Source organism: Sulfuritalea sp., from assembly GCF_017302275.1.
Classification (GTDB): Bacteria; Pseudomonadota; Gammaproteobacteria; order Burkholderiales; family Rhodocyclaceae; genus Sulfuritalea.
The window spans coordinates 57,150-103,506 of the sequence record NZ_JAFLDR010000015.1 but is presented as its reverse complement, the minus strand read 5'-3'; the positions used below and the strand labels follow the sequence as shown (position 1 = coordinate 103,506).

The window sequence follows — 46,357 nt, the reverse complement described above, 5'->3', positions numbered from 1 at the left end:
GCCGTGGCGTCCGCGACCGCAGCATCAGCCGCCGCGCCGGTGGCCGATGCCAAGCCGTCACCGACGGACATATTTTTCCTGCAGGTTGGTTCCTTCCAGAAGGCAGCCGATGCCGACAACCTCAAGGCCAAGCTGGCGCTGACCGGCCTATACGCCAGCGTGCAGGAGGTCAGCATTCCGGACAAGGGCACCATGCATCGCGTGCGCGTCGGTCCCTTCCGCGATACCGAAGAAATGAACCGGGCGCGCGGATTGCTGACCCAAAGCGGCGTGCAAGGCACGGTCATCAAGCAGAAGGAATAGGTGGTGGCGTTGACCAAGCGCCCAGGAGCTTCCTGTTCCGCGGCCCGGCACGCTGGCGGCGGTTGTCGCCTTCGGGCTTGGTCCGGCCGCCGTGCCTGACCCCGCCTGCCCGGCCTCGGTCTCCACACCGACTCGCTGTTTCCTGACCGGCGCATCGAGCGGCATCGGCGAGGCGCTGGCGCGCCACTATGCGGCGACGGGTGCCACGCTCGGCCTCGCCGCGCGGCGCCGGCCGAAGCTGGAGGCGCTTGCCGCGGATCTTCCGGGCAGCCACGCCTGTTATCCGCTCGACGTGGCCGACTCGGGAGCGATGCGCGCGGCGGCGGCGGACTTCATGGCCGGCGGCGTACCCGACATCGTCATCGCCAATGCCGGTATTTCGGTGGGAACCCTGGCCCACGAAGCCGACGACATGGCGGCCCTGCGCCGCGTGTTCGAGACCAACGTGGCCGGCATGGCGCAGACCTTCCAGCCCTTCATTGCCGCGATGAAGGCGCGCGGCAGCGGCCGCCTGGTGGGCATCGCCTCAGTCGCCGGCATCCGCGGCCTGCCGGGTGCCGGCGCCTATTCGGCATCGAAGGCGGCGACCATCGCCTACCTCGAGGCCCTGCGCGTCGAATTGCGCTGCAGCGGGATCCGGGTGGTGACCATCGCGCCCGGCTACATCGCGACGCCGATGACGGCCGTCAACCGCTATCCGATGCCTTTCCTGATGCCGGCCGACGAGGCGGCGCGCCGCTTCGCGCGCGCCATCGAACGCGGCAGCAGCTACACCGTGATCCCGTGGCAGATGGGCGTCGTCGCCAAGCTGATGCGCCTGCTGCCCAACCCGGTATTCGACCGGCTGTTTGCCCGCGCCGGCAGGAAGCCGCGCGGCCTCGATCTCTGATGACCATGCGCGACGCGCTGGGGCGCGAACATTCGCCTGGTGCGGACGCGCCGCGCATCGTCAGCCTGGTGCCGAGCCTGACCGAACTCGTGTGCGACCTGAATCTCGCCGACCGGTTGGTCGGCCGCACCGGCTTCTGCGTACACCCGAAGGGAATTCTGCGCGGCGTGCCCAAGGTCGGCGGCACCAAGGACGTCAAGCTCGAACTGCTGCGGCAGCTTGCGCCGACCCATGTGATTGCCGACAAGGACGAAAACCGGCGCGAGGTGGTCGAGGAGATCATGGGTTTCGTGCCCCATGTCATCGTCGTGCATCCGCGCGCGGTGGACGACAACCTCGGCCTCTATGCCCTGCTCGGCCACGTCTTTCGCCGCGAGCCGGTCGCCGCGCAGCTGGCCGCTGCATTCGCTGCCGCCCGCGCGGAACTGGACGCCCTGGCGCGGAGCCTGCCGCGCGAGGCCGTGCTGTATCCGATCTGGCGCGATCCATGGATGACGGTGAGCGGCGACACCTATATCGCCGCGATGCTCGCCGCCGCCGGCTGGGACAGCTTGCCGGCCGAGGCTGGGAGCCGCTATCCGGCCTTTGACTGGAATGCCCCCTGGCTGGAGCAGGTGCAGCGCGTGCTGCTGCCCTCGGAGCCTTATGCCTTCACCGGGCGCGATGCGGTAGAGGTCGCCGCGCAGGTGCGCCGCCCGGTGACCCGCGTCGACGGTGAAATGGTTTCCTGGTACGGCAGCCGGGCCATAGCCGGATTGCGCTATCTGGGCGGACTGCGTCGGCAACCGGCCACCTGAGAGACCGCGGCGCCTTGACGCCGTAGCCGACTTTTCGCGACGCTAGCTCGGCAGTTCCTGCGGTCGCAGGTCGAACAGCAGCACTTCGGCAGCCGCGCCGCCATATCGAACTCGGCATGCTCGGCGCCGTCGAACAGGCCCGCATACGCCCGCGCGTCCTGATACACGCCGAGCGCGCCGTCCGTGGCGTCCGGGGAAATGATCAGGCGCAGGCGGCCGCGTTTTTCGACGGCGGAAAAATTCTTCTGCTGGTAGCGCGGCGCCACGCGCAGGCGGTCGGGCACGATCCAGATCTGCAGGAAGTGCACGTCTTCCTGGCGCGAGGGGTTGAACTCGCTGTGGGTGATGCCGCTGCCGGCGCTCATCATCTGCACGTCGCCGGGGCGGATCAGCGAGCCGGTGCCCATCGAGTCCTTGTGTTCCAGCGCACCTTCCAGCACGTAGGAGAAGATCTCCATGTCGCGGTGCGAATGTGTGCCGAAACCCATGCCCGGCTCGACACAATCGTCGTTGATCACCAGCAGGTCGGAAAAGCCGACCTGCCTCGGATCGTAATAGTGGCCAAAGGAAAACGTGTGGCGCGAATCGAGCCAGCCGAAGTTTGCCGCGCCGCGCTCGGCGGCCCTGCGCAGCTCGATCATGGTATTTCCTCAGGTGTCGATCTAGCGGTTCCAGCGCGCGGCGGTCTCGGCGACGCGGGCGCCGAACAGCCGGGCGGTTTCCAGATCGCCGGGCGGCGGGCCTTCCTCGGGGCTGGAATCGGACGGCGATTGCGCCATTGCGCCGGAAAACGCGCCCAGCCAGTTTACGTCGTCGCGTTGCGCCGCCTTGCTGTTGGCCGGCATCATGCCGGTGCCGACCCAGACCATCCCCTGCTGCATCGACAGCGCAAACAGGTAGTTCAGGGTCTGCACCTTGTCACCGTTGATCGAGGCGGAGTTGGTGAAGCCGGCAGCGATCTTGTTGCGCCACTTGGAGGAAAACCAGGCCTTGGAACTGGCATCGGCAAAGCGCTTGAATTGCCAGGACGGGCCGCCCATGTAAGTCGGCGTGCCGAAGACGATGGCGTCGGCGGCGTCCAGCTTGTCCCAGGCGCCGTCGGGCAGTTGCCCTTCGGCGTTGATTTCGACCAGTTCGGCGCTGGCACCGGGGACTCCGGCCGCGCCTTGCTGCAATGCCTCGGCCTGTTTGCGGGTATGGCCATAGCCACTCTGGTAGACGACGATGGTGTGGGACATGGTGTTTCCTCCGGGTTGAAAGCTTCGATATCGTTGATGATGGTTGCTAGAATGTCTGCCGTCATGGCCTGAGACAACGCCGAGCTAATTTCTCAAGTAAGGGTGAGTATCCGAGATAGCAAGGTATTGAGTGTTGACACTTTTCATTGTCTATCATCGAAAACATCGAAGTTGAATCGCTTCACATGCTCAAGCTGACCCTCGACGCGATTGAAATCATCGACGCCATAGACCGTGGCGGTTCCTTTGCGGCGGCGGCGGATACTTTGCACAAGGTGCCGTCGACGATTTCCTACACCGTGGCCAAGCTCGAAGAGCAACTCGGCTTTCCGCTGTTCCTGCGGCGCGGCCCGCGTGTGACGCTGACGCCGGCCGGCAGCGAACTGCTCAGCGAAGGGCGCTGGCTGTTGCGTTCCGCCGGCGACCTTGAATCGCGCCTGCGCCGCATCGCCACCGGCTACGAAGCCGAGTTGAGGCTGGTGCACGATTCGCTGTTGCCGACCGTGGCGCTGGTCGAGGACATCCGCGCTTTCGAGGCGCTGGGCTGCGGCACGCGCCTGCGCATCAGCACCGAAGTCATGACCGGCAGTTGGGAAGCGCTGCGCGAAGGCCGCGCCGACCTGGTGCTGGCGGTCGGCGATCCGCCCTCCGGTTTCGCGCAGCAGGCCGCGCGCCTGCGCGACATCGAGTTCGTGTTCTGCGTTGCGCCAAAGCACCCTCTGGCGCGCATCGACCGCCCGCTGACGGCGGAGGATTTCCTCGCGCATACGGCGATCGTGGTCGCCGACAGCGCGCGCCTGCTGCCGGCGCGCAGCATCGGAGTGCTGTCCGGACAGTCGCGTATCACGGTGTCAAACATCGAGGCCAAGATCGCGTTGCAGATCGCCGGCCTCGGTTACGGCTTCCTGCCGCGCTGTCGCATCGACGGCGCCCTGACGCGGCGCGAACTGGTGGCGCGCGAGGTCGCCGAGGCGCGTGCCAGCGAACCGCTGTGGCTCGCCTGGAAGCGCGACGCGGAAGGCGAGGCGCGGAAATGGTGGCGGCAGCGCTTGCGATCCTCCGACGCATTGGTTCGCGGCTGAATCGCGCCGTACCGCCAGCGCCGACTCTTGCTCGCCCAATGACATCGCAGACCCTCGATCCCGCGCGCGAACGCGCGCTGCTGCTGACCCTGGCCGGGATACAGTTCGCCCACATCCTCGACTTCATGATCATGATGCCGCTGGGTCCGATCCTGATGCGCGAGCTCGGAGTCGGCACCCACGAGTTCGGCCTGCTGGTCTCGGCCTATAGTTTCACCGCGGCGTTTGCCGGAGTGCTGGCGGCGACCTTCGTCGATCGCTTCGAGCGCAAGCGCCTGCTGCTCGCCATGTTCGGCCTGTTCGCGCTGGCCACGCTGGCCTGCGGCCTGGCGCCGGGCTACCTCACGTTGCTGGTGGCACGCGGCACGGCCGGCGCTTTCGGCGGCGTGCTCGGTTCGATGGTGCAGACCATGGTCGGCGACCTGATTCCGTTCGAGCGCCGCGGTCGCGCCAGCGGCACCATCATGTCGGCGTTTTCGATTTCGACCGTGGCCGGGGTTCCGCTGTCCCTGTATCTCGCCAACCACTTCGGCTGGCGCTTTCCCTTCATTTTCATCGCTGCACTTTCCGCTGGTTTCCTGCTGCTGGGCTGGAAGATGCTGCCCGCCTTGCGCGGGCACCTGCCCAACGCCACCGTGTCGGAAGCAGAACGCGCCCATCCGCTGGCGGCGATGGCCGCCGTGCTGCGCGACCGCAACCACCTGAAGGCCCTGCTGTTCATGGCACTGATCATGGTGTCGGGCTTCTCGGTGATCCCCTACATCACCATCTACGTCACCGCGAACGTCCTTATCCGCCAGGAAGACATTCCCCTGATCTACCTCTTCGGCGGCTGCGCGACCTTCTTCACCTCGCGCCTGGTCGGCCGCCTCGCCGATGCCTACGGCAAGATCCGGGTGTACCGGGCGATGGCGCTGTGCTCGATGGTGCCCCTGCTGGTGCAGACGCACCTGTGGCCGGTACCGCTGTGGGTCATGATCTTCTGGTCGACCGTGTTCTTCATTTTCGTGCCGGGGCGCATGGTGCCGGCCATGGCCATCGTCACCTCGGCGGTGCAGCCGCGCCTGCGCGGCACCTTCCTGTCGATGAACGGCGCCGTGCAGCAGTTGTCCTCGGGTACCGCCGCCTGGCTCGGCGGCACGATGATCGCGGCCGATGCCTCGGGCCGCATCGTCGGCTACAACCAGGTCGGCTGGCTCGCGGTGGGGGCCACGATGGTTGCGATGATTTTCGTGGGCCGCATCGAACTGCATACCGGGGCGCCCGCGCGACCTGTCTGACGCCGTCGGCAAAAGTCCCGCACTGCGTTGCGGGCAGCCATTTCCGCGGTGGGTCGGGCGGCAGGCAAGCCCGGAACTACCCCCCGTCGATGCATAGCCGATTCCTATGCAATGGATCGGAAAATAGTCTTGGACAATTTTATTTCAATCAAACACAATTTAATCGTCAATTGCTTTCGGGCGGCTGTGCAGCATTGAGTCGCAGTTGTTGCCCCAGGCTTCTTGTCGGGCTCGAATTCGAGCGGGAGCTTGGCAGGCGCCGCCGGTATCGAAAGGGGTCTGTCCGATTTTTTTGCAGGAATCGCCGGTTTCGGCCGATCGATTCCATCTTGGGTAGCGTGGATAAGGAGGATTCAAGCATGCACATCGAACCAGGTATCGTTGTTGGCGCCAAACTGGCACTTGGCTTTATCACGGCGACAGGCGCGCTCGGGTATTCGCTCAAGCTGGCGAAGGACATGGCCAAGCGTGACGGTGTCGCGCCGCTCGCGATCCGCATTGTCCTTGCCGCGCTGCTGGTCCTGGGCTTCTTCGAGGTGCTGCCGCACTATCCGGTGGGCGTGTCGGAGGTCCATTTCATCCTTGGCTCCACCCTGTTCCTGATGTTCGGCGCCGCGCCCGCGGCGCTCGGCCTGGCTATCGGCCTGCTGGCGCAAGGTCTGTTGGTCGCACCAGCCGACCTGCCGCAATACGGCATGAACGTGACCAGCCTGCTGGTACCGCTGCTGGCCATCAATGCCCTGGCGCAACGCGTGATCCCCGCCCATACGGCCTACAAGGATGTCACCTATGGACAGGCGCTGAAGCTGTCCACCGCCTACCAGGGCGGCGTCGTGGCCTGGGTTGGTTTCTGGGCCGTGTATGGTGCCGGCGCAGGCGCCGAGAACCTTGCCGAGATCGCCACCTTCAGCGTCGCCTACATGGGCGTGATCCTTGTCGAGCCGGCGCTGGACCTGGGTGTTCTGGCAGCCGCCAAGGCGCTGCATCGCCTGGAAACCAGCGGTGTGTTCAACCCGCGCCTGTACAGCGCCGCCGCCTGAACCGCCTGCGCTGGTGCCTGGACTCCGGCCACGGTCGGAGTCGCTTCGCGGGGAACTGTTGTTCCCCGCTTTCGATTGATCCGGATAGGCCACGACGGGCTACGTTGCCTGCCGCGTTGGTGCGCCCTGCCGGCTACTGATAAAGGACAATTGCCATGAACAAAGCCGAAATGAAGGATGCGATTCTCGACGCCAAGCAAAAGAAGGGCCTGAGCTGGAACGATATTGCCAAAGCCGCCGGGCTGTCTCCCGAGTTCACCTGTTCCGCCTGCCTGGGCATGAATCACCTCGACAGGAAGCCCGCCGATGCGGTGGCCAAGTTGCTCGGCCTGGGCAAGGATGGATCGGCCGCCCTGCAGGCATTCCCGCTCAAGACGTGGACCCAGGTGGTACCCACCGACCCGCTGATCTATCGCTGGTACGAGATGATCAACGTCTATGGCGAGACCATCAAGGAACTGGTCAACGAGAAGTTCGGTGACGGCATCATGAGCGCGATCGACTTCACGATGAAGATCGACAAGCAGGAGGATCCCAAGGGCGATCGCGTGCTGGTGACCATGAGCGGAAAGTTCCTGCCCTACAAGTCCTGGTAGCCTGCGCGGGTCCGGGTGGCGCGCAGTGGGCCGCCGCCCGCCGCGAACCATGAAACAGAGGTGGACGATGCCGGCACGTGATCCGCACCGTTTTGTCAATGAGCTCGACGAAGCGGCCATCGAGCGGTTGATCGCCCGCCTCGAAGGCCGCGCCAAGGACGTCGTGTTCACCCGGCTGTTCGACAAGTATGCCGGACACCTGTCCCCCGGCGCGTCGGCGCATGTGCTGGAGGTAGGCTGCGGCACCGGGGCCATGACCCGCTCGCTGGCCGGCCGCGACGACTTTTCCGGCAAGGCCGTCGGCGTCGACCAGAGCCACCCCTTCATCGAGGCCGCTCGTCGCTTTGCCGCAGAACACGGCGTCGGCGATCGCGTCGATTTCCGCGTCGGCGACGCGCATGACCTCGATTTTCCGGAGGCGACTTTCGACGCCGCGTTCGCCCATACCCTGATCAGCCACGTTGCCGACCCGCAGGCCGTCTTGCGCGAAATGGTCCGCGTCGTGCGCCCCGGCGGCATCGTGGCGATCTTCGATGGCGATTATTCCTCGATGACCTACGCCATGCCCGACCACGATCTGGGGCATCGCATGGACGTGGCCCTGACCACGGCCGCCTTCAATAATCCGCACATCATGCGTGACCTGCCGCGCCTGATGCCCCAACTCGGGCTGCAATTGCAGCAGGCCTGGGGCGACGCCGTGGTCGAGATCGGCAAGGCCAGCTATTTCAAGTCCTTCGCCGAGACCTATGCGCCCTACATCGTCAAGTCCGGAATGTTTTCCGCCGAGGCGGTCGACGCCTGGCTTGCGGCGCAGAACCAGGCGATGGCGGACGGCAGCTTCTTCGCCGCCTGCAACTACTACACCTACCTAGCAACCCGCGTCTGAGGTCTTGCGCTGGAGAGCGCCGGTCTTGCCGCGAAGCCCGGGTCGAGCCGGCGCGATCAGCGCGCGATCGCGCCCGCCGTCCCTTCCACCGGGCGCCTCGCGCTGCCGGTGTCCCGTCTCTCGTCCAGGGTGGCCTGTCCGCTCGCTTCATCCAGCCGCTGTTGCAGTGCGTGATACCGGGCGGCGCTCCATTGCCTGGCCATTTCCCCGAAAGCATGGCAGGCGGCACTCTTGTAGGTGCCCTTGTGGCAGATCAGGGCAATCGCGTGGTGCGGCAACTGCGGCAGCAGGGGCACCGAATGGAGCCCGGACTGCGCCTCGGAAATCGAACTGGGAAGGATGGTGACAAGGCGGCCGAGGCTGGCGGACTGAACCAGCATGTTGAGCGAGTTGGTCTCGATGGCGATGTGCGGCGTGATGCGGTATTCGAGGCAATAAAGGTCGAAATGGCGCCGCAATGCAAACTGGGTATTGAGCAGGACCAGTGATTCCTTTTCCAGTTCGGACGCACTCAGCGCGGTTTGGCGACCGGCCAGGTGATGGCCCTTGCCCACGGCAAGGTTTAGGGTTTCCACGAACAGCGTGTGCTTGTCGATCTCCGCAGAGCGGCCCTCCGATGAAAACGTCTCGGAAAACACGATGCCGATGTCGATCCTGTCCTCGGCGACACCGGCCTCGATTTCGTCCTGCGACATCTCCACGGCGCTCATTGCGATTCCCGGATGGCGGGCGACGAAATCTTCCAGCAGCGGCGTGGTGATGTACTCCGTGATGGGATTCATGCCCAGGCGCAGCGTGCCGCGGCTGAGGTCCTGTACCTCGTGGATCGCTCGTGTTCCGGCTTCCAGCTCGCCGAGCGCGCGCCGGGCGTGGTGCAGATAGACCTCGCCGGCATCGGTCAGGCGAACGTTGCGCCCGGAGCGGTCGAGCAACTGTACGTGCAGCACTTCTTCCAGGAGCCGGATCTGCTGCGAAAGCGTCGGCTGCGACACGTGCAGCGCTTCGGCGGCGCGTGTAAAGCTGTGATGTTCCGCGACGGCGAACAGGTAGCGGATCGAGCGCGGGAACACCAGTTTTGATTCCATAGCCGATTCCTATAGATTGAATCGAAGCATAGTCCTGACTGATTCTAGCCCAAAAAAACAGCGATTCGCGATCGCGTGAATTCGGGGCGTTCGCCCTCCGCGCGGATGATTCCGCACGACCGCTAGCCCTGCAGATATCAGGGGATTCTTTATAGCGGAAGCCTATAGGTCGGATCGGAAAATAGTCTTGGACAATTTCACTTAAGGCATACAAAATTTAAACGTCAACTAAATGCCGATGTATCCGCAAAACCCTCGTGAATATCGGAGGGGACAGGGCAGGCGGCTTCGGTTGATCGGCAGCGGAAATCGAGGGCGCCGGAAAACGCTTTCGCGGGTATCCCCCGGTCTGTTGTGAAGCAAGGTTTGCGTGCCAGTGAATCCGCAAGTCATACATCAAAGGAGAAGTCCACAATGTCATCGACTACCAGGGAAAGGGTATTGCGGCATTTGACCGCGGTCGCCGATTTGCAGCCACCGGTGCAGAAGACGGGCAAGGCGCCATATCCCACCGAGATTACTTCCGAGCTGTTCCGGGCCTATACGCGGTCGCCACATGACGTCGGTGGCGAGTTCGACGTTCCCTGCGAATGGACCGAGGAGGAACACGAGGCGTGGGGGCACCGGGCCTATGTGACTACCGAGTGTCTGGCCTGGCGTGGCGCCTGGTGCGCGGAGGAGCGACGCCGCATGCAGAACGTCGATCTGGGCACGACGCAATATCTGGGCTTGCCCTACTACGGGCGGTGGCTGCTGTCGGCCGCGCGCATCCTGGTGGACGGACATCACGTCACCCTGACGGAACTGATCAACAAGATAGACGAGGTGAAAAAGCGCCATGAGCCAGCACGATAGAACCCATCACGCCAAGATCGCCACCGGCAAGGGCGATCCCCAGTGTTTCAAGGGAACGGCGGGTCCCGCCAAATTCAAGGTTGGCCAGACCGTGCGCATCAAGGATCTGCCCGATGTTTTCTATACCCGTTGCCAGGTGTACACACGCGGCGCCGTCGGTCAGGTGGCAGTCGTTACGCACGAAAGCCCGGCACCGGAGGATGAGGCCTGGGGACATGTCGATCATTCCGAGTGGTTCTACATCGTCCGCTTCAAGCAAAAGGACCTGTGGCCGGAATATCCCGCCGCATTCGCGAACGATACGCTGCAAACCGAGTTTTCCGAGCGTTGGCTGGAAGCCGTGTAGTTTGCAGTCAACCCGAGACACAGCACAGAAAGGTAACGTAAATGTCAAATGATCACGATCACAGCCACGGGCACGGACACCAGCACAATCCTCCGGGTCCGATGGTCGAGGAAGTCAGCGACTTCGAGGCACTGGAAATCGCCGTCCGCGAACTGGCCATCGAGAAGGGTCTGTTTACTGCCGAGGACCACCGGCGCTTCACGGAGTTCGCCGAGCACATCGGCCCCACGCCGGCCGCACGCATGGTGGCGAAGGCCTGGCTCGACCCCGAATACAAGAAGCAGTGCCTGACCGATGCGATCAAGGCAAGCCTTGCTGTCGGCGTGGACTGGCTGAACCCGACCGGCTTCGGCACGCCGAGCGACTATACCGACCTGCGCGTGCTCGAGGATACGCCGACCCTGCATCACGTAGTCGTCTGCACCCTGTGTTCCTGCTACCCGCGCCCCATCCTTGGCTTCCAGCCCGAGTGGTATCGCACTCCGAATTACCGCCGTCGCCTGGTTCGCTGGCCGCGTCCCGTGCTCGCCGAGTTCGGCCTGCAGCTGCCGCCGGAAGTCGAGATCCGCGTCGAGGACTCCAACCAGAAATGCCGCTTCATCGTGATGCCGGTGCGCCCCGCCGGTACGGAAGGCTGGACCGAGGATCAATTGACCGAAATCGTGACCCGCGACTGCCTGATCGGCGTCGCCCTGCCCAGGCCGGGCATGACCACCAACATTCCGCTACCGGTCCACAAACCGGCCAAGCCGGGCCACCACTAAGTGCGAGGAGCAAGCCATGGCTGACTCAGGGAACATGAATGCTTCCGCCGGCGCGGCGGACGGGCCGGCGAGCTGGACTCCCGTTCCCTTGCTGGAAGAGATCAAGGAGCATGGCCGGGTCTGGGAAGACCTTGCCAGCCAGTATGGTGTGACGAATCCGGATCCGCCGTGGAAAACCAGCCTCGACGGAATTTGCGAGGCATTGGCGGCTGGCTCCTGTTCTTCCGTGGCTGCGGCCGAAAAACGCTGGCTGGATGGCAAGGTCGACCGCGCCAGCCTGGATTCACCGCTGCCCCTGCTGGAGCGGCGCTGGGAAGAGGACGAGCTCTCGGAGACGTTGTACCAGGACGTTCCCTTTCCCGAGCGGCAACTGCTCTGCCTGGCCCATTCCCTGATAAAGCGTGGACTCGTCGATCCGGACGAGCTCGCCACGCGCATGAAAGCGGTTCATGAGCGGCTGACCGCGACCTGAGCGAATGCGGTCGGCGTGACCGGCGCAGGGCGATGCGGAAAAGACTTCCGGCCTGTTTGCGGGAGCGCAAAGCAGGACACCGTCATCGTCGCGCCATGAATTTCGGCATTCATCAATGTGCACCCAGTGGGTGCGCAGGGAAGGGTGCTGCAGAAAACTGATGCACTCGCGATCGGAGTTTGTCGCGGAACCTGGCCTACGGAGAGACGATCGGTGTCAATACGCGGAGTGAACATCAGCATCAAGGGACTGGGTTACCGCTACAGTTCCCGCGGCAATCCGACCTTCAGCAATCTCATGCTGGAATCGCCGCGCGGCGAGGCGCTGGCCATCATCGGCCGCTCCGGTTGCGGCAAATCCACCCTGCTGCACATCATCGCCGGCCTGAATCGTCCCACCGAGGGCACGATGCATTTCGACGACAAGAAGATCGAGGGACCGTCGTCGCGCTGGGTCATGATGTTCCAGGCGCCACACCTGTTTCCCTGGATGAAGGTGTCGCAGAACGTCGGTGTCGGCCTGGGCTTCGCCGGTTGGCCGGAAAAGGAAAAGGCCGAACGCGTCGCCGAGGCGCTGAAACTGGTCGAGTTGTCCGACTATGCCGATACGAATGTGCAGGACCTTTCCGGCGGGCAGCAGCAGCGCGTCGCACTGGCCCGCTCGCTGGTGATGGAGCCCGAATTGCTGCTGCTCGACGAACCGTTCTCGGCGCTCGACGCATTCACCCGCGCCTCGTTGCAACGCGACGTCCGCTCGATCGCCAAGCGCCTCGGTTTCAACCTGATCATCGTCACCCACGACATCGACGAAGCCGTGTTGATGGCCGATCGCGCACTGATCATGGCCGGCGCACCCGGCAAGATCGTCCATGAATTCGCAGTCAACCTGACCGATCCGCGGCAGCGCCAGGATCCGGCAGTACAAAGCATGCGCGCCCGTCTCATGGATGCCTTTCACACGGCGGCGCAAGTGGCGGGTGCTCCGGCAGAGGAAGTCGCGGAAGAAGCAGGTGCCGAATCAAGCAGTGTTTCGCAGCATGCCTGACCTCGATTAGGCCAGGACACCACCACCCCACAGGAGGAGACCGAGCATGTGCATACTTTGCGACCTTAAGATCGTCGGCAATCATCATCCGTCGGAACAGCCGCATCTCGACTACAAGAAGCACGGTGACGGCATCGAGGACCACGGGCTGGCGATCGAATACGACCCGCTGTTCAGCAGCGTGCTTGGCACCGGCGTCAATCGCCGCGAATTGCTCAAGTGGGGTGGCCTTGGTGCCCTGAGCAGCCTGATCCCGACCTCCGCGACCTTCGCCCAGGAGAAGAAGTGGGATCCGACGGTGCGCATCGGCTTCCTGCCGATCACCGATGCCTCTGCGTTGCTGGTTGCCCACGAGATGGGCTTCTTCAAGAAGGAGGGGCTGGATTCGGCGCCGCCGACGCTGATCCGCGGCTGGTCGCCGCTGGTCGAGGCCTTCTCCTCGCACAAGCTCAACCTCGCCCACCTGCTGATTCCGGTGCCGATCTGGATGCGCTACAACAACAAGTTCCCGATCAAGATCACGGCCTGGAACCATACCAATGGTTCCGGCATGGTCGTCGGCAAGGACTCCGGCATCAACTCTCCCAAGGACTTCGGCGGCAAGCAGTTTGCCGTCCCCTTCTGGTATTCGATCCACAACATCATTTCGCAGAAGATCATGAAGGATGCCGGGATCACGCCCGTGATCCGACCGCAGGATGCGAAGCTCGCCCCCAACGAGTGCAACTTCATCGTGTTGAATCCGCCCGACATGCCGCCCGCGCTGGCGGCCAAGTCGATCGACGGCTATTGCGTGGCCGAACCCTTCAATGCCCTCGGCGAAATCCGTGCGGGCGCCAAAATGCTGCGCATGACCGGCGACGTCTGGAAGGGCCACCCCTGCTGCGTGGTGGTGATGCACGAAGCCGACACCATGGACCCGGCGCGCGCTGCCTGGGCGCAAGGCGTGCATAACGCCATCGTCGCCGCGCAGATCCACCTCGTCGAAAACCGCGAAGCCATGGCCGAGATGCTGTCCAAGGACGGCAAGGGCTACCTGCCCTTCCCCAAGGAAGTGGTCAAGCGCGCCATGATGCTTTACGACATTCCCTATCCCGGCAACGCGGCAGCGATCAAGCACAAGGACTGGGGCATGGACCGCATCAACTTCCAGGGCTGGCCCTACCGCTCCGCCACCGAGCTTGTCGTCAACGACATGAAGAAGACCGTCATTACCGGCGATTCGGCATTTCTCGAAAAGCTGGATCCGAAATTCGTCGCCAACGACCTGGTCAATTACACCTTCATCAAGAAGGCGCTCGACGCCAATCCGAAGTGGAAGAACGACCATAGTGTGCCGAAGACTGGCGACCCCTTCGTTCGTACGGAAGTTGTCTCCCTGTGAGCAATGACGCCGCACCCGGTGCAGCCGCTGCGGCTGCCGGTCTGACCGGCACCCGAACCTCCCGCGCCGCCGAGGCGGCGGGGCGGGGGTTTTTCAACTTTTCGCTGGGTCTGCTTATCCTTGCCGTGCTTTGGTGGCTGGGCGGATACCTGATCGCGAGGAACCCGGAGACCCAGAGTTTTTCCGGCTTCGGCCTGGTGCAAACGCTGCAGAGCTTCCCCGAGTTGTGGAACCAGGGCAAATTGCAAAAGGCCATTGCCGCGAGCATGTATCGTCTGGGCGGCGGTCTTGGCATCGCAATCGCCATCGGCATCCCGATCGGCATCATCATGGGGCGCAGCAAGCGCTTCCGCGACTTGAGCAACTCGGCGTTCCAGTTCCTGCGCATGATCAGCCCGCTGTCCTGGATGCCGATCGCGGTATTCGTGTTCGCGGCCTGGGATGATTCGATCATCTTCCTGATCGCCATCGCATCGGTCTGGCCGGTGATGTTTTCCACCGCCGCCGGCCTGGCCAAGGTCGACCCGGCCTGGTTCAAGGTGGCGCGCAACCTCGGCGCCACGCCGGTGCAGATGCTGACGCAAATCATCCTGCCGGCGATCAGTTTCGACATCTTCACCGGCATCCGCCTCGCCCTCGGCGTGGCCTGGGTCGTGCTGGTACCGGCCGAACTGCTGGGCGTGACCTCCGGGCTCGGCTACGCCATCAAGGATGCGCGGGAGACACTGTCTTACGACCATCTCACGGCCATGGTGCTCACCATCGGCATCATCGGCTACACGCTTGACACCCTCTGCGCGTTGCTGATCAAGCGCTTCAGCTGGCATCGCGGGGACGCCTGAGCGATGAGTAATAGCACTGCAACTGTCGAGGGGAACGTGGCAACTACCGCCGTGACGCAGTCGCGTTCCTCCATTGCCTTCAGCGGCACCGTTTATTGGGCGTGGAATTTTTTTGGCGGCCTGGCAATCCTGTTTGCCCTGTGGTGGCTGGCCATCCATGTGGCCACGCTGAATCCGGCGCTGTCGCACTTTGCCAGTTTCGGACCCGGCCCCGCGTTCAAGGAAATCGGTAATCTTTGGAGCAACGGCCTGATCCCCAAGGCCTTGCAGACCAGCGGCGCTCGCCTGGGTGCCGGCCTGGGCATCGCCATCGCAATTGGCGTGCCGATCGGCATCCTGATCGGCCTTAGCAGGCGTTTTCGCGAACTGAGCAACTCGCCCTTCCAGTTGATGCGCATGATCAGCCCGCTTTCCTGGGAACCGATCGCCGTCATCGTTTTTGCCGGCTGGAATCAGGCGATCATTTTTCTGATCGCCGTCGGCGCGGTTTGGCCCGTGATGTTTTCCACCGCGGCGGGATTGTCCAAGGTCGACCCGGCCTGGTTCAAGGTAGCGCGCAACCTCGGCGCCAAACCCTGGCATGTCGTGACGCAGATCATCGTGCCTGCAATCGCCTTCGATGTTCTGACGGGCATCCGGCTCGCCCTCGGGGTTGGCTGGATCGTGCTGGTGCCGTCGGAGTTCCTCGGCGTGACGTCCGGATTCGGTTACACCATCCAGGATGCGCGCGAGTCGCTGGAGTACGAGAAGCTCATGGCCATGCTGCTGGTCATCGGTGCCGTCGGCTATGTGCTCGACAGCATCTGCCTGGCCTTGATCAAGCGCTACAGTTGGCATCGCGGCTGATCATGGCGACCCCGGTGTTTCCGCAATCCGGATCTAGCCTCGCGGTGGGTCGCGACAACGCGGGCCTTGGGACCGGGCCATGAAGAAGCCACCGCTCACCACGCCACCGGCCGTAGCCGAAATCGGCAATGAAAAACCCGAAGCGGACCAGGAGCGGGACGCGCCGAAGAAGGTGGACGAAAGCTACCTGCAGCAGCTGGAGGAAGAGAACCGGCGGCTGAAGATGGCCGTCGCCGACCTGACCCTGCGCAACCAGGCGTTGAAGCTCGTGGTGGGAAAGAAATGGTAGCTCCGGGCACCGTCCGGAGCGTGACGGATTCGAAGATTCATGCCGCGTCGCGGACGCGGCCCTGATGGAGAAGCGAAAACAATGTCGAGGAAAATTTTTGTTTTGTGCATATCGGATTCCCGCGAAAAGCTGCAGATGGCGGCGATGGTCGCCTCGGTTGCCGCCGCATCGGGTGACGAGGTCACGGTATTCTTTTCGATGAACGCCATGCTGCATTTCGTCAAGGGCCGCGCCACGGAGGCCGCGGCGGAAGGCGAGTTCGGCCGGCTCATGGCGGCCGACAAGGGCGTGCCCTCGTTCAAGCAGTTGTTCGCCTATGCCGCCGATCTTGGCGACGCCAAGCTGCTGCCCTGTTCGATGGCGGTCGACCTGCTCAAGGCGTCGGCGGAAGACCTCGATCCAGTGCTCGGTCCGCCGACAGGGCTGACGCGCTTTTTGAGCGACGCCGAAGGCGCGCAACTTTTCACATTCTGAGCGGCTCGCCGCACGGACCCCGAATCAACTGGAGGACACAGGCAATGAGTGAAATGAGGATCATAGACGCGCGCGACACGTTCTGCCCCGGCCCGCTGATGGAACTCATCAGCTACATGAAGCGCGCCAGCGTCGGCGACGAGTTCGAGCTGCTTTCCACCGACAAGGGCTCGGTCAACGACATCCCGGAATGGATCAAGAAGGTCGGGCACGAAATGCTCGGCAGCGAGCAGGTGGAAGGAGTCTGGCACATCAAGGTACGCAAGGCGAAATAGTCGAAACGGACGTCGGCCGGAAGGCGCAATCCCGACCGGCCGAAAAAGACCCCGGAACCGCGGGGATTCTGGATAGGAGAACGCAATGAGAATCTTGATAGTCGGTGGTGGCACGGCCGGAACCATCGTGGCCAACAACCTCGCGCGCCGGCTTGGCGCGGAAACCCGCGCCGGCAAGGTGCGCATCACTTTGCTGTCGGCCTCGGACCGGCACATGTACCAGCCGGGCCTGCTCTACGTCGCTTTCGGGCACATGACCCCGGACCAGTTGTATCGCGACCAGGCCAGCCTGCTCGAACCGAACATCGATTTCCACGTCGACCCGGTCACCAAGTTCAACCTCGACAAGAACCAGGTGCTGACGGCGGGCGGCAAGACCCACGACTATGACATCCTGGTGATCGCCACCGGCTCGCGCATGGTGCCGGAAGAGACCCCGGGCCTCACCGAGGGCGCCGAGTTCTTCTACACCGAGGCATCGGCGGTAAAGATGTTCAAGCGCCTGCGGGAATTCCAGGGCGGCAAGGTGGTGGTCGCCGTCGGCGTGCCGCACAAGTGCCCGATCGCGCCGGTAGAAGTCATGTTCATGCTGCACGACTACTTCAAGGCGCGCGGCATCCGCGACAAGGTCCAGCTCAAGTACCACTACCCGATCGGCCGCATCCACACCATCGAGAACGTCGCCATCTGGGCCAAGCCGGAATTCGAGCGCATCGGCGTCGAGACCGAGACCCTGTTCAACATCAAGGAAGTGGACGTCAAGAACAATCTGCTGAAAAGCGAGGAGGATACCGAGGTTGCCTACGACCTGCTCATCGTCATTCCCCAGCATCGCGGCATGGAGGTACTGGAAACCGACAACCTGGGCGAGGGCGGCTGGATCCCGACCGACCGCTTCAGCCTGGCCATGAAGGGCCGCGACAACGTCTATGTGGTGGGCGATACGACCAACCTGCCGGTCAGCAAGACCGGATCGGCAGCGCACTTCCAGGCCGAGACGCTGGCCGAGAACATCGCCTCCATCGTCAAGATCGGGGCGCCGGTGCGCGACTATGACGGCAAAGTATACTGCTTCATCGAAGCGGGCCACGACCGCGCGACCTATGCCATGTTCAACTACCAGAATCCACCCGACCTGAAGCCGCCGTCGAAACCCATGCACTGGTTCAAGCTTTCCTACAACCAGATGTACTGGACCAGCGTGCGCGGACTACTCTGAAGAGATCACACCATGAACACCCAGACCGAAACAACTTCCGCACCGTCGATCAACGAGGGCGACCTGCAGCGACTGGTCGAGTTCGCCCAACTCGTCACCTCGGCACAGGATGCGCTGTCTGACGACATGGTCAACCGGCTGGCGTCGGCCCTGTCCGAGGGCATTACGCTGCTCGATCGCCTGACGCGCAACGAGGGCTTCACCCACCTGTTGCGGGAACTCGACCGCGCCGAGAACCAGCGTTTCCTGATCTGCATGTCGAATGCCTTCACGGAGGCCAGCCGCGAGTTGGCGACAGCGCCGCCGGCCAGCGGAGGCATCGGCGGCCTGCTGAAACTGATGAGCGATCCGGGCACGCAGGAGGGCCTGCGCCTGCTGGCCTTCGTCGGCGCCCGCATGAGCAAGAGCCTGCGCGAGGTGCATCGGCGCGGACTCTGATCCGCGTCCGGAATCGCGCGACAACACCCCATCGCGCGCGCCGCGGCCAGGCGCAGCTGCCACGGCAAGGAGGACGCGCGATGATCAGGAAACCCGCATTCGACGCTGACGGCCTCTCGGAGCAATCCCGCTTTTTTCACGGCGCGCTGGAAGACTGGCTGCGCGAGCCCGACATCACCATGGCCTGCGGGCGCTGCGCTGATGGCGCGATCGGCGAGCTGATTCCCCTTGGGCGCGCTACTTGTTGCCGGGGATCCACGAAGGCGGCTTTGCCGGCGTGCGCGAGCTGCGCCTGGAAGAGTCCCCGCATGCTCGCGCGCTATCGCGACTCCAAAGAAATGGCCTGGGCCGAGGCCGATCCGACGTTCCTTGAAATCCTCGGTAGCAGGCCGCCTCCACGCCGTGCCGTGGGCGCCGACTTTCGTGGCGGGTCTAACGCTTATGGCACCAAGCGCCACCCACAGAAGATGAAACACGCGAAAGGCGAATTGAAGGCCCCCCACCCCCATCCCCGCCCCAGGGCGGGGCTACCCGTCAGCTCGCTTCGCTCGATAGCCGCCTGGGACTTCGTGGTCGGCTGCATTTTGCGCTAATTCGCTGCCGTCGGAGCGCGCAGCGGCAGGCGCAAGTCGATGGTGCCGGGATCGGCGCCGGTCTTGAGTTCGAAGCCGAGGTCGCGCGCCAGGTGTTGCATGCGCAGGTTGCCGGCGAGGGTTTCCCCGTGCAATTCGCCGGTACCGCGATTGCGACAGTAATCGATGATCCGTTGCAGCAGCAGGCGACCCAGGCCCAGGCCCTTCACCTGCGAGCTGACGACGATGGCGAACTCGGCGAAGGCGTTGTCCGGATCGGCCATCGCGCGCACTTCGCCCAGCGAGCGTTCAGTGCCCCGCGAATCGCGCTCGATCGCCACCAGCGCCATTTCGCGGTCATAGTCGATCTGGGTGAAGCGCGCCAGCTTGGAGCGCGGCAAGCGGCGCATGGTGCCGAAGAAGCGCATGCGCGAATCCTCGGGGTCGAGCGATGCGATCAGGTCGCCCAGGGTCGTTTCGTCCTCCGGCCGGATCGGCCGGATCAGCAACTGGCGACCCTGCCAATCGACGCGCTGCTCCAGTTCGCGCGGATAGGGGCGGATCGCGAAGCGGCGGTAGCCGAGCTTGCGCCCGCGCTTTTCGATGCGGATGCGGGCCTCGTGCGTCACCGCCCCGGTCGCTTCGACGTGCATCGGGTCGAGCTCGATGCCGGCAATCTCGTCGATGTCGGTGAGCATCTGCGACAGGCGCACCAGCGCCGTGCCCAGTGCCGCTTCCAGGGCGTCACGCTCGTCCTCGGGAGCCTCCCGCGCGAAGCCGCAGCGAGCAACCAGGTCTTGCGCCAGGGCGCGGTTGAGCGGCGGCAGCGCGACGGCATAATCGCCGTCGTGGCCATTTTCGGCCGCGGCGGGGGCGATGAAGATCACCGGCCCGAACACCGGGTCGCTGCCCACGCCGAGGCGCAAGGCGGCGATGCCGCTGCGTGCCGCGCCGGGCCGCAGCCGGTAGCCGCTGACGCGGCTGCCCGGGCGTTGGTTGCGCAGGCGGTTGCGCAGCCCGCGCACGGCGAGGCGAATTTCTTCCGGCGAGCGCAGCGAGCGTGCCATCGAACGGTAGTCGGGCGCATTGGCCAGCACCAGGCCGAGATCCACCGGGTAGCCGATCTCGTCGGCGGCGCGGATCGCCTCGTCGATGCTGCCGGCCAGAGGCCGCTCGGCCGCATCGATGCCGTAGGCCTGCAACAACTGGCGCGCCTGCCGCGATGTGAGCACTTCAACCCCGGCGGCGATGGCCTCGGCCACCGCGTCGCGGGCGCGGTCCAGGTCCGGACTGAAATCCTCGGCCTGCGAGGGAGGCATTTCCACCAGCAGTTGCCGATTGCGCTCGTAATTGACGATGCCGACAAAAATCGCGATGGCCTTCTCCGGCGAATCCTGGCTCAGCACGCCATGTTCGGCGGCGATGCGTTGCGCCGCCTGCATGGAACTGCCGCCGACCCAGCAGGTAAACACGTTGCGCGTGGCCTTTTGCGCCACATCGCAGATGGCCTCGGCCACGGCGCTGCCCGGCGCGAACGGCGAGGGCGAGCAGACCGTCAGCACGGCGTCCGTGTTGCGGTCGGCGAGCACCAGCTCCAGCGCCGCGGCCCAGGCAGCGGGCGAGATGTTGGCCGGCAGGGCCAGCGGATTGCCCACTCCTTCGGTCCGCAGCAGCTCGCCGAGTTGCTTCACCGTGCTTGCCTCGAGGCTCGCCAGCCGCCCGCCCGCCGCCAGCAGCGCCTCGGCCGCGATGCGGCCCATGCCGCGGCCGTTGCCCATGATGCACAGGCGCTCGCCAGCCATCGGGCGCACCCGCGCCATGGCCTCGGCGGCATCGAACATGTCTTCCAGAGTGTCGATGCGGACCCAGCCGGCGCGCCGCAGCGCGGCGGCATAGACGTCGTCGGTGCTGAACGGCGCCGTCGCCGACGCCGGCGCGGCAACCCGCTTGCCGCGAATCACCACGATCGGCCGGTTGCGCGCCGCCGCGCGCGCCGCCGACATGAACTTGCGTCCGGCCGCGACGGTATCGAACTGCACCAGGATGGCTTCCGTGTCCGGGTCGTTCGCCAGCCAGTCGATCGCGTCGGCCAGGTCCACGTCGATGCCGACGCCCAGGTGCAGCGCCGTCGAAAAGCCGATGCCCTTGCTGTGCGCGCGATCCAGCACCGCCGCCGCCACCGCGGCCGACTGGGTGACCAGCCCGATCTTGCCAGCTGCCACGCCGACGGGCGCCACGCTGGCGGCGAGGCCCAGTGCCGGCACCGCGATGCCGCCGCTGCCCGGCCCCAGCACCCGCATCAGGTAGGGCCGTGCCGCTTCGAGGATGGCCGTGTGCGCCGCCTGAACCTGGCCCGCCGTCATCCGCTCGTGCAATGACGGCCCGACGATCACCGCCTTGGTGCCGCGCGAGCCGAGCTGGGCCACGATCTGCGCCACGTCGCACAACGGCGCGCAGACGATCGCCAGGTCGGGCACCGGGTCGATTTCGTCGATGTGCATGCGGGCGCCGATGCCGAACAGCGAACGCTTTTTTGCGGTCGCTGCAAGGATCGGCCCCGCGAATCCGCCGGCCTGCAAATTGCGCAATACCACGTCGGCATAGCAGCCCTGCTCGTCGGTCTCGGCGACGACCGCCACCGAGCGCGGGTGGAAGAGGAATTCAAGGTTGCGGACAGTCATGTTGTTTTTGGTTCCGTACGCGGCGGCGCGCGGCCGGACGTGACCGATTGTGCCACAGCCGGGCGCGGGGCCGGATGTGAAAAGTCGGCGCCGGCGACACGGCGGCAGGCGCATCCTGTGAGCCACTGAGCGGGTAGCCTGATCGCCTTGGGCACATGATAGGAATCGCAATGGATGCGAACGGGCTGGGCATGGATTTCGGGGGCTTCTTCATGGAGCGATTGGGCGCGCATCTCGTGGCGTGGCTCGCGCTCGGATTCTTCGGCCTCTGGATCGCCTTCTGCTTCGGCGTTGACGAGACCTCGCTCGACGTTCGCCTGACGATCGGCTTCATCGGCGCGGTGGCGACTTTTGTCCTTTACGGACTGAGCTGCATCGTCCTGATCCCGCTGCTGCTGCTGCTGCTGTTGGCTCGGCTGTCGATCCGGCTAGAAGCGCGCTGGCGCATTCGCCACCGCCGGCCCTATGTACCGTCTCCGCTGGCGCTCCCGGCTCCCGTCGCGCGGAGAAGCGCAAGCGACTTGTTGCCGTTGCTGATCGGGATATGGATCGGCGCCAGTTGGGGCGGTGATGATTGATGCCACTCGGCGGCGGCGCGCCGTGTCGGGCGACGTGCCACCGTTCAAGCGCGTGCGCCACCTGTTGCGCGATGCCGCCATCGGCCTGGCGTGGTTGCATCACGCCCTCGGCGCAAGCCTGCGCGCCGGCTGGCCGATGGACGATGCCGGACGGGCGATCATCGACGTTTCCGCGCCGCTGGATGAAGCCGCGTGTCCCCGTGCCGGCACGCGTGACTTCTTCAACCGCCTGCGTCATCGGCTGCTGAGCGCGCTGGAGCGTAGCCGATCGCTGGCCGCCGCGAACGGCAGGCACTGGCCGCTGCCATCCGCCATCCGCTTTCTGGTCGCGCAGGACGGCGCGGCAACTGCGGCACTGCGCTTTCCGGCGCCCTTCCAGCCTGAGGGCGTCGACTGGCTGGAGGCCTCGCAGCCGCGAATCGGGCCGCAAGCGCTCTGGCGCGGTCCGCGCGCCGAGATTCGCGACGTGCGTCTTGGCTATCGGCTTGCGTTCAGTCAGGTGGAGGTCGACCCGCCCGCGCGAGATGTCCGCCTCATCCCGGTGTTTCCCGAGGTCAGGCCCGATATTGGCGTGACAACCGAAATCGTCTGGGACCTGCCACAGCTCTGCGAATCCGTCCGGCGGCCGGGCGGCTACGATGTCGTCAACTGCACTTGTGGCCTTGCCGACCATTCGGGCTTGATGTCCCTGGCATTTGTCGCCCATCCCGACGACGATACCGTGGTTTGGGAAATCGACATCCCCGGCCACCGTCCCGCGCTACATCCGCGCTGGCGCGACGCCAGCGGCTTTCTGCGCCTGGTGTTCCGCCGCGCCGATTACGAGGCAGACATCCGCGCCATGCTGGACGCGGTGGTGAACGCGGGTACGCCCGAGCTGCCGATCGATGAATACGAGCCGGGCCGAGGTGGCTGCACCTTCGAAAGCCTGCAGGACCTTGCCGCGAAAAACCAGTGGTCGCGCTTGCCGCTGCTGCGCCCGGGGGTGGCAGTGGAGTTTCGCGTCGCGCAGCAAGACTTCATGTTGTTCGATCGCAGGCCATCGCGCATTTACGCGCCGCGACTATTCACGCGGTGGGCGGCGTCGGCGGCATTCGACCGCTGGGCGGATGGCTTTCTCCCTGGCCGCGAACTCGAAGTGTGCCGGCGCGCCCGCTGCGACCAGGCCGGCGAGGCGTTTGCCGCCGTATTGCGCCGCTGTTTCGCCGAAGGCAGCACGGCACCGGGGGTCACCGTGTGCTATCGCCCATGCTCAGACCACCGGGGGCATTCGTCGGCGCCTTGAAAACCCAGGCGCAAGCCGCCACGGCATCGTTGCCGTATCCGGCCTCGGGCCGGCGACGCGCGGCTCGTCAAAAGTCGGCGCTGGCTGCACGGCAACGGTAGCAACAGGCGCATTTGGTGAGCCACCCGCTGTGTAGGTTTGTTCCAATCCCACATAAAAAAGGGCCGCGCCATGTTTTTGGACCAATTGTTTCGCTTGTTCGCCTGGTTGGTGGAGGCATTCATCGTCCTGGTCTTGCTTTTAGTGGTCGCGATTCGGAATCGGCTTGTGGTCCCTCGGTTACGCGCTGACGGGAATCATCATCGTCCGTGCCGTGATCTGGTTCTTTGTCAGCGCGACAAAGAGCGGGCGATAGAGCGAGCGCGGATATCAAGCGGCATGCCTATTCAGGGCTCGCGTCGCCTCTGCTATGATCCGTCTTACCCAGTCTTACTTATGGAGTTGCCATGACCACGGTACGGGTGTCGAGCAAGGGCCAGATAGTGATTCCGCGTCAATTGCGCGCTGCGTTCCACATCGAGGCCGGCAGCGAGTTGTCGATCACGGCAGAGGGCGACGAGTTGCGCCTGCGCCAGGCGGAGCAGCGCTTTCCCCGCACCGAGGTCGCGCCGGGCCTTGGCTTGCTTGCCAGGCCTGGGCGCAAGGCGCCGGCCGCGGAAGACATCAAGCGCGGCGTCGGCGAGATGTTGAAGCGCAAGAACGCGGCGCGGTGAGGCGACGATGATCGTTCTCGACACCAATCTGCTGCTGCGCTACCTGCTCAACGACGACGCCGCCCAAGGCAGGCGCGTCGCGCGCCTGCTCGACTCCGCGCCGCAGGTCACCGTCACCCACACCATCGTCCTCGAACTGGTCTGGGTGCTGGAATGCAGCGATTGTTCCCGCGCCGAGATCGCCGTCGCGCTGCGCCATGTGCTGGGCCTGCCCAACATGCGCTTGCCCAATGAAAGCGCGCTGTATCGCGCCGTACAGTGGTTCGAGCAGGGGCTGGACTTCGCCGACGCGCTGCATCTGGGCCTGTCACCCGCCACCGCCACGCTGATGACTTTCGACAAGGATTTCGTGAGCAAGGCGAAGCGTGCCGAAGCCTTCCCTCCGGTCGCCCTTTGCCCGACCCGATGAGCGCCGATTCCGTCGAAACCTTCATCGCCCGCTGGCAGGCCGCCGGCGGGTCGGAGCGCGCCAACTACCAGCTCTTCATCACCGAACTGTGCGAACTGCTCGGCCTGCCCAAGCCCGAGCCGGCGGTGGCCGAGGCCGAGGGCAACGCCTATGTCTTCGAGCGCCGCGTCACCTTCCGCCACGGCGACGGCTCCAGTTCCAGCGGCTACATCGACTGCTACCGCCGCGCCGCCTTCATCCTCGAAGCCAAGCAGACGCGGCTGGCCGAAGCGCAGGGCAGGGTGTTCGACGACGCCCTTCTGCGCGCGCGCGGCCAGGCCGAGAACTACGCCCGCGCCCTGCCCGCCGAGGAAGGCCGGCCGCCCTTTCTGATCGTGGTCGATGTCGGCAACGTCATCGAGCTGTATGCCGAATTCACGCGCAGCGGCGCCACCTACGTGCCTTTCCCCGATCCGCGCTCGCACCGCATCCGGCTTGCCGACCTGCGCGACCCGGCCGTCCGCGCGCGTCTGGCCGCCGTCTGGCTCGACCCGCTGGCGCTCGACCCCACGCGCCACTCGGCCCGCGTCACGCGCGAGCTCGCCGCGCATCTCGCCGAGCTCGCCAAGTCGCTGGAGGCCTCGGGCCATGCCGCCGAATCCGTCGCCGGCTTCCTCACCCGCTGCCTGTTCAGCATGTTCGCCGAGGATGTCGGGCTGATCCCCAGGGCCAGCTTCACCGAGCTGCTGAAAAGCCTGGCCGGCGAGCCGGCGCAATTCGTGCCGCTGGTCGGCGCGCTGTGGCAGGAGATGGATAGCGGCGGCTTTTCCGTCGTGCTGCGCCGTACCCTGCCGCGCTTCAACGGCAAGCTGTTCAAGTCGCCCGAGGTCTTGCCGCTGGCGAAGCAACAAATCGCCCTGCTGCTCGAAGCCTCCAAGGCTGACTGGACCCAGGTCGAGCCGGCCATCTTCGGCACCCTGCTGGAACGCGCGCTGGACCAGCATGAACGCCACGCGCTGGGCGCCCATTACACGCCGCGCGCCTATGTCGACCGCCTGGTCCAGCCCACCGTCATCGAGCCGCTGCGCCAGAGCTGGGCCTACGTGCAAGGCGCCGCCGTGCTGCTCGCCAACGAGGGCAAACAGAAAGAGGCGCTGGCCGAACTGCGCGCCTTCCACCACCGGCTGTGCAGCCTGCGCGTGCTCGATCCGGCCTGCGGCAGCGGCAATTTCCTTTACGTCGCGCTGGAGCACCTCAAGCGCCTCGAAGGCGAAGTGCTCAACCAGATACACGACCTCGGCGAAACCCAGTCCCTGCTCGAAGCCGAGGGCCTCACCGTCGACCCGCACCAGTTCCTCGGCCTCGAACTCAACCCGCGCGCGGCGGCCATCGCCGAACTGGTGCTGTGGATCGGCTACCTGCAATGGCATTTCCGGACGCAAGGCAGCGGCCTGCCGCCCAGCCCCATCCTCAAGGATTTCCGCAACATCGAATGCCGCGACGCGGTGCTGGCCTGGGACGATGTCCTGCCCGTGTTCGACGCCCACGGCATCCCCGTCAGCCGCTGGGACGGCCGCACGACCAGGAAGCATCCGGTCACGGGCGAAGACGTGCCGGACGAGGCCGCGCGCGCGCCGCTGATGCGCTACCTGAATCCGCGCCCCGCCGAATGGCCGCAAGCCGACGTGGTGGTCGGCAATCCACCCTTCATCGGCAACAAGCGCATGCGTACCGCTCTCGGCGACGGCTATGTCGACGCCCTGCGCGGGGCGTGGCCGGCGGTGCCCGAGTCGGCCGACTTCGTCATGTTCTGGTGGCAGCGCGCCGCGCAACTCGTGGCGCAAGGCAGGCTGGCGCGCTTCGGCTTCATTACCACCAACAGCCTGACGCAGGCCTTCAACCGCCGCGTGGTGCAAGGCGCGCTCGACGCCGGGCTTCATCTGGCCTTCGCCGTGCCCGACCATCCCTGGGTGGACAACGCCGACGGCGCCGCCGTGAGGATCGCCATGACCGTCGGGGCGCCGGGTGCCGGAGAGGGCAGGCTGTGCAGCGTGACCGCCGAACGCGAAGGCAAGGGCGAAGGCCTGGAAGTGGAACTGGCCGAAAGCCGCGGCAAGATACACGCCGATCTGAAAGTCGGCGCTGACGTGACGGCGGCGCAGGCCTTGCAGGCTACGTCGGGCTTGAGCTATCGCGGCATGATTCCCCACGGCGAGGGCTTTCTAGTTGCGCCAGATGAAGGCACGGCGCTCGATGGTGGTGCGCTACTTCGCCCTTATCGCAATGGCAAGGACCTTACCGACAGACCGCGTGGCGTGCTGGTGATCGACACCTTCGGCTTGACCGAAGCCGAGTTGCGCCAGCGTTATCCAGCGACTTGGCAATGGCTGCATGATCGAGTGAAGCCAGCACGTGACCACAATCCGCGCGAGTCGCGCCGTAAGAACTGGTGGCTGTTCGGCGAGAGCCAACCGCGCATGCGCGCCAGCGTCGCGGGTCTTCCGCGTTACATCGCCACTGGCCAGACCGCCAAGCATCGCCTCTTCCAGTTTCTCGACGGTGCGATCCTGCCCGACGACAAGTTGATCGCCATCGCGCTCGGCGACGCGTATTGTCTCGGCGTGCTGTCCAGCCACGTCCATGTTGTTTGGGCGTTGGCGGCTGGCGCAACGTTGGAAGATCGCCCGGTCTACAACAAGACCTCTTGCTTCGATGCCTTCCCCTTCCCCGTCGCCACGCCGACCCAGCAAGCCCACATCCGCGACCTCGCCGAACAGATCGACGCGCATCGCAAGCGCGTGCTCGCCGCGCACGACGAACTGACGCTGACCGGCCTTTACAACGTCCTCGCAAGAGTCGGCGCCCCACAGGGACTTCCTTCGGTCGCTGGTGACACGGCGAATGGAACCCCACTGAGCGCGAAAGAGAAGCTGATCCACGAAAAAGGCCTGGTCGCCGTGCTGAAAAGCCTGCACGACGAACTCGACGCCGCCGTGCTTGACGCCTATGGCTGGCACGACCGGCCGGACGAACAAACCCTGCTCGCGCGCCTGGTCGCCCTCAACCTTGAACGCCGCGCCGAGGAAGCCGCCGGCACCATCCGCTGGCTGCGTCCGGAATTCCAGCACCCGCAAGCGCTGCAAGCCCCCATCGGGCTGGAGACCGGGGGCGCCGGGCGCGGGATGCAAAAGCTCGACGCCGCCACGATCCCTCCGACTGCGGCCCGCGCAACGGCTCCGCAAGCCTGGCCGCAAACCCTGCCCGAACAACTCGCCGCCGTCGCCCGCCTCCTCGCCGATTCGCCCGCCACCCAAACCGAAGCCCAACTCGCCGCCAGCTTCACCGGCAAGGGCCGCTGGAAATCCCGCCTGCCCGACATCCTCGCCGCGCTGGAAGCCCTCGGCCGCGCCCGGCGCGTCGAGGACGGGCGGTGGATGGGGTAGGTTTATTCCGTGATCCGCAATCCGAAGCATCGCGTGAGACCCAAGAGAAAGCATTTGCATTGGGTGCCTGAGTTCTACCTCCGATACTTCGCAACACCTGAAACTCGTAGCGCAAAGCGACCCCAAGTCTGGATATTCTCGAAGGACGCCTCGGATCAAGACGAATCCCTGACGTGGATTCGGAATGTTTGCGGCAAACGCTATCTCTACGCGCCACTTGAGCCAGACGGAAGCCGTGATTGGAGTTTGGAAGATCAGTTGGAGAAAATTGAAGCGACGCTTGGGAGGATTTGGAAGGAGTTGGCTGAAGGGTTTGCGCAGCTAGATGACGTGGTAATACGGAACGGCGTTGCGCTGTTTGTTGCGGTCATGCATCTGCGAAATCCCGAAACCCGAAAGATGGTCGAGGCTATCCATCAGCAGCTCGTCGCATTCTTTGCGGGCATGCCACGTTGGCCCGATGGAACGCCGCGCTTGGATTCTTTCGAAATGTGGGGAAGGACATTTCCCGTGGATGCGCAGGGCTGGCGTGAATTCCATTCGTGGGGAAAGAATGAGCACGACAAATTGTTTGTGGACATTGTTCGTTCTGAAGCGATTTCGATTGCGGAAATGCTGATGAAGAAGCGCTGGTCAGTAGTGTTTGCCGAGACGGACACCTTCGTTACTTCGGATAGGCCCGTTGCAATCCAGCATCTGTCGCGCGAAACCGCTGGTTTTGGCACGCCCGATGGGATTGTTTCATTTCCGCTTGGACCGAGGCGCCTGCTGGTCATGGACGACATGCATCATGAGCCTGAAAATCAGTACTATCCTTTGCAGCAAACGAATGCTGGCGCATTCAACCTGGGCATCTGGCGAAACGGTAGCCGTTTCATGATCACCGGGCGCCCGGTGCCAGATGTGCTGACTGAAATTTGTGATTGTGCGGAAGCATATGAAGGCGGTAGCGCATAGACGCTTTTTCGCGATAACAGACGTCATTGGCAACCCCCAGGGCGGCGTGTGGTGGCGACACCAAGTTTTGGAGGATTCGATGAAACGGAACGTCATTGTCCCCAAAGGAACCCCGTGCGGCGAATCTGGAATCACCGAGGCGCTGAAATCATATTCAGTTGATGAGCCAAGCTACACGAAGATGCTTGCGGCACGGGTCTCTGCGGCGGACCGGGGCGAGTTCGCCAGCGCAACCGAAGTCGCCCGGTTCTTCGCCGAAAACAGCGAATGAAATTTACCCAATACTTCCTGACGACACGCCGGCGGCCGGATCGGTCGTCGATCCAGCTCGACTGGATCAAGCGCGTGGTTACCGCTCCGGAAAGAGAGGTAATTCAGCAAGACGGCCGCATTCGGCGCTGGGCGCGTATTCCGGAGGCGGGAGATCGTTGGCTGCGCGTCGTCCTGCTTGACGACGGCGAAACGGTGCACAATGCATTCTTGGATCGAGGGGCAGAGAAATGAACATCAAGTACTTTCAGGACACCGACACCTTGTACATCGAGTTCCGCAAGGACGAGGTCGCGGAAACCAAGGACTTGGACGAGAACACCCTGCTCGATCTCGACGCGAAGGGCAACATCGTTGCGATTACCGTCGAGCATGCGCGTGATCGCGCTGACATTCCACATTTCACTTTCGAGCAGGTCGCGGCGTAGTCCGCGAACGGCGGCCTGCAAGCAAGTTCGAAAGTCGGCGCTGGCGATACGGCGACCGGGTTGTTCTTGACCAATAGTCGCGACGGCTTATCCATGCGATCATCGGTGCATGAAGACCGTTGAACTACTTCAGTTACTGACCGACGCACGGGTCGACTACGTGCTGGTGGGCGGCCTGGCCGTCCAGTTGCACGGCTATATGCGCAGCACCTTCGATATCGACCTGGTGCTGGCGATGAACGATGAGAACCTGGCGCGCTTCATCGATGTCGCGAAGCGGCACGGTCTGACACCGGGAATCCCGGTGCCCATCGAATCGTTGCGCAATGCGGACCAGATCGCACGGTGGCATCGCGAAAAAGGCATGCTGGCGTTCTCGCTGCGCGAGCCGCAGGCGGGCGGCGGCGTGGTCGATGTGATCGTGCGGCCGGAAGTTTCCTTCGAGACGCTGATGGCCAACGCGGTTGCCGGCGACCTGTTCGGACGGCATGTGCCTATCGCGTCGATCGACGATCTGCTGGTGATGAAGCGCGCCGCGAACCGACCCAAGGACCGGCTGGACATCGAGGCGCTGGAAAGGATCAAGCGCGGGGAGGACCCGAATGCCTGACACCATTCGCCCGCCGGTCACGATCCCGCAGGAGCTCATGCTCGCGCGCCTGGCTCAATCCGATCAGATGCGCGAGTTCTTCATCCAGATGTGGCTGCAGAATCCGGCGCTGGCCAAGCAGGGCGGTGCGCGCGTGGCGAGCCTGCTCGCGCCCGCATGCGTCCAAAGCGAACCAGTGCCCACCATTCCGTACTGAATCGGCACGCCCGGCGCCAACCGGGTGCCATGACTCGGCTGCAAAAGTCGGCGCTGGCGACACGGCGACATGAGCCGCGGGTGGCGCGGTTTTTGAGCCAGTCATACCCGACAATTGGGGTATTCCTTGCGCGATCCAATTGCGATGACTGCCCAATACCCGGACTCGATTCGATACAAGCGGCGTTTCCATAACTTGTGTTCGGAACCGCTCGAAGCCTATTTCAGCGAGCGGCGACTCAAACCTGAAATGTTTGCCACCAGTTGTACCGCGTGCTGGCGCGGCTACCGGGCAATCTGGGCGATCCGGCACGGCAGGCTCTACCTGGATTGGATTTCGCCTTGGCCTTGGCCCGGGCGTGGTTCCGCGGCAGCAACGAAGGCCGAGTCCGAAGAACTTTTCCAGCGATCGTTGTCCGCGATATTCCCCGGCGCAACCGCCCCGGTATTCGCCGAGTGGTTCTCGGGTGAGCTGGGCCTGTGGCCACGCAAATTTCTCCGCGATGTTCTATTGGGCTACGAATGGTTGTCCGAGTGCGAAGTCGTGCTGCTCGTCGAGCGCGGCAGGGTGATCGGAGAAAAGCCAAAGGCGAACGAGCCCGCGGGGGGATATGAGATTCCTTCGTTTCTCCGCAAGACGCCGTTGCCTTAGCGGGCGGTGCAGCGCAATGCGCATCGGACAAGAGTCGGCGCCGGCGATACGGAAACGCCGGCTATTGAAGTGCGCCGATCGCCAGGCCGACGACGACAGCCAGGACCGCCATTGCGACCAGTGTGGCGACGACGGCCTCCACGAACGGCAGCAAGGCGCGAAAGAGGCACATATCGGGCTCGTCGCGGCGCAAGCTCAAGGCGTCAGAAGCAGTGCGAACTCGATGCGGTCCCAAGGATTGTGCGATTCGTGCAGGGCGATGATCCCGGCGCTCACGGCGTGGCCGCTGTCGAGCAGGTGGCTGACGGCGGCATTGTCGATGCGCGGCACGTAGCCGAGCTTGCGGCCTTGCCAGTCGATGCGCACGGCGCGTTCGTCGTAGGCGTTTTCCGGTTCGCGTACCAGGTCCAGCGCGGCGCCGACCGCGAGCAGGGGCCACACCGCCTCGCCTTGGTGGTACTGGAAGCCCGCCACCGGCGAGCGCTGCAATTCGATCGGCGGCGTGGTTTCGGCCCGCGCGTCCGGCGCCGCGACGCCGATCCCGATCAGCGCGGCGATGCGTTCGATGAATGATCGTCTGTCCATGATGCCTCCCTGTGCCGGTTCGACATCAGCGTATCGCGCCGGTGGCTCAAATACGGAGCCACCAACGGCATATCATGCGGGATCAAGAGTCGGCGCCCCACGGGGACTTCCTGCGGTCGCTGGCGACACGGCGAGGAGGATGGGATGAACCGCACCGAACGTTTCTACCGCATCGACCAGATGCTGCACGAGCGCCATCTGGTGCCGATCGAGGTATTCCTCGAAGAGCTCGACATCTCGCGTGCGACCTTCAAGCGCGACGTGGAATACCTGCGCGACCGCTTGCACGCGCCCATCGTCTGGGACCGTTTCGCGGGCGGCTATCGCTTCGAGAGCGCGGCCGCCGGGCCCGCCTACGAATTGCCGGGGCTGTGGTTCACAGCGGGCGAGTTGTACGCGCTGCTGGCGGCGCAGCAACTGCTGGCCGACATCGAGCCGGGCATCCTTGCCGCGCAACTGGCGCCGCTGCAATCGCGGCTCGCGGCCCTGCTCGAAGCCTCGGGGCATTCGTCCGCGCAAATCGCGGAGCGCGTGCGCCTGATCGCGATGAACCGGCGCAGCGTCGAGCCGCGCTTTTTCAGCGAGCTGGCTCTGGCGCTGCTGGAACGGCGCCGGGTCGAGATCGATGCCTGGAATCGCGGCCGCGATACGCTGGACACGCGCGTCGTCTCGCCGCAGCGCCTGGTGCATTACCGCGACAACTGGTACCTCGATGCGTGGTGCCACTTGCGCGGCGCGCTGCGCAGCTTTTCGGTGGATGCGATCCAGCGCGTGGCGCCGCGCAAGGAGAAGGCGCGCGAGGTGGCGGCGGCGAAACTCGACGCGCATTACGGCACGTCCTACGGCATCTTTGGCGGCGCGCCGAAGGCCAGAGCGGTCCTGCGCTTCACCCCGGAACGCGCGCGCTGGGTGCGCGCCGAGCGCTGGCACCGCGAGCAACGGGGCGAACTACTGGCCGACGGCAGCTACCGGCTGACGGTGCCGTATGCCGACGAACGCGAACTGTTGATGGACATCCTGCGCCACGGCTCGCACGTGGTGGTCGAGGCGCCGGCCGCGCTGCGCAAACTGGTGGCGCGCGAGCTGGCGGACGTGGCGGCCAGCTATCGCTGACGCCGCCGCGTCAGTGTGTGTTCATCGCGTCCAATAAACCGCCGCGACGAAGGCGATGATCGCGAACGCGGCGTAGGTTTTCCACGGCCGTTCCTTCTCCGCGTAGGGATCGGACAGCGCGCGTTGCGCGCCTTCGGGCAGCTGGGCCATCTGCGTCAGCGAGGTGCCGAAGGGGATGTTGATGCGCGCGCGCGCATTCACCGCCCAGCCGTTGGCGTCGAGCACCGGGCCGAGGTTGCGGCTCCTGAGCTTGAACCAGGCCATGATCACGGCGGGTCCGGATATCAGCAGCATCAGGCCGGCCAGCGCGATCGGAACCTGCCACCAGTGCAGGCCGAGCAGGCCGGTGAGCATGGAGGCCACGGCGGTGCCAATGGCGCCGACCGCCAGGCCGATGGCGGCGAAGATGCCGGCGAATTTGCCGACGTCGAACGCCTGCTGAGCCGGCGCGGGCTTGGGTGCCGCGTCGGCCTTCTTCGCCGTGGCGGCAGCGGTTTCGGCGAGCTTGCCCTCTACCCCGGCGGCCTTGCTCGCGGCGAGCTTCTGCAGTTGTTCGCCGACCATGCGCGCGAGCTTCTTGTAGGGCGACCAGAAGGCCTGGCGCAGGCTGATGGGGTGGTCGACGATCTTGGTGATGGTGGCGTCCCAGTCGCGTCCCTGGCGGTCGTAGAACACGCCGTTGCGCAGCGCCATCAACTGGTCGGAATCGCCGGCGGTGAAGGCGGCGGCGATCGAGAGCTTTTCTCCGTTGCGCACGCAGTCGCAATACACCAGGCAGATGCGCGACAGCCCGGCCAGCGCCGCGTGCTTGCCGGCGTCGGCGACGGCGACGCAAAGTTCGGCGGAGCGCCCGTCGAGGTAGAGGGTGCCGATCTGGAACGTCGCCTTGCCCTGGCGCGTGTAGAAGTCACGGAAGGCGACAAAGTTGTTGGCCAGCGGCAGCAGGTCGCGCACATAGCGCGCCAGGCGTTCCAGGTCGCGCACCGCCTCGGCTTCGGGCGGCAACCCGGCCGGCTTGGCGGCCTGCCACGCGTTGTACACGGCGAGCTGGTCCTGCACCGCGAGCCAATCGCTTTCCGAAAGGCCGGGCCGCGCACCGAGCAGTGGCACCACCACGGCTTCGCGCAGGGCGCCGATGCGCTCTGCCCAGGCCGGGTTGATGCCGGAATCGATCCCCGCGCCGAGCGGCACCGTGGCGCCAGCGCCGACTCTTGCCAGCGGCAGTGCGGCGATGTCGGCATGGCCGTTGCTCAGCGTCGCGCCGCCGAGGGCCTTGAAGCTGTCGTCCGAGGCATTCATGGCCTGGCCGGCGCGTTCGTCGAAGGCGGCCAGCCGGCAGCGCACGAAGAAGTCGTCGAGCTTGTCCTTGACCGCGGCCAGCGCTGCGCACGCCGTTTCGGTGGCATCGCCCAGCGGCCGCGCCGCGCTGCCGGAGGCTTCCCAGGCGGCCAGCGCGCGCGCGGTGTATTCGGCCTCGGCGGCGCTCGCGGCGTCGACGCTGATCATCGCGCCGCCGTCGGGCAGCAGGCCCTTCGCGGCGGCGAGGATGGCCTCGTCCTTGATCGCGGCCAGGGGCACGCCGTTCAGCTTTTGCTCGAGCACCGCGCTGTCGGTCAGGCGTGCTGCCGCCCAGTCGATGGCGGCCAGCAGTTCCGGCGCCCGGATGTGGCCGTCGGCGTCGCTGTCGAGCAATTCAAGCGTGCGCGCGTCGAACTCGATGCCCTTGGTCGGGCAGGACAGGGCGACCCAAAGTTTCTGGTCGAGTTCCTTAAGGTTCAGCAGGTCGGCGGCGGTGTCGATCCGCACCTGGTCGAAACCGCCGGCGCGGAAGAACTTCCATTGATGGCTCATATCGTCTCCCTTTTATCGAATGCTTCGGTTTATGTCAGGCGTTGTCGCCGACGAATGGATTGCTGCGGCGTTCGGTGCCGAAGGTGGACATCGGCCCGTGGCCGGAAATGAACTGGACGTCGTTTCCCAGCGGCCAGAGCTTTTGGCGGATCGAGTCGATCAGCGCCTGGTGGCTGCCGCGCGGGAAATCGGTGCGCCCGATCGAACCGGCGAACAGCACGTCGCCGACCAGGGCCAGCTTCGACGCCGCGTGGAAGAACACCACGTGGCCCGGCGTGTGGCCCGGTGTGTGGAGCACGGAGAGGATTTCCTTGCCCACTGTCACGGTATCGCCGTCCTCCAGCCAGCGGTCGGGGATAAAGGGCCGCGCCGGCGGGAAGCCGAAGCTGCGGCTTTGCGCGACCAACTGGTCGATCCAGAAGCTCTCCTCGCGCTGCGGGCCCTCGATCGGCACGTCGAGCCGTGCGGCGAGTTCGCCGGCGCCGCCGGCATGGTCGATGTGGCCGTGGGTGAGGAGGATTTTCTCGATCGCGACGCCCTGGCGAGACGCGGCATCGGTCAGGCGTTCCAGGTCACCACCGGGATCGACGAAGGCGCCCTGCATGGTCTCGGTGCACCAGATCAGGGTGCAGTTCTGTTCAAAGGGGGTTACGGGAATGACGAGGTACTTCATGGTGACGCTCCTGGGTGTGAGGACCCATTCTGGAAGGGGGCGGGGTGCTTCGGCGGCGGCAACGGCATTGCGGACGGGACGTGGGATTCTATGCCGGCTTTGCGGTGATTTCCGCCAGTGCTGCCCGCGCCTGCGCGAATTCCAGCCGCTTTGCCCCAGGCCGGCTTCGGCGCCGGCAATCGTGCCGGCGCGGCCGGGGCATTGTCGAGCCATGCAGCAGGTACGCATGCGTCGTGCGCCGAGGTTTTCGATGCCGGACAAATGGCGCTGCGCGGCAATGGCCATGCGTTCCGTGTCGCCGTCGCGCATGGCCTCGGCCAGGACTCCGAAATGGCGTGGCGTGTCGGCGTCCGCAGCGCGCCTCGACGCCCGCGTCATGGGCGATGCCAGGCAGTCCCGGCATCCGGGCGGCGGTGAGGTCCTCGGTGAGCTTGGGGTCGGACACGTGTGCGATCTTCGATAGGTCAGGTCACGGTTGCGATCGGCTATGCCGATATGCCTTGCGGTCTTGCTCAGGTGTCAGGGCTATTTCTGGCAATGGCATTGAGTGATCGGTCCTGACGAACTTGTCACGCTTTCGTGCCGCATGGGCATGCGCGACGGCGTCGTGTGGATGATACTCAAGGATTGCCGCTCGCTGGCGGATTAGCGTTGCTGCGCAGGTTGATTCGCGACGAGCGAAATACCCGCGCGCGAGCCACGGTCGCTACTTTTCGCGGCAGGCCTCGACCAGGGCGCATCCGCAGTTATTTGAGTAGCGACCCGGCCAGTCGTTGGCGAAGCAGGACAATTCGCCGCCGCGGCCCGCAACCTCGCGCCTTGAATCCTCCGACAGGGGCCAGGCCGATTCGTCGCTGCGTTCGAAGGAGCAGACCAAGCCATACATTGGCGCCGAGGGAGCGCGCGCCTTCCATGTCGCGAACGGGCTGCCAAGCTTCCAGATTCCGCCCCAGCCTCCCTCGGGCGTGGATTGCACCCATGAGTCGATCCATGGCGTTACCACTTCCAGCACGCGTAGCCGATAGCGTTGCCCCTGGGCCGTGTCCACGCCGCTGCCTGTCCATTCCTGTGTCGCATCTACATGGAAGCGCCGGCAGGTGCCAGGTTCCAGCGGCTGTGCGGCTTGCTGCCGTTGAATGTATTCCTTCGGGCAACCCGGCGGCACCAGTCTTTCGGTGCAGGTCGCGCACGCCGAGAGGAAGCAAACGACGGGCAGATGAGCCCAAGGATTCATCGAGCGTATCCTCAGCGCGGCGCACGTCGCCGAGCTTTGAGTGCCTTCATTTCGACGGAATTTCGATGTTGGCGCCAGGTGCCTTTTCCAGGGCCAAGGTCGATAGAAAATGCGCCAGGTCGCGGTATGCCCAATAGGTCTGCTTTTTGGAGTCGAGCACGATTCCTAACGTCGTGTTGTTCGGAAACTTTCCGCTCAGCCAGCCTCCCCCGTCCTTTCCTTTTTGTTTCAGCAAGGCCATTGTCGTGCAGGGCATGGCTTTATTTGCCTCCTTGTCGCAAACAGGACCTTCCTTAAATTCTTCGGGTAGGCTGGACTTGACATACACAAGCTGCCCGATCGAGTGTCTTTCCTTGTCGTCAAGACGGTAGTACTTGCCAAAGAAGACGCTATGCGTTGCGTTCAGTGGATTGAAGATGCGCTGCTTTGCCTCCAGGGGATCGAACTTTGACTGGTAGTTCCGGCCGTCCGCGCATGGCGACCGGTGATGGTCGGTCCTGGTGCAAAGCCCGTCCAGCGAGATTCCTATCCCTTCCTTCGCCAGCCGCGCACTGGTCTTCTGCAAGTCGTCAAAGTCGCCATCGCCATCCTCCGTCGCGTCGAAAGCCAGGATGATGCCGACGCGTCGACGGATCAGGGAATAAATTCCCAAGTTGTCGATGTGGCCGCCGTCCGTCAGATATATCTCGGAGTTGCGCGCCGTGTTCCGTTCGCCATGCAGGTAATAGAGCGGCCAAGGAAGGGCGCGGTGAAAAACGCGCTCAGCACCGTCGAACACCGGATTGGAGATACGCAATCCGAGCGCGAAATTGCCGAGCTGCTCCGCGAGCCGGAAGGAGCATCTTGCCAGTTGATTCTTGACCGCCGCGGAATCGAAGGCCGCGCCCGAGGCGTGCACGGCCTGGAGCGGGTCCAGGTCGCGCGGGTACATCAGGGTGGGAGCCAGCCCCTTCGGACCTTTCACAACGTGATCCGTTCTGTGGAAATAGCCGAACAGCCCAGAGCCGTAACCGAATGGAGTGAATTCGAAAACATGCAGCCGGTGCTCGGGCGGCACTTCGTTGCCTGTGCATGCGGTCCAGAGGCTGTTGATCGGCAGGCCCATGGTGTTGATGATCCAGATCGGATATGGCCGCCTTTCTGCTTCCTTGGCATTCGCCGATTGTTTGTCCTTCCAGTATTGGAGTGTTCGCTCGGTCAGACTCTCCGGCTTATTCAGACTCTCCGACTTATTTGATTGCGAATAGTAGAGGCAGGACTTGGGGACGTTGCCTTGCTTGTCTTCCAGCGGCTTCCCGAGGCTACCCATTTCCTGGTTGCAGTCGGGCTGGCCTGAGGCGTCGGAACCCCACACCCGGTGAAGCGAACTGCGGTAGTAGGTGCCGTAAAACGATCCATTCCACGACCAGTCGAAAATCGTGTTTGCCACGTGGTGCGGAATCGCGGATAGGAAACCTGGCGCCCAAGGGCTGGGGTGTGACGGCAGCAGTGGGTAGGCGATCGCTCCTGCGAAGGGATACATCTTTACCAGGTACTCGGGCAGATTGTCGAGCAACTGGTTATCGGCTTCGGCCAACAGGTCCGTATGCGACGAAAGGTAGGTTTGGGCTGGGAACAGGCTTGCCCTGTCCTTGCCGTTGGCCGCGCCACCGTCAGACTGGCAGTCAATCGCATCGCCGATCGGCTTTAGTTTGTCGAACGATTCGTAGAGCCCCCCGTTCCTCCCCGGAAAGCAGTCATCGAATGGAGTTTGTTTGGGGGTCTTCCAAGCGTCGGATCGGGATAGCTGGGTGTAGTACCAGTACGCGGCGTAACCGCCTCCGGAGACGGTCGAAAGGTAGTGGACGTGCTTCAGGACGCCTTTGTTGTAGAGCGCCTTCAAGGCGCCGACCGCGAAAAAACCGGCTCGCGAACCGCCGCCCGACAGCGCGACGCCGAGTGTTTTGGAACCATTGTCCGACATGACCGCCGATGTTGCGAGGCCGAGGACATCCAGCTCGTGTCCGTAATCACATTCGAACGGATGCTTGGATTCTCCGGTCTTGTTTCCGCAATCGGTCTTGACGCCGGGATCCACCATCAGCAAAGCGATCTCGTGCCGCGGATGGAGCGCTTTTTCAACGGATACGAGTGATTCGGAAGGTTGATTTTCTGGTTCGGCAACCTTGCTTCGCCAATGTTTGATTGCCTGTGCTCCCGCCTTGACGACGGTCGGCGAGTCCGCGGGATAAGGTGCTCCAAGCATGAAATTGGATGGCAGTGCGGTGTTGTTGCCGTTAAGGACCAGCCCTGAGCAGGCGGCGTTGAGCACGGACAGCGCGACGAGCGTCACCCACGAGAAGGCGGGGCACATGGGCCGACCGATGCAGCGCGAAGAGTCGGTTGGCATTCCGTGTTCCTCCCTGGCGCAATTGACAAAGGCAGGTCACCGAACAGGCTGGCTGGCGGCCGCTTACCTGGTGGCCGCTCCGTCGGTTTATGCGCAAATACTATCAGAACAGACGTCCGTCATGCAAACATCCGTCATGCATCACGGAAGGCGCGGTGAAACGGGGCTTCTGCTCAGTTGGCGAGGCCGCGGCGGTAATGCACGGCTTCGGCGACATGCGCGGCGGACAGCGGCAGGCCTTCGGCGAGGTCGGCCAGGTCCGCAATCGTGCGCGCCACCTTGAGGATGCGATGATAGGCCCGCGCGGTCAGGCCAAGCTGCCGCATGGCGCGCTTGAGCAGGGCCGCGCCGTCGCGGTCGGGCAGGCAATGCATGTCGATTTCGTCGGGCGCGAGCAGCGCATTGGGCTTGCCCTGGCGTCGCTGCTGGCGCTGCCGCGCGGCACCCACGCGAGCGCGCACGATGGCCGAGGATTCACCGTCGCCGCGCGCGGCGAGGTCGGCTTCGGCCACTGCAGGCACGTCGAGCATCAGGTCGATGCGATCGAGCAAGGGTCCCGACAGCTTGCCGCGATAGCGTGCAACCTGGTCCGGGGTGCAGCGGCATTTGCCGGAGGCATGTCCGAGCCAGCCACAGGGGCAGGGGTTCATCGCCGCGACGAGTTGGAAGCGCGCGGGGAATTCAGCGCGGCGCGCGGCGCGGGCGATGTGGATCAGTCCGCTTTCCAGCGGTTCGCGCAGGGCTTCGAGCACGCCGCGCTGGAACTCCGGCAATTCGTCGAGGAACAGCGTGCCGTGATGTGCCAGCGAGATCTCGCCCGGTCGCGGCGTACCACCGCCCCCGACCAAGGCGGCACTCGATGCGGAATGGTGCGGCGCGCGAAACGGACGCTGCTTCCACTGCGCGAGCGTGAAGCTTCCAGCCAGCGAATGCACTGCGGCGGACTCCAGCGCTTCGGCGTCGGTCATCGGCGGCATCAGGCCGGGCAGGCGTTGTGCCAGCATCGACTTGCCGGCGCCGGGCGGCCCGCTCATGAGCAGGCTGTGGCCGCCGGCAGCGGCGACTTCCAGCGCGCGCTTGGCCTGCGCCTGGCCCTTGACCTCGGCGAGATCCGGATACCATGCAAGAGTCGGCGCTGGCGATACGGCGAACGGAGCCAGGATCTCACGGCCGACGAGGTGGGCGCAGACCTGCAGCAGGGTGCGCGCCGGCAGGATGTTCATGCCCTCGATCAGGGCCGCTTCCGGCGCACTTTCCAGCGGCAGGACGAAGGCGCGCGCGCCGCCGCTGCCGGCCTGGCAATGGATCGCAGCGCACATGGCCAGCGTGCCGCGCACCGCGCGCAGGTCGCCCGACAGCGCCAGTTCGCCGGCGAATTCGTGTTCGTCCAGGTTCGCCGCCTTGACCTGCCCCGAGGCGACCAGGATGCCCAGTGCGATCGGCAGGTCGAAGCGGCCGGATTCCTTGGGCAAATCGGCCGGGGCGAGGTTCACGGTGATGCGGCGTTGCGGAAACTCGAAGCCGCAGTTCTGGATCGCGGCGCGCACACGGTCACGCGCCTCCTTGACTTCGGTATCGGGCAGTCCGACCAGGGTAAATGACGGTAGCCCAGCGGCGAGATGGACTTCGACCGTGACTTCCGGGGCCGCGAGGCCCGCCAACGCTCGCGAGCGGAGGACTGCGAGCGACATCGAAATCCTAGCTTGGGACAGCGGGCTGTCGGCGTGCTTCCAGTTCGGCGACCCGGGCTTCCAGCGCATCGAGCTTGGCCCGGGTGCGCGCCAGCACTTCGCGCTGCACGTCGAATTCCTCGCGGGTCACCAGATCGAGCTTGGCGAACAGTCCGGCCAAGGCCGCGCGCAGGTTTTTTTCCACCTCGCCGGCAGGGGTCGCGGCCAGCAGCGAGGAGACGCGGGTGGACATTTCGTCGAGCAGTTTTGGATTCAGCATGGGCGGATTCGCAATGACGGGCAATACGGGTTTAGGGGTGGCGGATGCTGGCGTCGAGTCGGAAACGGTGTCATTGGCTGCGCGAAAAACCCGCTCCGGATCGATCGGGCAGACGCGAAGCGATCACGGCAAAAGTCTAGCACAGCGTCAGGCGCGACCGTCCGCGACGGCCATCACGCACCGCAATGGTGCAATTGGTCGGCGTTCGCAACCCGGCTTGGTGCGAGTTGTCGACATCGCACCGCAGAAATGTTTGTACCTTATTGAATATTAAACGCTAATTTAATTGGCACGGTCTCTGCATTGATGGGCCTGTAATTTTCAATTCTTTATTGGAGCCCACCATGCGCAAATCCCTGATCGCCGTCGCCATCGCCGGCCTGTTTTCCGTTCCCACCGTCGTCCTGGCCCAGGCCGCCGTCGCGCCGTCCAGCCCGCACACCTTCACCGGCAACGTAGGTTTCGCCACCGATTACCTGTATCGCGGCATTTCGCAGACGTCCGGCAAGCCGGCCTTGCAGGGCGGTTTCGACTATGCCCATTCGAGCGGCCTCTATGCCGGCACCTGGGCATCCAATGTCAGTTGGATTCAGGATGGCTTGAACGTTCCGGGCGCGACGCAGACCACCAGCGCCGGCCTCGAAATCGATGTCTATGGCGGCTACAAGGGCACGGTTACGGGCGACCTCGGCTTCGACGTCGGCGTCCTGACCTACAACTATCCGGGCAAGAACAAGACGCCCGGCGGCATCCTGAAGCAGGACACCCAGGAAATCTACGGCGCATTGAGCTGGAAGTGGCTTACCGTCAAGTATTCGCATTCGCTTGGCGCGCTGTTCGGCTGGGCCAAGACCCCGTCCGCCACCGCCAACCAGAAGACGTCGGGTAGCGGCTACCTCGAACTCAACGCCGCCTACGATCTGGGCAGCGGCTGGGGCATCTCGGGTCATGTCGGCCACCAGAAGGTCAAGGGCTATGGCGACGCTTCCTACACTGATTACAAGGTTGGCGTCACCAAGGACCTCGGCTTCGGTGTGGTGGGTCTCGCCGCGTCGACGACCAATGCCAAGGACGACTGCGGCGCCGCCGCCGCCGGTGCCGCAGCCCAGAATCCTTACTGCTGGGGTGGTGGTGTGGCCGGAGCCGTCAATTACAGCGCCGGCAAGAGCACGGCGGTCCTGACTTTCAACAAGACGTTCTGACAGGTTTGAATGAAGGTTCCGCTGGCGACCCGGCCGGCGTCGGCGGAACGGACAGCAAAGCCCAATACCTCCAATTCATTAAAGGAAACAGCCATGAAACTCGTCACCGCCATCATCAAGCCGTTCAAGCTTGACGAGGTACGCGAGGCCCTCGCCGCCGTCGGCGTGCAGGGGATCACCGTCACCGAGGTCAAGGGATTCGGCCGCCAGAAGGGTCATACCGAGCTCTATCGCGGCGCCGAATACGTCGTCGATTTCCTGCCCAAGGTCAAGGTCGAAGCCGCGATACGCGACGATCTGCTCGACCAGGTCATCGAAACCATCGAAAAGGCAGCCAGCACCGGCAAGATCGGCGACGGCAAGATTTTCGTCTTCGACGTCGAACAAGTCATCCGCATCCGCACCGGCGAAACCGGTGAGGAAGCCCTGTAAGGGAGAGTCGAAATGAGAAAGCTATTTGCAACCCTGCTGACGGTGCTCGCCGTCGGCTTTGCCGGTGGCGCATTGGCTGCCGACGAAAAGCCGGCCGGGATGTCGGGAATGTCCGGAACGAGCGGCATGGCCGGCATGGAGGCCGCTGGTCCGGCCGCCGCTCCCGCTGCAGCTCCTGCCGCTGCGGCAGCACCCGTGCCCAACCGCGGCGACAATGCCTGGCTGATGGTGGCCACGGCCTTCGTCATCCTGATGAGCATTCCCGGCCTCGCGCTGTTCTATGGCGGCCTGGTGCGCAGCAAGAACATGCTCTCGGTCTTGATGCAGGTGTTCATCATCTTCTCGGTGATCAGCGTGCTGTGGGCCGTGTATGGCTACAGCGTGGCCTTCACCGAGGGCAACCGCTTCTTCGGCAGCCTCGACAAGCTGTTCCTCAAGGGCATCACGCCGGATTCGGTGGCCGCCACCTTCAGCAAGGGCGTGGTTGTCTCCGAGTTCATCTTCGTCGCCTTCCAGGGCGCCTTCGCGGCCATCACCTGCGGCCTGATCGTCGGCGCCTTCGCCGAGCGCATCAAGTTCTCCGCGGTGCTGCTGTTCATGGTGCTGTGGTTCAGCTTCAGCTACCTGCCGATGACGCACATGGTCTGGTACTGGACCGGTCCGGATGCCTACACCACGGCGGAAGCCGCGAAGCAGGCCACCGCTACCGCCGGCTACCTGTTCCAGGAGGGCGCGCTCGACTTCGCCGGCGGTACCGTGGTGCATATCAATGCCGCGGTCGCCGGCCTGGTCGGCGCCTACCTGGTCGGCAAGCGCGTCGGCTACCGCAAGGACTCGATGGCCCCGCACTCGCTGACCATGACCATGATCGGCGCCTCGCTGCTGTGGTTCGGTTGGTTCGGCTTCAACGCCGGTTCGGCGCTGGAAGCCAACGGCACGGCGGCCCTGGCCTTCGTCAACACCTGGCTGGCGACCGCCATGGCGGCGACCTCCTGGATGGTGACGGAGTGGCTGGTCAAGGGCAAGCCCTCGATGCTCGGTGCGGCCTCCGGTGCTGTTGCCGGCCTGGTGGCGATCACTCCGGCGGCCGGTTTCGTCGGCGTGGTCGGCGCCCTGATGATCGGCCTCGCCGCCGGCGTGGTCTGCCTGTGGGGTGTCAATGGCCTGAAGAAGCTGCTCGGCGCCGATGACTCGCTCGACGTGTTCGGCGTGCATGGCGTCGGCGGCATCCTCGGCGCGCTGCTGACCGGCGTGTTCGCGGCGCCCAGCCTGGGCGGCAGCGGCATCTACGACTACGTGGCGAACAAGGTCGCGGACAACTACGACATCATGGGCCAGGTCATCATCCAGGCCACCGGCGTCGGCGTGACCCTGATCTGGTCGGGCACCGTGGCTTTCATCTGCTACAAGATCGTGGATATCGTCGTCGGCCTGCGCGTGCCGGAAGACGAAGAGCGCGAGGGCCTGGACATCACCTCGCACGGCGAATCGGCCTACCACAACTGAAATGAGCTGAGCTTCTCCCTGGCCCCTTCCGCAAGGAAGGGGTGCCCGCAGCGCTCTCCCTGCTGCGGTTTTCATCGGGCGCCCTTCGCGGCGCCCGTTTTACTTGCGAAACGCCAGGCAGGGATCGGCGCGTTCCGCGCGCGGAGTGAACCAGATGATGTCGTAGGGCGCGATGTTGCCGACGCGCTCGGTCTCGTACTGTGCCGGCGCCGTCTTGCCAGCGCCGACTTCCACGAAGCCGATCGAGAGCACGCGCGTGCCGGGGCGGCGCGCCGCCAGGTAGAGCGGCACACCGACATCCCGTCGCGCATGGCCGCGACCGAGGATGAAGACCACGCCCTGGTCGATTCTGTCCAGTGCCGCATCGGCCAGCGTCGCATCGCGCAAGCGCTGTGCGCGCACCAGTCCGTCGCGCAGTTGCGGGGTGACCATGCCGCAATGCGAGGCCCCGATCACTTCGGTCATGTAGCTTTGCCTATCATCGTTCCAGGTGGTTTCGAGCGCGAGTCGTCGCAGTTCGCCGGCGGCCATGGATGCAAAGCCCTCGCGTACCACCGGTCGGGCGGACGCCCACGGCAGGTTGGCCGCCTGCAGGGTCAGTCCCGCGGTAGCGGCCAGCGCCACCAGCGGCTGGTACTGCGGCCACTCCCAGCCGTGCATCAGCGGTGCCAGGTCGCGGCTGCTGCGACGCGCTTCCTCCAGCGCGGATTGCTGGTCGATGTCGAACTGCTCCATCAGCAGCGCCGGGCGGGCGCCGGCATCGATGCGGGCCTGCAGCAGCCTGGCCTGCAAACGATGGTGTTCCGGGTTGTCGTGGATCTCGCCCAACAGCACGGCGTCGGCGCCAGCGGCGCGACGCAGCAGTTCGGCGTCGTCGATGAAGCCTTGCACGGAGGTGTCCCATAGCCTGCCGGCCAGCGGATGGTCGGTATCGCGCAGCGTGCCAGGGACGATGGTCGCGCAACTCGCCAGCAGAAGCGCCACCAGGCCACTCATCAGCGTGCCGCGCCGTGCGGGAATTGTCGCGGGTTTCATCCGCCGATCATAGCAAGCGGCGTGGTTTTCCCCGTTGGCAGGGCGTGGCGCCGATCCGTCCTCTGGGTTACGGCTTGCCGCCTTGCCGGTCCAGCATGTCGAGGATGCCCTGCGCCGGGGCGATGCCGGCCTTGGCCGCAAGATTCAGCCAGCGCCGCGCTTCGTCCGGGTTCTCGGCGGTGCCGCGGCCGGCGACATAAAGCCGGCCGACGTTGAACTGCGCCGGCGGGAACCCCGCCCGCGCGGCTGCCAGGTAGTGTTCGAAGGCGGCTTTTTCATCCTGGGCGACACCGCGCCCGCGCTCGTGGAATTCGCCGAGGTTGTTGCGCGCCGACGGTTCGCCTCGCCCGGCGGCATCCCGGTAGTACTGCCCGGCGCGCTCCAGGTCGACCTTGCCGCCGATGCCTTCGGCATGCATCCAGCCGAGCAGGGATCGCGCGCTGGCCCTGCCTTCGCGCGCAGCCCGTTCGAGCTGTTCGAAGGCGCAGGTGGCATCGGGCGGCTCCGCATCGAGGCAGATTCGGCCAAGGCGCTCGATGGCGGCGGCATGCCCGGCGTTTGCCGCGTCGCGGAACAGCGTCAGCGCGCGCGCCGGGTCGCCGGCCTCAATGCATTGGGCATGGCGGAACTTCGCGCCGCCGAATCCCTTTTCGAGCGCCGCGGCAAAGCGCGGGCAGGCGCGCTCGATGCTGCGCTCGTCGAAGAGGCCGTGCAGTTCGAAGGTTCCCAAGGCGAACTCGGCAGCCCCGATACCGCGTGCCGCCATGGCCTCCAGTCCCGGTCGGGTGCCTGTCATTCGCGTTCGGATCAATTCCCGGTAGGCGCCGAAAAGATTGTCGTCACCGCGGGAAAGGGCGCGTTCGGCGCCGCGCGCCGCGCGCAGTGCAAGCTCGGCAAGCTTCTGCTGCGACTGTCCGTCATCGGGACGGCTACCGAGTAGGTTACTCAAGCCGAGTGCTTCTTCACCGATGAGTTCCATTTCGGCTACCGGATCGAGTTGCGGCAGAAGCGCCACTTTGGGCTTGGAGTGCTTCAGCGCCTTGGCTGCGCGCGATTTCGATGCCGCTGCCCTGGCTTTGGATTTGCTCTTCGACGCCTGTGCCGTCGTCTTGCGCGGTCTGGATACCTTGGATTTCTGCTTGGCAGCCGGCGCGGCAAGCTTGCGCTC

Annotated in this window: 52 protein-coding genes (1 of these 52 running past the window's edge); 38 read left to right on the top strand and 14 right to left on the bottom strand. The window is 64.8% G+C overall.

Annotation, left to right across the window (positions count from 1 at the left end; genetic code table 11):
* From J0M27_RS10490 to J0M27_RS10480, 3 genes are all read left to right on the top strand, one after another.
* Positions 1 to 303, top strand: a 303-nt coding sequence (locus J0M27_RS10490) for an SPOR domain-containing protein (RefSeq protein WP_294990958.1), incomplete at its 5' end; no start/stop codon positions are given.
* A gap of 91 nt (positions 304 to 394) precedes the next feature.
* Positions 395 to 1,192 (top strand): SDR family oxidoreductase, encoded by a 798-nt coding sequence (locus J0M27_RS10485; RefSeq protein ID WP_294990956.1) that lies wholly within the window; start codon positions 395 to 397, stop codon positions 1,190 to 1,192.
* Positions 1,192 to 1,989, top strand: coding sequence for a helical backbone metal receptor (locus J0M27_RS10480; protein ID WP_294990953.1), 798 nt, complete (start codon positions 1,192 to 1,194; stop codon positions 1,987 to 1,989). The genes J0M27_RS10485 and J0M27_RS10480 overlap by 1 nt, the downstream gene beginning before the upstream one ends.
* On the opposite strand, the gene J0M27_RS10475 is transcribed toward J0M27_RS10480, so the two are convergent.
* Together J0M27_RS10475 and J0M27_RS10470 are read right to left on the bottom strand one after the other, a co-directional pair.
* Complete coding sequence (locus tag J0M27_RS10475) at positions 1,953 to 2,630, bottom strand: pirin-like bicupin family protein (RefSeq protein WP_294990950.1); 678 nt, start codon at positions 2,628 to 2,630, stop codon at positions 1,953 to 1,955. The genes J0M27_RS10480 and J0M27_RS10475 overlap by 37 nt on opposite strands.
* Positions 2,631 to 2,651: 21 nt before the next feature.
* Positions 2,652 to 3,227 carry a flavodoxin family protein gene (locus J0M27_RS10470; RefSeq protein WP_294990947.1) on the bottom strand — a complete coding sequence of 192 codons (576 nt, stop codon included), beginning with the start codon at positions 3,225 to 3,227 and terminating at the stop codon, positions 2,652 to 2,654.
* Between the two features lie 185 nt (positions 3,228 to 3,412).
* Here J0M27_RS10470 and J0M27_RS10465 point away from each other — a divergent pair, with 185 nt between their 5' ends.
* The 5 genes from J0M27_RS10465 (at position 3,413) to J0M27_RS10445 (ending at position 8,114) form a co-directional block, all read left to right on the top strand.
* On the top strand, positions 3,413 to 4,309 hold the full coding sequence (locus tag J0M27_RS10465) for a LysR family transcriptional regulator (protein WP_294990944.1): 897 nt from the start codon (positions 3,413 to 3,415) through the stop codon (positions 4,307 to 4,309).
* A 38-nt stretch (positions 4,310 to 4,347) separates the two neighbouring features.
* Positions 4,348 to 5,589 carry an MFS transporter gene (locus J0M27_RS10460; RefSeq protein ID WP_294990941.1) on the top strand — a complete coding sequence of 414 codons (1,242 nt, stop codon included), beginning with the start codon at positions 4,348 to 4,350 and terminating at the stop codon, positions 5,587 to 5,589.
* Between the two features lie 359 nt (positions 5,590 to 5,948).
* Entirely contained in the window at positions 5,949 to 6,629 is a 681-nt protein-coding gene (locus J0M27_RS10455) for an energy-coupling factor ABC transporter permease (protein WP_294990939.1), read from the top strand.
* 155 nt (positions 6,630 to 6,784) lie between these two features.
* Entirely contained in the window at positions 6,785 to 7,225 is a 441-nt protein-coding gene (cynS, locus tag J0M27_RS10450; RefSeq protein ID WP_294990936.1) for a cyanase, read from the top strand.
* A gap of 49 nt (positions 7,226 to 7,274) precedes the next feature.
* Positions 7,275 to 8,114: a methyltransferase domain-containing protein gene (locus J0M27_RS10445; protein ID WP_294990934.1), complete on the top strand. Its 840-nt coding sequence runs from the start codon at positions 7,275 to 7,277 to the stop codon at positions 8,112 to 8,114.
* A 56-nt stretch (positions 8,115 to 8,170) separates the two neighbouring features.
* Here the strand turns inward: J0M27_RS10445 and cynR are convergent, their stop codons facing one another.
* Positions 8,171 to 9,199: a transcriptional regulator CynR gene (cynR, locus tag J0M27_RS10440; protein ID WP_294990931.1), complete on the bottom strand. Its 1,029-nt coding sequence runs from the start codon at positions 9,197 to 9,199 to the stop codon at positions 8,171 to 8,173.
* 414 nt (positions 9,200 to 9,613) lie between these two features.
* Here cynR and J0M27_RS10435 point away from each other — a divergent pair, with 414 nt between their 5' ends.
* From J0M27_RS10435 to J0M27_RS10370, 14 genes are all read left to right on the top strand, one after another.
* The gene (locus tag J0M27_RS10435) at positions 9,614 to 10,054 is read left to right on the top strand and encodes an SH3-like domain-containing protein (RefSeq protein WP_294990929.1); all 441 of its coding nucleotides are present in this window, start codon (positions 9,614 to 9,616) and stop codon (positions 10,052 to 10,054) included.
* Positions 10,038 to 10,400: an SH3-like domain-containing protein gene (locus J0M27_RS10430; RefSeq protein ID WP_294990924.1), complete on the top strand. Its 363-nt coding sequence runs from the start codon at positions 10,038 to 10,040 to the stop codon at positions 10,398 to 10,400. Before J0M27_RS10435 ends, J0M27_RS10430 begins: the two co-directional genes overlap by 17 nt.
* A gap of 41 nt (positions 10,401 to 10,441) precedes the next feature.
* Positions 10,442 to 11,164 carry a thiocyanate hydrolase subunit gamma gene (scnC, locus tag J0M27_RS10425; RefSeq protein WP_294990922.1) on the top strand — a complete coding sequence of 241 codons (723 nt, stop codon included), beginning with the start codon at positions 10,442 to 10,444 and terminating at the stop codon, positions 11,162 to 11,164.
* Positions 11,165 to 11,180: 16 nt separating this feature from the next.
* Complete coding sequence (locus tag J0M27_RS10420; protein WP_294990919.1) at positions 11,181 to 11,636, top strand: hypothetical protein; 456 nt, start codon at positions 11,181 to 11,183, stop codon at positions 11,634 to 11,636.
* Between the two features lie 213 nt (positions 11,637 to 11,849).
* The gene (locus J0M27_RS10415; protein WP_294990916.1) at positions 11,850 to 12,680 is read left to right on the top strand and encodes an ABC transporter ATP-binding protein; all 831 of its coding nucleotides are present in this window, start codon (positions 11,850 to 11,852) and stop codon (positions 12,678 to 12,680) included.
* Between the two features lie 46 nt (positions 12,681 to 12,726).
* Positions 12,727 to 14,064 carry an ABC transporter substrate-binding protein gene (locus J0M27_RS10410; protein ID WP_294990913.1) on the top strand — a complete coding sequence of 446 codons (1,338 nt, stop codon included), beginning with the start codon at positions 12,727 to 12,729 and terminating at the stop codon, positions 14,062 to 14,064.
* A complete protein-coding gene (locus J0M27_RS10405) occupies positions 14,061 to 14,906 on the top strand; it encodes an ABC transporter permease (RefSeq protein WP_294990910.1) in 846 nt (281 codons plus the stop codon). The genes J0M27_RS10410 and J0M27_RS10405 overlap by 4 nt, the downstream gene beginning before the upstream one ends.
* 36 nt (positions 14,907 to 14,942) lie before the next feature.
* Positions 14,943 to 15,752: an ABC transporter permease gene (locus J0M27_RS10400; protein ID WP_294990907.1), complete on the top strand. Its 810-nt coding sequence runs from the start codon at positions 14,943 to 14,945 to the stop codon at positions 15,750 to 15,752.
* A 79-nt stretch (positions 15,753 to 15,831) separates the two neighbouring features.
* Entirely contained in the window at positions 15,832 to 16,041 is a 210-nt protein-coding gene (locus J0M27_RS10395; RefSeq protein ID WP_294990968.1) for a hypothetical protein, read from the top strand.
* A gap of 81 nt (positions 16,042 to 16,122) precedes the next feature.
* On the top strand, positions 16,123 to 16,515 hold the full coding sequence (locus J0M27_RS10390) for a DsrE/DsrF/DrsH-like family protein (RefSeq protein WP_294990904.1): 393 nt from the start codon (positions 16,123 to 16,125) through the stop codon (positions 16,513 to 16,515).
* 53 nt (positions 16,516 to 16,568) lie between these two features.
* A complete protein-coding gene (locus J0M27_RS10385) occupies positions 16,569 to 16,790 on the top strand; it encodes a sulfurtransferase TusA family protein (protein ID WP_294990901.1) in 222 nt (73 codons plus the stop codon).
* A gap of 85 nt (positions 16,791 to 16,875) precedes the next feature.
* The gene (locus J0M27_RS10380; RefSeq protein ID WP_294990898.1) at positions 16,876 to 18,009 is read left to right on the top strand and encodes an FAD/NAD(P)-binding oxidoreductase; all 1,134 of its coding nucleotides are present in this window, start codon (positions 16,876 to 16,878) and stop codon (positions 18,007 to 18,009) included.
* 12 nt (positions 18,010 to 18,021) lie between these two features.
* Positions 18,022 to 18,447 (top strand): hypothetical protein, encoded by a 426-nt coding sequence (locus tag J0M27_RS10375; RefSeq protein WP_294990895.1) that lies wholly within the window; start codon positions 18,022 to 18,024, stop codon positions 18,445 to 18,447.
* A gap of 80 nt (positions 18,448 to 18,527) precedes the next feature.
* Complete coding sequence (locus J0M27_RS10370) at positions 18,528 to 19,040, top strand: hypothetical protein (protein WP_294990892.1); 513 nt, start codon at positions 18,528 to 18,530, stop codon at positions 19,038 to 19,040.
* Here the strand turns inward: J0M27_RS10370 and J0M27_RS10365 are convergent.
* Entirely contained in the window at positions 19,037 to 21,700 is a 2,664-nt protein-coding gene (locus J0M27_RS10365; RefSeq protein ID WP_294990889.1) for a GNAT family N-acetyltransferase, read from the bottom strand. The two genes, J0M27_RS10370 and J0M27_RS10365, sit on opposite strands and share 4 nt — an antisense overlap.
* A 170-nt stretch (positions 21,701 to 21,870) precedes the next feature.
* On the opposite strand from J0M27_RS10365, the gene J0M27_RS10360 reads away from it, so the two are divergent.
* From J0M27_RS10360 to J0M27_RS10305, 12 genes are all read left to right on the top strand, one after another.
* Positions 21,871 to 22,278 (top strand): hypothetical protein, encoded by a 408-nt coding sequence (locus J0M27_RS10360; protein ID WP_294990887.1) that lies wholly within the window; start codon positions 21,871 to 21,873, stop codon positions 22,276 to 22,278.
* A gap of 64 nt (positions 22,279 to 22,342) precedes the next feature.
* Positions 22,343 to 23,563 carry a hypothetical protein gene (locus J0M27_RS10355; protein WP_294990884.1) on the top strand — a complete coding sequence of 407 codons (1,221 nt, stop codon included), beginning with the start codon at positions 22,343 to 22,345 and terminating at the stop codon, positions 23,561 to 23,563.
* A gap of 446 nt (positions 23,564 to 24,009) precedes the next feature.
* A complete protein-coding gene (locus tag J0M27_RS10350) occupies positions 24,010 to 24,276 on the top strand; it encodes an AbrB/MazE/SpoVT family DNA-binding domain-containing protein (protein WP_294990881.1) in 267 nt (88 codons plus the stop codon).
* Positions 24,277 to 24,283: 7 nt separating this feature from the next.
* Positions 24,284 to 24,685: a type II toxin-antitoxin system VapC family toxin gene (locus J0M27_RS10345; protein WP_294990878.1), complete on the top strand. Its 402-nt coding sequence runs from the start codon at positions 24,284 to 24,286 to the stop codon at positions 24,683 to 24,685.
* Complete coding sequence (locus J0M27_RS10340) at positions 24,682 to 28,107, top strand: DNA methyltransferase (protein WP_294990875.1); 3,426 nt, start codon at positions 24,682 to 24,684, stop codon at positions 28,105 to 28,107. The genes J0M27_RS10345 and J0M27_RS10340 overlap by 4 nt, the downstream gene beginning before the upstream one ends.
* Before the next feature lie 9 nt (positions 28,108 to 28,116).
* Positions 28,117 to 29,064: a DUF4238 domain-containing protein gene (locus tag J0M27_RS10335; RefSeq protein ID WP_294990872.1), complete on the top strand. Its 948-nt coding sequence runs from the start codon at positions 28,117 to 28,119 to the stop codon at positions 29,062 to 29,064.
* 79 nt (positions 29,065 to 29,143) lie between these two features.
* Positions 29,144 to 29,335, top strand: a complete 192-nt coding sequence (locus J0M27_RS10330) for a hypothetical protein (RefSeq protein ID WP_294990869.1) — start codon at positions 29,144 to 29,146, stop codon at positions 29,333 to 29,335.
* The gene (locus J0M27_RS10325) at positions 29,332 to 29,568 is read left to right on the top strand and encodes a hypothetical protein (RefSeq protein WP_294990866.1); all 237 of its coding nucleotides are present in this window, start codon (positions 29,332 to 29,334) and stop codon (positions 29,566 to 29,568) included. Before J0M27_RS10330 ends, J0M27_RS10325 begins: the two co-directional genes overlap by 4 nt.
* Positions 29,565 to 29,762 (top strand): DUF2283 domain-containing protein, encoded by a 198-nt coding sequence (locus J0M27_RS10320; RefSeq protein WP_294990863.1) that lies wholly within the window; start codon positions 29,565 to 29,567, stop codon positions 29,760 to 29,762. Before J0M27_RS10325 ends, J0M27_RS10320 begins: the two co-directional genes overlap by 4 nt.
* Positions 29,763 to 29,871: 109 nt before the next feature.
* Positions 29,872 to 30,372 (top strand): hypothetical protein, encoded by a 501-nt coding sequence (locus J0M27_RS10315; protein WP_294990860.1) that lies wholly within the window; start codon positions 29,872 to 29,874, stop codon positions 30,370 to 30,372.
* Positions 30,365 to 30,568, top strand: coding sequence for a hypothetical protein (locus J0M27_RS10310; RefSeq protein WP_294990858.1), 204 nt, complete (start codon positions 30,365 to 30,367; stop codon positions 30,566 to 30,568). Before J0M27_RS10315 ends, J0M27_RS10310 begins: the two co-directional genes overlap by 8 nt.
* A 126-nt stretch (positions 30,569 to 30,694) precedes the next feature.
* A complete protein-coding gene (locus J0M27_RS10305) occupies positions 30,695 to 31,219 on the top strand; it encodes a hypothetical protein (RefSeq protein WP_294990856.1) in 525 nt (174 codons plus the stop codon).
* A 61-nt stretch (positions 31,220 to 31,280) separates the two neighbouring features.
* Here J0M27_RS10305 and J0M27_RS10300 read toward each other — a convergent pair whose 3' ends face one another.
* The gene (locus J0M27_RS10300) at positions 31,281 to 31,412 is read right to left on the bottom strand and encodes a hypothetical protein (RefSeq protein ID WP_294990854.1); all 132 of its coding nucleotides are present in this window, start codon (positions 31,410 to 31,412) and stop codon (positions 31,281 to 31,283) included.
* A 2-nt stretch (positions 31,413 to 31,414) separates the two neighbouring features.
* Positions 31,415 to 31,804: an HIRAN domain-containing protein gene (locus tag J0M27_RS10295; RefSeq protein ID WP_294990852.1), complete on the bottom strand. Its 390-nt coding sequence runs from the start codon at positions 31,802 to 31,804 to the stop codon at positions 31,415 to 31,417.
* A gap of 144 nt (positions 31,805 to 31,948) precedes the next feature.
* Between J0M27_RS10295 and J0M27_RS10290 the strand changes: the two genes are divergently transcribed.
* A complete protein-coding gene (locus J0M27_RS10290) occupies positions 31,949 to 32,917 on the top strand; it encodes a WYL domain-containing protein (protein ID WP_294990849.1) in 969 nt (322 codons plus the stop codon).
* Between the two features lie 21 nt (positions 32,918 to 32,938).
* On the opposite strand, the gene J0M27_RS10285 is transcribed toward J0M27_RS10290, so the two are convergent.
* From J0M27_RS10285 to J0M27_RS10260, 6 genes are all read right to left on the bottom strand, one after another.
* The gene (locus tag J0M27_RS10285; protein WP_294990846.1) at positions 32,939 to 34,768 is read right to left on the bottom strand and encodes a hypothetical protein; all 1,830 of its coding nucleotides are present in this window, start codon (positions 34,766 to 34,768) and stop codon (positions 32,939 to 32,941) included.
* Positions 34,769 to 34,802: 34 nt separating this feature from the next.
* Positions 34,803 to 35,819, bottom strand: a complete 1,017-nt coding sequence (locus tag J0M27_RS21380) for an MBL fold metallo-hydrolase (RefSeq protein WP_365962552.1) — start codon at positions 35,817 to 35,819, stop codon at positions 34,803 to 34,805.
* A 328-nt stretch (positions 35,820 to 36,147) separates the two neighbouring features.
* The gene (locus J0M27_RS10275; RefSeq protein WP_294990844.1) at positions 36,148 to 36,675 is read right to left on the bottom strand and encodes a hypothetical protein; all 528 of its coding nucleotides are present in this window, start codon (positions 36,673 to 36,675) and stop codon (positions 36,148 to 36,150) included.
* A gap of 46 nt (positions 36,676 to 36,721) precedes the next feature.
* Positions 36,722 to 39,064, bottom strand: a complete 2,343-nt coding sequence (locus tag J0M27_RS10270) for a patatin-like phospholipase family protein (protein ID WP_294990841.1) — start codon at positions 39,062 to 39,064, stop codon at positions 36,722 to 36,724.
* Positions 39,065 to 39,237: 173 nt separating this feature from the next.
* Positions 39,238 to 40,755 carry a YifB family Mg chelatase-like AAA ATPase gene (locus J0M27_RS10265; RefSeq protein ID WP_294990838.1) on the bottom strand — a complete coding sequence of 506 codons (1,518 nt, stop codon included), beginning with the start codon at positions 40,753 to 40,755 and terminating at the stop codon, positions 39,238 to 39,240.
* A gap of 7 nt (positions 40,756 to 40,762) precedes the next feature.
* Positions 40,763 to 41,014: an accessory factor UbiK family protein gene (locus J0M27_RS10260; RefSeq protein WP_294990835.1), complete on the bottom strand. Its 252-nt coding sequence runs from the start codon at positions 41,012 to 41,014 to the stop codon at positions 40,763 to 40,765.
* Positions 41,015 to 41,358: 344 nt separating this feature from the next.
* Between J0M27_RS10260 and J0M27_RS10255 the strand changes: the two genes are divergently transcribed.
* The 3 genes from J0M27_RS10255 (at position 41,359) to amt (ending at position 44,154) form a co-directional block, all read left to right on the top strand.
* On the top strand, positions 41,359 to 42,216 hold the full coding sequence (locus J0M27_RS10255; protein WP_294990832.1) for a TorF family putative porin: 858 nt from the start codon (positions 41,359 to 41,361) through the stop codon (positions 42,214 to 42,216).
* Positions 42,217 to 42,309: 93 nt separating this feature from the next.
* Positions 42,310 to 42,648, top strand: a complete 339-nt coding sequence (gene glnK / locus J0M27_RS10250; RefSeq protein ID WP_294990829.1) for a P-II family nitrogen regulator — start codon at positions 42,310 to 42,312, stop codon at positions 42,646 to 42,648.
* A 12-nt stretch (positions 42,649 to 42,660) separates the two neighbouring features.
* On the top strand, positions 42,661 to 44,154 hold the full coding sequence (gene amt / locus J0M27_RS10245; RefSeq protein WP_294990826.1) for an ammonium transporter: 1,494 nt from the start codon (positions 42,661 to 42,663) through the stop codon (positions 44,152 to 44,154).
* Positions 44,155 to 44,253: 99 nt separating this feature from the next.
* Here the strand turns inward: amt and J0M27_RS10240 are convergent, their stop codons facing one another.
* Positions 44,254 to 45,189 carry a ChaN family lipoprotein gene (locus J0M27_RS10240; protein ID WP_294990824.1) on the bottom strand — a complete coding sequence of 312 codons (936 nt, stop codon included), beginning with the start codon at positions 45,187 to 45,189 and terminating at the stop codon, positions 44,254 to 44,256.
* 67 nt (positions 45,190 to 45,256) lie between these two features.
* Positions 45,257 to 46,357 carry the 3' portion of a tetratricopeptide repeat protein gene (locus J0M27_RS10235; RefSeq protein WP_294990821.1) on the bottom strand. Its footprint extends 30 nt past the window's final position, so the window shows 1,101 of its 1,131 coding nt (coding positions 31-1,131); its start codon lies off the right edge, out of view — the gene reads right to left on this strand; its stop codon occupies positions 45,257 to 45,259.

Coding starts and splice junctions, on each gene's coding strand:
- J0M27_RS10345 (WP_294990878.1), top strand. CDS start 24,284: ATGATCGTTCTCGACACCAATCTGCTGCTGCGCTACCTGCTCAACGAC.
- J0M27_RS10455 (WP_294990939.1), top strand. CDS start 5,949: ATGCACATCGAACCAGGTATCGTTGTTGGCGCCAAACTGGCACTTGGC.
- cynS (WP_294990936.1), top strand. CDS start 6,785: ATGAACAAAGCCGAAATGAAGGATGCGATTCTCGACGCCAAGCAAAAG.
- amt (WP_294990826.1), top strand. CDS start 42,661: ATGAGAAAGCTATTTGCAACCCTGCTGACGGTGCTCGCCGTCGGCTTT.
- J0M27_RS10435 (WP_294990929.1), top strand. CDS start 9,614: ATGTCATCGACTACCAGGGAAAGGGTATTGCGGCATTTGACCGCGGTC.
- glnK (WP_294990829.1), top strand. CDS start 42,310: ATGAAACTCGTCACCGCCATCATCAAGCCGTTCAAGCTTGACGAGGTA.
- J0M27_RS10315 (WP_294990860.1), top strand. CDS start 29,872: ATGAAGACCGTTGAACTACTTCAGTTACTGACCGACGCACGGGTCGAC.
- J0M27_RS10430 (WP_294990924.1), top strand. CDS start 10,038: ATGAGCCAGCACGATAGAACCCATCACGCCAAGATCGCCACCGGCAAG.
- J0M27_RS10265 (WP_294990838.1), bottom strand. CDS start 40,755: ATGTCGCTCGCAGTCCTCCGCTCGCGAGCGTTGGCGGGCCTCGCGGCC.
- J0M27_RS10445 (WP_294990934.1), top strand. CDS start 7,275: ATGAAACAGAGGTGGACGATGCCGGCACGTGATCCGCACCGTTTTGTC.
- J0M27_RS10340 (WP_294990875.1), top strand. CDS start 24,682: ATGAGCGCCGATTCCGTCGAAACCTTCATCGCCCGCTGGCAGGCCGCC.
- cynR (WP_294990931.1), bottom strand. CDS start 9,199: ATGGAATCAAAACTGGTGTTCCCGCGCTCGATCCGCTACCTGTTCGCC.
- J0M27_RS10420 (WP_294990919.1), top strand. CDS start 11,181: ATGGCTGACTCAGGGAACATGAATGCTTCCGCCGGCGCGGCGGACGGG.
- J0M27_RS10240 (WP_294990824.1), bottom strand. CDS start 45,189: ATGAAACCCGCGACAATTCCCGCACGGCGCGGCACGCTGATGAGTGGC.
- J0M27_RS10270 (WP_294990841.1), bottom strand. CDS start 39,064: ATGCCAACCGACTCTTCGCGCTGCATCGGTCGGCCCATGTGCCCCGCC.
- J0M27_RS10370 (WP_294990892.1), top strand. CDS start 18,528: ATGATCAGGAAACCCGCATTCGACGCTGACGGCCTCTCGGAGCAATCC.
- J0M27_RS10255 (WP_294990832.1), top strand. CDS start 41,359: ATGCGCAAATCCCTGATCGCCGTCGCCATCGCCGGCCTGTTTTCCGTT.
- J0M27_RS10295 (WP_294990852.1), bottom strand. CDS start 31,804: ATGGACAGACGATCATTCATCGAACGCATCGCCGCGCTGATCGGGATC.
- J0M27_RS10330 (WP_294990869.1), top strand. CDS start 29,144: ATGAAACGGAACGTCATTGTCCCCAAAGGAACCCCGTGCGGCGAATCT.
- J0M27_RS10465 (WP_294990944.1), top strand. CDS start 3,413: ATGCTCAAGCTGACCCTCGACGCGATTGAAATCATCGACGCCATAGAC.
- J0M27_RS21380 (WP_365962552.1), bottom strand. CDS start 35,819: ATGACGCGGGCGTCGAGGCGCGCTGCGGACGCCGACACGCCACGCCAT.
- J0M27_RS10375 (WP_294990895.1), top strand. CDS start 18,022: ATGAACACCCAGACCGAAACAACTTCCGCACCGTCGATCAACGAGGGC.
- J0M27_RS10395 (WP_294990968.1), top strand. CDS start 15,832: ATGAAGAAGCCACCGCTCACCACGCCACCGGCCGTAGCCGAAATCGGC.
- J0M27_RS10460 (WP_294990941.1), top strand. CDS start 4,348: ATGACATCGCAGACCCTCGATCCCGCGCGCGAACGCGCGCTGCTGCTG.
- J0M27_RS10320 (WP_294990863.1), top strand. CDS start 29,565: ATGAACATCAAGTACTTTCAGGACACCGACACCTTGTACATCGAGTTC.
- J0M27_RS10310 (WP_294990858.1), top strand. CDS start 30,365: ATGCCTGACACCATTCGCCCGCCGGTCACGATCCCGCAGGAGCTCATG.
- scnC (WP_294990922.1), top strand. CDS start 10,442: ATGTCAAATGATCACGATCACAGCCACGGGCACGGACACCAGCACAAT.
- J0M27_RS10385 (WP_294990901.1), top strand. CDS start 16,569: ATGAGGATCATAGACGCGCGCGACACGTTCTGCCCCGGCCCGCTGATG.
- J0M27_RS10390 (WP_294990904.1), top strand. CDS start 16,123: ATGTCGAGGAAAATTTTTGTTTTGTGCATATCGGATTCCCGCGAAAAG.
- J0M27_RS10360 (WP_294990887.1), top strand. CDS start 21,871: ATGGATGCGAACGGGCTGGGCATGGATTTCGGGGGCTTCTTCATGGAG.
- J0M27_RS10275 (WP_294990844.1), bottom strand. CDS start 36,675: ATGAATCCTTGGGCTCATCTGCCCGTCGTTTGCTTCCTCTCGGCGTGC.
- J0M27_RS10285 (WP_294990846.1), bottom strand. CDS start 34,768: ATGAGCCATCAATGGAAGTTCTTCCGCGCCGGCGGTTTCGACCAGGTG.
- J0M27_RS10260 (WP_294990835.1), bottom strand. CDS start 41,014: ATGCTGAATCCAAAACTGCTCGACGAAATGTCCACCCGCGTCTCCTCG.
- J0M27_RS10350 (WP_294990881.1), top strand. CDS start 24,010: ATGACCACGGTACGGGTGTCGAGCAAGGGCCAGATAGTGATTCCGCGT.
- J0M27_RS10365 (WP_294990889.1), bottom strand. CDS start 21,700: ATGACTGTCCGCAACCTTGAATTCCTCTTCCACCCGCGCTCGGTGGCG.
- J0M27_RS10475 (WP_294990950.1), bottom strand. CDS start 2,630: ATGATCGAGCTGCGCAGGGCCGCCGAGCGCGGCGCGGCAAACTTCGGC.
- J0M27_RS10480 (WP_294990953.1), top strand. CDS start 1,192: ATGACCATGCGCGACGCGCTGGGGCGCGAACATTCGCCTGGTGCGGAC.
- J0M27_RS10380 (WP_294990898.1), top strand. CDS start 16,876: ATGAGAATCTTGATAGTCGGTGGTGGCACGGCCGGAACCATCGTGGCC.
- J0M27_RS10470 (WP_294990947.1), bottom strand. CDS start 3,227: ATGTCCCACACCATCGTCGTCTACCAGAGTGGCTATGGCCATACCCGC.
- J0M27_RS10410 (WP_294990913.1), top strand. CDS start 12,727: ATGTGCATACTTTGCGACCTTAAGATCGTCGGCAATCATCATCCGTCG.
- J0M27_RS10290 (WP_294990849.1), top strand. CDS start 31,949: ATGAACCGCACCGAACGTTTCTACCGCATCGACCAGATGCTGCACGAG.
- J0M27_RS10325 (WP_294990866.1), top strand. CDS start 29,332: ATGAAATTTACCCAATACTTCCTGACGACACGCCGGCGGCCGGATCGG.